We start from the raw sequence: 57671 nt of genomic DNA on the forward strand, positions 1-57671 counted from the left end.
CTCCACAGGGCAACCTGTCCCGCGCAACACCCTCGGCGAAGGGGTGCGCCTACCCGGTTGCCCCCTGGGGTCTCGTTCGCGTGCTGCGGGCCGGTGGGTGGGTTGTGCCCACCCTCCCCCAGCTACCGCTGGGCGGTGCCCCCTCGCCATGCGGAACGCCTGCCCACAACGATGGTGGGCCGTCGCCGTCGGCTTCCCGTGGCAGGGCTGGGCCCCTCCAGTACGGCACCGGTCCACAACGTGGGAACAAGCGGAGGAGGCACCGGCTGGAGGTTGGCCACCGGGTGGGAGGGGACGTGGTGGGGTGTCCCCGCAAGTGGTGGCGACGAGTATGTACAGACAGCCGAAAAGCCGACACCACGGCACCGACCCCCACCACACACCAACCCCACAACCACGGTCGCAACCCAGAATCACGCGGCGCCAGCCGCGTACTACCGGTCCATACGCCGCGCCGTAGCCACACAGCCGCACCCGGCGAAGAGACCGCACCCCCGCGCAGCGTCCCGCACCCCGTGCAGCCGCACAAAAATCAGCGCGGGACCCTACGGCACCCACCACACCGGCGAACCGTCCCGCGCAACACCCCCGACGAACGGGCCAACCCCCCGTTTCAATCCGCCCCCCGTGAAGAGGGACACACCCCGAAAGGCGCCCCTCTGTGTGAGAGGAGGACCCTGTGAGGCCATCACCCCGTGCCCCGTGAAGCGGCACCCCCGGTGAAGCGGCAACCCCCCGTTTCATTGTCAGCCCGTGAGGGCTGAAAGCGCGTCAGCGCCCGTGTCGGCGAAGACGACCAGTTCGGACAGCGGGCGCGGGAGGAATCCCTCCGCCTCCATGCGCCGCATCTGCTGCTCCAGCCCGTCGTAGAAACCGGCGGTGTTCAAGACGACCACCGGCTTCACATGCATCCCGTGCTTCTTCAGCTCCAGGATCTCGGTCGCCTCGTCGAGCGTCCCCGTGCCCCCCACCATCACCACGATCGCGTCGGCGCGCTGCAACAGCAGCGCCTTCCGCTCGGCGAGGTCGGCGGTGATGATCATCTCGTCGGCGCCCTCGCGGGCCTTGGCCGCCAGGAACTCTACGGAGATCCCCACCAGCCGTCCCCCGGCCCCCTGCACCCCGTCCGCGACGACCTTCATCAGGCCCACGTCGGAGCCTCCCCAGACGAGGCTGTGTCCGCGCTTGCCGATAAGCTCGGCGAACTCACGGGCAGGTTCGGTGTACACGGCGTCGAGTTCGGCGGCGGAGCAGAAGACACAGATGTTCAGGGGGGAACTGTCCTTGGCGACCATGGACAGCAGCCTAAGCCGCGGCCGTCCTGGCGTTCACGCCGGTCACATGGTCGTCTGCGGTGACAATTCGCTCGCGCAGCGGCTCTCCCGGGAGCTGGCCACCGTGTACGGGCAGCGCGTCACCGTCGTGCTCCCTTCGCTGCGCGGCGGCGATCACGGGCCGCAGATCGCGGAGCTGGTGGAGAACGCGGAGCTGCGCGTCGAGGCCGTGGAGGCCAGCATTCCGGACGATGCGGCGCTGCTGCGCGCCGGCGTCGAGCGGGCCAGCGCGCTGGCGCTGACATCGGGCGACGACCAGCTCAACATCCACATCGCGCTGCGCGCCCGTCGCATCAACCCCGAACTGCGCCTGGTCATCAGGATGTTCAACCCGACGCTGGGCGGCTATCTGGAGGACCTGCTGGACCGGGCCGTGCGCGTGCGGCGCCCAGGCCTGGACCGCAGGGCGCTCGACGCGACGACCACGGTGCTCTCGGACTCCGACACGGCCGCGCCCTCGCTCGTCGCCGCCGCCGTCGTCGGCAGCGACAAGATCGTGTACGCGGAGGGACTGCTGCTGCGGGCCAAGGAACGCACCCTTGGCACCGTCGGCCGCCGCAACCCGCTGTGCACCCTCGCGCTGCTCCCCGGGCCCGAGGACTCGGACGAGGGCTGCGACGAGGAGGCCCCGGACGGCGCGGCGGCCGGGAGCGCAACCGACGGCGCCCGGCAGCGGCACGAGGGGCCCGTGCTGCTGCCGGGCGAGGAGGAGCTGGCGGGGCTGCCGCAGGACAGGGGCGCCGTCGTCCTGGAGGCGATCACGCGGCGGCCGAGCGCCTCGTCCGTGCGGGCGCCCCGGCTGCCGAGGCTGCTGGCGTTCAAGGAGCTGTTCTCGGCGCGGCTGCGGTATTCGCTGCTGGCGATGACGGCCGTGCTGCTCACGCTCGCCTCCCTGAACTGGGTGATGAGCGGTGAGACCGTGCTGCACGCCGCCTATGTGACGCTGCTGGACTTCTTCGCGATCAACGAGCCGAAGACCGACGAACCGGCCGACGAGCAGGTGCTCCAGTTGCTGGCGGGCCTCGCGGGGCTGATGATGCTGCCGCTGCTGCTGGCCGTCGTCCTGGAGAGCTACGGCGCGTTCCGCAAGGCCACCTATCTGCCGGACCCGCCGCGCGGGCTGTCGGGCCATGTGGTGCTGCTGGGGCTGGGCAAGGTCGGGACGCGGGTGCTGGACCGGCTGCTGGAGCTGGGCATCCCCGTCGTGTGCATAGAGCGGGACCACGAGGCGCGCGGCATAGCGAAGGCGCGCGCGAAGCGGGTGCCGACGTTGATCGCCGACGTGACGGAGGACGGCGTCCTGGAGGCCGCGAAGATCAAGCGGAGCCGCGCGCTGCTCGCCCTCACCAGCAACGACGGCATCAACCTGGAGGCATCGCTCTCCGCACGGCAGATCAAGCCGGGGCTGCGCGTGGTGATGCGGCTGTTCGACGACGACTTCGCCGCGACGGTCTACCGCACCCTGCGCGACACGTACCCGTCGTCCCAGACCCGCAGCCGCAGCGTCTCGGCCCTGGCCGCGCCCGCGTTCGGCGGCGCGATGATGGGCCGTCAGGTGCTGGGCGCGATCCCCGTGGGGCGGCGCGTGCTGGTCTTCGCCGTCGTGGACGTGGGCGGCAACCCGATGCTGGAGGGGCGGACGGTGGCCGAGGCGTTCGAGCCGGGCGCGTGGCGCGTCGTCGCCCTCGACGTGGCCACCGAGGACGAGCGGCGCGAGGATCTGACGTCCTTCTCCTCGACGGGCGAGGGCGAACTGGAGTGGCGGCTGCACCCGGGGCAGGTGCTGAACCCCGGCGACCGGGTCGTGGTCGCCGCGACCCGGCGCGGCCTCGGAGCCCTGCTTTCCGCAGGCGCGGGCACGACCCGCTCCCCCATCCCCGGAACGGGTGAACACCGCGTCAGCGACGCGGTGTCGGGGCGTCGCACCGATACGCGCTGACGGGCGCGGCTCCGGGCGTACCGTTTCGAGTGTCGACTCAGAACGGAGACCCGCATGCCTGAGCCCGCTGACATCAGCACCGACACCTTCGGACATCGAGTACGCCGGGCACGCGAGCGCAACGGGCAGACGAGGGCGGTTCTCGGCGGACTCGTCGGCCGAAGCGCCGCATGGGTGAAGGCCATCGAGAACGGGCGTCTCCAAGTCCCCCGTCTACCCCTGCTCCTCCACCTCGCCGACGTGCTCGGAGTGCGCGATCTCGCCGACCTGACCGGAGACGACCGCGTGACCGCCGCCAGTGCCACCAAGGGCGCGCACGCCGCGCTGCCCGCCGTCAGTGCGGCGCTGACCGACTACCGGCTGTCCAGCGCCGGGGAAGTCCCCCAGAGCGCCGACGAGCTGAGCCGTCGCGTCACGCACGCCTGGGCTGTGTGGCACGGCAGCGGACAACACCGCAGCCGCGTCGCCGAGGTCCTGCCCAACCTGCTCGCGGATGCCCAGCACTCGGCCCGCGCCCTCGACGGCGCCGATCGGCGCCGCGCGCTGATCGCGCTCGCCGAGACCTACCACCTGGCGCAGCTCTACCTGAGCTTCCAGCCCGCTCCCGAACTGGTCATGCTCACCGGCGATCGGGCCATGGCGGCAGCCCAGGACGCCGACAGCCCACGCGCGATGGCTGCCGCCGCCTGGTACATGAACCACGTGTTCCGCGACGCGGGCGAACGGCACGAGGCACGGGTCGATCTCGCGATGAAGGCCGCGGACCTGCTGAGGCCCGGACACGCGCCGGAAGACCTGGCGCGCTGGGGGATGCTGCACCTGGCCGCAGCCCTGTCGTACGCGAAGGTCGGCCGCAGGGGGGACGCCGAGCGGTTCTGGGAGCGGGCCGACGACGCCGCGCGCCGCCTCGGCGACGGCTACACCCACCCCTACCTGATCTTCGGCCGGGACATGGTCGACGCGTACGCCGTCACCATGCGGGCCGACCTCGTCCAGCCAGGGGCGGCGGTCCAGGCGGCGAATGCCGTGACTGTCGACAACATGCCGTCGGCGACCCGCCGCAGCTTCCACGAGATCGAGATGGCCCGTGCGTACGCGTTGCGGGGAGAGAAGGTCGCCGTGCTGCACCTGCTGAAGCGCGCGTTCGCGCACTCCCCGGAGACCATCCGGTACAACCTGTTCGCGCAGGCCACGCTCCGGGAGACGCCGGACACCGGAGTGGTACGGGACGACTTGCGGTATCTGCGCTCGCAGCTGGGGATCACAGGGTAAGGGGCCCGTCCGGGGGCCGACGGTGGCGGGCGATTTGCGCCCGGAACGGGCGAACACCGCGCCGTAGACGCGGTGTTCGCCCCTCGTTCTCACCGGGCACCCGGCCAGCGCCAGGGCCCAGCGGCCAGCGGCCGGCGACTAGCGGCGGTAGTGGAAGATGCCCCACGTGAGGTGCTTCGCGCGTCCGCCGTCGACCCAGTGGCCCAGGCCCTTCTTCATCGAGGTGAGGTAGTCCGAGCTGACCCGCTGGCCCAGTCCCTCGCCCTCCTGGCGCTCCGTCTCCTCCAGGACGCGCCCGTAGTGGTTGACGAGCTGGTCCCGGTGCTCCTCGAAGCCGTCGCCCTCGACGGGGGTGAACCCGAGCCTCTTGAGGTTGCGGCCGTAGAAGTCGGGCGAGCCCATGTCGTCCAGGTGGATGCGGTCCAGGATGGGCTGGAGCACCTCCTCCGGGCAGCCGTCGGCGGCCATGGGGTCGGTGAAGATGAGCTGGCCGCCCTTCTTCAGCACCCGCGCCACCTCCTCCAGCACGCGCAGCCGGTTGCCGCTGTGCAGGAAGGCGTCCTGGGACCAGATGACGTCCACGCTGTCATCGGGGTACGGGATGCTCTCGAAGGAGCCGTCCGTCACCTCGATCTTGTCGGTGAGCCCGCGCTGCGCGTTCAGTTCGCGGGCGCGCTGGTTCTCGACCTCGCTCAGGTTGAGCGCGAGGACGCGGCAGCCGTGGTTCTCGGCGAGATAGCGCGCCGAGCCGCCGAAGCCCGAGCCGAGGTCGAGCACAACCGATTCCTCGGTCAGCCCGAGCTTGCCCGCCATCCGCGCGACGGTGCGGCGGCTGGCGTCGGCTATCGGCTCCTTGTCGCCCTCGTAGAGGCCGATGTGGATGTCCTCGCCGCCCCAGACCGCCGAGTAGAACGTGTCGGCGTCCGGGGAGTTGTAGTAGCTGCGGGCCGTACTGACGACGGAGGAGTACGCGTCCTCCGCGTCCTCCATGCGGTACTCCTTCTCCGCCACGTGGACGAAGAAGTCGGGCTGCTCGTCCTTGTACGTGTGCTGGAAGTCGCCGTACGTCTCCACCCGCTGGAACCCGACCTCGGACATGAGGCGACGGGTGTAGTCCTTGCGGAGCGGGAACATGTTGAGGTGGTAGACGGAGTTGTCGTGGAAGTTGTACCGCATGCGGCACAGCCCCTCGTCCAGGAACTCCGGCTCCACCGAGACGTCCTCGCCGCAGTAGTAGAAGGTGTGCTTGCTTGAGTATCCCCGGTCCAGCATCGCGTCGTAGTTACGCTGATCCAGGATGAGGATTCCGTCGTGCTTCAGCATCGCGTAGAACTCCGCAAGTGCCTTTCGACGGTCACGCTCCGAGAAGAGATGGGTGAAGGAATTTCCCAGACAGACGATCGCGTCGTACTCGCCGTGAACGTCACGGTTGAGCCAACGCCAGTCCGCCTGCACGACGCGCAGAATGTGATCGCCGTGCTTCATTCCATTTTCGAAGGCCATCGCGAGCATATCGGCACTGCCGTCCGCGCTCACGGTCTCGAAACCGGCCTCCAGCAGACGCACCGAGTGGAACCCGGTGCCCGTCGCGACGTCGAGTACGCTCCGCACCCCGCGCTTGCGCAGCAGGTCGATGAAGAAATTGCCTTCGCTCTGTGTTCTCTTCTCCCAGTCTATGAGAGAGTCCCACTTCTCGACGAAGCTAGGTACGTATTCTTCGGTGTAGTGCCCGGTTTCCCGGACCTCCACGGGGTTGTCTCCGAACTCCTGTACCGGTCGCGCGGTAATGACGAAACCTCCACTAGCGAGACGGTGGCCTACGGCGCGGCCACCCAGGACGCCTCAATCGCCAGGTCACGGGAACCGCGCTCGGACTCAGCGCATACCTATCCGAGCCCACGAGATCTATGCCACCAACTGCCGGACACACCGGTTTCATTGATGTAAAAAGGCGCTCCGACCAGCATCTTCACCGTCCCAGATTTCCGGGGCCCCGCCCGCACGTAAACCAGGACAGTTGGGTATGCTGCGATCCCAGCACGACAATTCGGCACAGCACGCACCGAACACGGCGAGACCACATGGCTAAGAGCACCTCGTTCAGCACCCGCGACATCGGCATAGATCTCGGCACGGCCAACACCCTGGTCTATGCCAGAGGGCGTGGGGTGATCCTCAACGAACCCTCCGTCGTCGCCGTCGACTCCCGCAGCGGAAAGGTCCTCGCCGTCGGCACCGAGGCCAAGGAGGCGGTGGGCCGCACCCCCGGCACGATCACGGCGACGCGCCCGCTCAAGGGCGGCGTCATCACGGACTTCGAGGCGACGGAGGGGATGCTGCGGCACTTCATCCGCGCGGCGAAGGTCGGCCGCGTCCGCTCCCCGCGCGTGATCGTCTGCGTGCCGAGCGGGGTGACGGGCGTGGAGCGGCGCGCGGTGCTCCAGACCGCGACGCGGGCCGGGGCACGGTCCGTGCACCTCATCGAGGAGCCGATGGCCGCGGCGATCGGCGCGGGGCTGCCGGTGCACGAGGCGCGCGGCTCGATGGTCGTGGACATCGGCGGCGGCAGCACGGAGATCGCGATCATCTCGCTGGGCGGCATGGTCGCGACGCACTCAGCCCGTATCGCGGGGGACGCGCTGGACGCGGCCATAGCGTCGTACATCGAGACACACCACGCGATGGCCGTCGGCGAGCGCACGGCGGAGGAGATCAAGATGTCCCTCGGTACGGGTGAGAGCTTCCCCGTGCGGGGGCGGGACAAGAACACCGGCATGCCCAAGACCGTCGAACTGGACGCGGCGGCGATCGAGGAGGCGGTGGAAAAACCGGTCACCGCGATCATCGACGCGGTACGCACCGCGTTCACCGAGTGCCCGCCCGAACTGTACGGCGACATCATGGAACGCGGCATCGTCCTCACCGGTGGCGGTGCGCTGCTGCACGGGCTGGACGAGCGGCTGGCGGAGGCGACGGGAATGCCGGTCATCGTCGCCGACGAGCCTCTGGGCTGCGTGGCCGTTGGCACGGGGCGCTGCCTCGAGGAGTTCGACAAACTGGGCTCGGGGGCGGTGGCGTAACACTCCCTTCGCGGGGTGCGGAAGGAAACGGGGGGTTACCCCTTCACCGGTTGCGCTCCCTCACAGGGCACGACGTTGACCGCCTCACGGGGTGCGTGTTTCTCGTGGGGGTGCGCCTGCTGTGGGTGCCCCTTTGGGGGTTCGTTCGCGTGGTGCGGGCCGGTGGCACGGGTTGTGCCCACCCGTCCCGCCGACGGGACGATTGCCCACAACAGTTTCGGCGCCGTCGCCTGGCGGGGTGCCGTCGTGTGGCTTGGCGTCGTGTTCGGGTGCGGCTGTGTGGCTCCGGCGCGGCGTATGGACCGGCACGACGCGGCTGGCGCCGCGTGGTTCTTGGCTTGCGCCGGTGGCCGTGTGGGGTGCCTGTGTGGTGGGGGTCGGCGCCGCGCCGGGGTGTCTCCTCGGCGTGAAGGTTTCGTTGTCGGCTTTCGGCCGGTGACTTTCTCGACCTGCGGGGACACCCCACCGCGTCCCCTCCCACCCGGTGGCCAACCTCCGGCCGGTGGCCCCCGAGGCTGTTCCCATGCTGTGTGCCCGCACAGCACCACTGCCGTGCGCCCGCCCCCGGTGCCTCGTCGGCACCAGTGCGCCACTGCCGTGCGCCTGCCTGGACGCCTCGCCGGAGGGGCTCCGCCCCTGCGGGCGGCGCCTTGGTGGTGACGGTGCCACCCCTGTTGTGCGCCCGCCCCTGCTGCGGGCGGCACCACCCCTGTTGTGCGCCCGCCCCGTGCCGCACCCGAGGCGCCCAGCCCAGCCACCCCTGTTGTGGGCAAGCGTCCCGCTCGGCGGGACGGGTGGGCACAACCCGTGCCACCGGCCCGCAGCACGCGAACGAAACCCCAGGGGGCAACCCGGTAGGCGCACCCCCGCACCGGGGGCGTTGCACGGACAGTCAGCCCGGGGTGTGGGGACCGTAGGGTCCCGCGCTGGGGGTGGGCCGCCACACGGCAAGGCGACACAGTCGCACCCCGCGAAGAGGGGGTGGGCCTCGGCCGACCCGGAACCGGGCAGTGGGCCACCGGCGGGACGGGGACGGGGTGGGGTGTCCCCGCAGGTCGAGAAAGTCACCGGCCGAGAGCCGTAAACGAAACCTTCACGCCGAGGAGACACCCCACCCCGGCACCGGACACCCAAGAACACGCGCCCACAACCACGGCCGAAACCCGGAATCACGCGGCGCAAGCCGCGAACTACCGATCCACACGCCGCGCCGAAGCCACCCACCCGCACCCGGAAACGGCACCCAGCCCAGCGCAGCGCCCCGTGCTGCGGCACAAAAACCAGCGCGGGACCCTACGGTGCCCACCTGAGACGTCAGCCGTCCCGCGCAACACCCCCGTGAAGCGGAGGAACCCCTCACCGCAGCCGCGCCACCCGCACAGCGCACCCCTACGTGAGAGGAGCACCCCGTGCAGGCCTCACCTCGCACCCCGTGCAGGGGTGCGGCCCGGTGAAGGGGCAACCCCCCGTTTCCTGCCGCCCCCCGCGAAGGGAGCCGCACCCCGCGAAGGGGGACGTTCCGTTGAGGCGATCGTCGCGGAGCCCACCACGCGCGTGCCGTCGTACAGCACGATCGCCTGCCCCGGCGCCACCCCACGCTCGGGCTCACTGAACCGCACCCTCAGCACACCCGTACCGTCGGCGCCCGGCTCGAGTTCCGCGCTGACCTCGGTCTCCCCACCGTGCGCACGGAGCTGAGCGGTGTAGTTTCCCGCGCCCGCCGGAGGCGCCCCGCACCAGCGGGGCCTGACCGCCGTCAGCGCGATGACGTCCAGCGCGGCGGCCGGGCCCACGGTGACGGTGTTGTCGACGGGCGAGATGTCCAGGACGTAGCGGGGCTTGCCGTCGGCCGCCGGGTGGCCGATGCGCAGGCCCTTGCGCTGGCCGATCGTGAAGCCGTACGCGCCCTCGTGCGTGCCCAGCTTCTGGCCGTCCTCGTCGACGATGTCGCCCTCCGACCTGCCGAGACGGTTCGCGAGGAAGCCCTGGGTGTCGCCGTCGGCGATGAAGCAGATGTCGTGGCTGTCGGGCTTCTTGGCGACGGCGAGGCCCCGCCGCTCGGCCTCGGCGCGGATCTCGTCCTTCGTGGTGAGCGTGTCGCCGAGCGGGAACATGGCGTGCGCGAGCTGCCGCTCGTCCAGCACCCCGAGCACATAGCTCTGGTCCTTGGCCGCGTCGCTCGCGCGGTGGAGTTCGCGGGTGCCGTCCTCGCGGGTGACGACGGTGGCGTAGTGGCCTGTGCAGACGGCGTCGAAGCCGAGGGCGAGCGCCTTGTCGAGGAGGGCCGCGAATTTGATCTTCTCGTTGCAGCGCAGGCACGGGTTGGGTGTGCGCCCCGCCTCGTACTCGGCGACGAAGTCCTCGACCACGTCCTCACGGAAGCGTTCGGCGAGGTCCCACACGTAGAACGGGATGCCGATGACGTCGGCGGCGCGGCGCGCGTCGCGGGAGTCCTCGACCGTGCAGCAGCCGCGCGCGCCCGTACGGAACGACTGCGGGTTGGCGGAGAGGGCCAGGTGGACACCGGTGACGTCGTGTCCTGCTTCGGCGGCGCGGGCGGCGGCGACGGCGGAGTCGACGCCGCCGGACATGGCGGCGAGCACACGGAGACGGCGCGGGCGGCTGGGGGTGTCAGTCATAACCTCTCCAGGGTAGACGGAACCGCCCGGCCACTCGCGGGCGTTATGCGGAGCATGGAACGGATCTCTCGGCGCGCCCTGGTCCTCGGAGGCGCCGGCGCGGTGGCGTTGGGCACAGCAGGGGCGCTGACCTGGGACAAGGGCTCGCGTCTGTGGTGGCGGCTGCCCGGCGTGGACAAGCAGCGAACGGAAGGTGAGGTCGATTACCCCGGTGCCAAGTGGGTCCCCGCCTCGGCGGCGAACCTCCGCACGGCGGACCGCCCCGATGATTACGCGGTCGACCGCATCGTCATTCATGTGACCCAGAGCAACTTCGCGACGGCCGTCAAGGTCTTCCGCGATCCCCTGCACGCCGCCGCCGCGCACTATGTCGTCCGCGCCGGTGACGGGCACATCACGCAGATGGTGCGGGAGCTGGACGTGGCGTTCCAGGCGGGGAACCGCGCGTACAACGAGCGGAGCATCGGCATCGAGCACGAGGGGTTCGTGGACAAGCCGCAGGATTTCACGGCCGCGATGTACGAGTCCTCGGCGCGGCTCTCGGCCGACATCTGCGCCCGCTACGACTTCCCCGTCGACCGCACGCACATCGTGGGCCACGTCGAGGTCCCGGGCACCGATCACACCGATCCAGGGCCGCACTGGGACTGGGACCGGTACATGGATCTCGTCGCGCGCAGCCGTAAGAACGTGCCGGGGGCGCGGCACCGGAAGGCCGTGGAGTAGGCGTCGCGGATGCGTCACGGAGGCGTCGGGCGAGGTGAGCGAGGGGGTTCGGGAGCGCGGTGCGGGGCAGGCTTTTCCCGACGACCTGTCGGCAAAACATTGACTTAGGCAAGCCTAAGTAGGAGAGTGCACGGAGAACGCCCCGTGTTCCCCGCACGTCGCGCCGCCGCTTCCGCACCGGAGGGTGACCTTGTCCGTATCCGACGCCATCCCGTTCTCCACGCTGATCCGGACCGCCTCGCACGAGCAGCACACCGAGGCGGAGAACGCCTCGTTCATGTCGGAGATGCTCGGCGGCAGGCTGGGTGTGGAGGCGTACGCGCGCTACACCGAGCAGCTCTGGTTCGTCTACCGCGCCCTGGAGGAACCGGCGGAAGCCCTCGCCGGCGACCCGGTGGCCGGGCCCTTCATCCGGCCCGGCCTCTTCCGGCTGCCCTCCCTGGAGCGGGACCTGACCCACATGTACGGCGGCGAGGGCTGGCGCGGGAGCGCCGCGCCGCTCCCGGCCACCGCCGCCTACGCGGCCCGGGTCGCCGAGCTGGCCCGCGAGTGGCCCGGTGGCTATCTCGCCCACCACTACACCCGCTATCTGGGTGACCTCTCCGGCGGCCAGATCATCCGGGGCACGGCGGAGAAGACCTGGGGCTTCGCGCGCAAGGGTGACGGCGTGCGGTTCTACGTCTTCGAGGAGATCGGCAACCCGGCGGCGTTCAAGCGCGAGTACCGTGCGCTGCTGGACGCGGTGCCGGCCGACGATCTGGAGAAGCAGCGCATCGTGGACGAGTGCAAGCACGCCTTCGCGCTGAACACGGCCGTCTTCCACGAGCTGGGCGATCACTTCCGCGTGAGCGCCTGAACCGGCGCGTCCAGGGCACCCGGGGCTACTGGAGCACCCGGACCCCTGCCAACCACACCGGGCCCTGCGCTCACGCGCACCACGGGCCCCGCACGGCTCCGCCGCCCCTGTGGCGGCGGATGCGACGGCGCATGCTGGTCGCGCCGCCGCGTGAGGAGGGCTGACGGTCCAGCCCTCCGGTCGTACGCCGTGGGTCTTCCAGGCCCTGGGCCCACGGCGTACGGCCTCCGGACACGCGACGGGCCGGTCCCGGCCGCTGCGGCAGGGACCGGCCCGTCGGGGACCGGAGAGATCAGTTCATTTCCAGGTCACCGAACACGAGGCCCGTGTTGAGGCTGTCCTCGTAGTCGACGCGGATGCTCTCGTCCTGGTTACCGGCCTCGGTGTCGTGGTCACCTTCGTACCAGCTACTGGTCGACGAGTTGTGGCTCAGTGCGTTGTTGTCGTCGCCGTCGTCGGCCTGCGCCGAGGCGGTGCCGAAGGCCGCGAGCCCGAGAATGGCGACGCCCACGACGAGGGGGCGGAGTGCAGTACGCATGCGGAACAACCTTCCATGAAGGGGACGAACGCTTCCCAATCTCCGCGAACCTCATGTATCGCGCGAATTGACACGCTAATAGGGCGAAAATCTGACCCCGTTCGGCCCAATGCCCCCGGTGACCCCGATGCGGCCCGGTGGCCCCCATGAGGCCGACAATCCCGACGAGGGTCAGGGCGCTAGCTGAGGCCCGCGCTGCGGGCCCGCTCCACCGCCGGACCGATCGCCTCGGCCAGTGCCTCCACGTCCGCCTTGCCCGAGCTGTGCCCGAGCGAGAAGCGCAGCGTCCCCCTGGCGAGCCGGGGGTCGGCGCCCGTCGCGAGCAGTACGTGGCTGGGCTGGGCGACCCCGGCCGTGCAGGCCGAGCCCGTCGAGCACTCGATGCCCTGCGCGTCCAGCAACAGCAGCAGCGAGTCGCCCTCGCACCCTGGGAAGGAGAAGTGCGCGTTGCCGGGGAGCCGTCCCGCCGGGTCCGGGTCGCCGTTGAGCACCGCGTCGGGCACGGCGGCGCGCACGGCGTCGATGAGCGCGTCCCGCAGCGCGGACGCGTCGCGCGCGAAGTCCGCGCGCCGCTCGGCCGACAGCTCGGCCGCCGTCGCGAAGGCGGCGACGGCGGGCACGTCCAGCGTCCCCGAGCGCACGTCGCGCTCCTGTCCGCCGCCGTGCAGCAGGGGCACGGGCGCGTACTCGCGCCCCAGCAGCAGCGCGCCGACCCCGTACGGGCCGCCGATCTTGTGCCCCGTCAGCGTCAGCGCGGCGAGCCCCGAGCCGCCGAAGACGACCTCTTCCTGGCCGACGGCCTGCACCGCGTCGGAGTGCAGCGGCACCCCGAACTCCCCGGCGACGGCGGCCAGTTCACGCATCGGCATGACGGTGCCGATCTCGTTGTTCGCCCACATCACGGTGGCCAGCGCCACGGTGGACGGGTCCCGCTCGACGGCCTCGCGCAGCGCGTCCGGGTGCACGCGCCCGTAGGCGTCGACGGGCAGCCACTCGACGGTGGCGCCCTCGTGGTCGGCGAGCCAGTGGACCGCGTCGAGGACCGCGTGGTGCTCGACGGGGCTGGCCAGCACCCTCGTGCGGCGCGGGTCCTCGGCGCGACGGGACCAGTAGAGGCCCTTCACCGCGAGGTTGTCGGCCTCCGTGCCGCCCGAGGTGAAGACCACCTCGCTCGGGCGCGCTCCGAGCGAGGCGGCGAGCGCTTCTCTCGCCTCCTCGACGGTGCGTCGCGCTCGCCTCCCCGAGCCGTGCAGCGAGGAGGCGTTCCCGACGACGGCGAGCTGGGCCGCCATCGTCCGCACCGCCTCCGGGAACATCGGGGTGGTGGCGGCATGATCGAGGTAGGCAGAGTGGGCCATGATGTGCTCGATTCTACGAGTCCCCGGCGCGAACGCGCCGGTCGCGCCCACGGTCCTGACACCCCGGAGGGCGGTGGCGGACGGCGGCGGACGCGCCGGGTCCGGGGCGCCCGGGGCCTGTTAGCCTCTCGGGGCCGCCCGGCCGTCGAGATCGTGACGCGGCGCACGGATCATCACACGGTGCACAGCGCACGGGCCCCGCGCGGGCGCGCTGACCGTCCACACCGGGACACACACCGGGACACATCGGGGGAGAAGCGGAATGCCACAGATACGGGCACTGAGCAAGGGTGCGCGGATCACGGGAGGCGTCTTCGCCCTCCTGTTCGCGCTCCAGACCTGGTCGTGGGTGGTGTACGACATCGCCAACCTCGGCTTCGGCACCTGCTGGGACATGTGGGCCGGAGCCGTCAGCGCCGGGGGCGGGCCGCATCTGGAGGCCATGCCCGCGACGACCGCGACGGACCTCGGCCTCGGACTGCTCCAGCTCGCCGCCGTCTTCGCGGCGTTCACCGGCGCCTGGACGTCGGGCGGACTGCTCACGGTGATGGCCGTGCTGACCTTCTCCTACCGGCTGCCGGTGATCTGGCACGCGGGCGCGCACACCCGCTCGACGCCGTTCTACGTCTTCCCCCGCTTCTTCGGCGACTCCTCGCTCGACGTCGCGATGGCCACCAGCGCCCTGTCCACGCTCCTCACCCCCGTACTGTTCATCGTGCTGCTGGCGGGCATACGCCCCTGGCCCGCTCCCCCGCGCCCCACCGCCCTCGTCGGCCCTGACGGGCTGCCCGTCCAGACCGCGCAGGAGCCCGAGCCGCCGCTGCCGAGCGAGTCGCCGCAGCACCCGACGGGCCCCGGCGCCGCCGTGGCCGGGGGCTATCTCGCCGTGCTGTGCGCCTTCAGCCTGGGCTGGTGCGTCTATCTCCTGATCGACACCGACTTCCAGACCTGGCTCTCGCTCCTCACCGGCGAACACGCCCTCTTCGCGCTGCTGGACGTGGCCCCCGTCTGGGACTGGCTGACGCTGGCACCGCTGTGCGCGGTGGGTGCGCTGCTGGCCATGACGCGACGGGTATCGGCGCGCGGCTACTCGCTGGGCGTCGCGCTGGCCTCGCTGCCCGTGGCGCTGCTGGCGCTGTGGGGGCTCGTGGACCGGGGCGCCCTGTTCACCCTGGGCGAGGAGGGGCAGATCGCGAGCCTGTTCACCAAGCTGGAGCTGTTCCTGACGGTGGTGGGCGGCATCGCGCTGATCGTGCTGGCGGTGCGGCCGGGGGTGGCCGCGCGGCCTGGTGCTCCGCTTCAGGCGGGGCCGATGGGGCCCATGGGGCCGATGCCGATGGGTGCGCCGGGGCCGATGGGCCCGGCGCCCATGGGCGGGCCTGGCCAGGCGGGGGCGCCGCCGTTCCCGCAGCAGCAGCCGCCCCAGCCGTACTTCCCGCCGCAGCAGCCCCCGGCGGCCCCGCCCCAGGGCGGCGGCTTCGGCCCGCCGCCTCCGGGAGCGTAGGCGCCGCGCCCTTTCCGTACGTACGCCCGCGCACGGCCGCCGCACACCTGCGCGAGGCGGCGTACGTACCCGAAGATACGTCCCCCGTTCCGCGACACGGCCCGTCGTACGGGAGCACTCTGGTCCCTTGAAATCCCGTCGCACGGGGGAACCTTCACGCAGGGGGACGGAGCACCGATGAGGACACGTGCTTTCTGGATCGCGACCTTCGAGCGCATGATCCGCACGTTCGCGCAGACCCTGATCGCCTCGCTCGGCCTGGAGTCGACGGGCATCGTGGACGCGAACTGGGCCGACGGCCTCTCCCTCGCCGGGAGCGCCGCCGTGCTGGCGCTGCTCACCGCGGTGGCCACGTCGGGCGGTACGCACGACGGTCCCGGCCTCACCGAGCGGCCCGCGTCCGAGGGCGCGCCGAAGCCGGTGAGCCCAGCGGGGCCAGGACCGGCGGGCCCGGCCGAGCCCGCCTGAGCCGGATCGCGCCTGGCCGGTAGCGCCTCAGCCCTCCTCGAAGACCAGGTCGGTGGGCGGACGGTTCATGCGCACCGTGCTGTCGGTGACGTCCACGACGGTGCCGAAGCCCGTCGACTGCCCGTTGGAGATGATGAAGAGCCGGTCCTCGCGCTGCTCCAGATAGTCCTTGAAACCGGCGAGGGACACGTCGCCGTCGTTCAGCGCGAAGTAGTCGGCGAGCCGCCGGAACAGCTTGGGGAGGATCACCGCGTCCTCGGTCAGCGAGTCGACGCCCTGGATCTTCGCCCCCCGCTGCGTGTCGTCGCCCGGCCACAGGCCCTTGCCCGCCTCACGGGCCGCGTCCGACGCCGCCGTCAGCGCCTCGCGCAGATCGACGAAGAGCTTGCGGTAATAGGTGGGGTAGGCCAGGCCCTCCGCGATCTGATGGTGGTTCACCGTCTCCTTGAGCAGGTCGGCGTCCACGTTGACGTCGTCGCCGCTGCGCCCCGGTGCCTCGCCGCGCCCCGCGAGCGCGACGCACCTGCCGTACTTGTCGGCGCCGCGCGTCAGCACGTAGCCGGGGCGGCGCTCAGGGTGCGCGCTGGTCACGATCCCGCGCTCGTCACGCTCGACGTCCTCGAAGCCCAGCCACCCCAGCAGCGAGGCCGCGCCCTTGTCCCCGAACTCCCGCGGCTGGTGCAGCTCGCGCCCGTGCTCGGGGCGGTAGTGCGTCTCCAGCGCGTCGATTGCGTCGAGCCGGAGCTGGGCGCCGCCTGAGCGGTTGTGGCGTATTCGTCCGGGGACCTTCCGCCACTGGTCGGGATTGTCCGGGTAGAACCTCACGGAGTCCCCGTCGGGACTGGCCCCGACGACCCGGTACTCACCCTTGATCACGAGCATCGGCATAACTGCCCCCTGCCCTGCCGCGGCCTGAACCGGCGCCGTCAGTGCGCTGGTCTGCCTCACTGTGCCTTGATTGCAGCACAGGGACGGGTGTCTGCCCAGGTGTCTCGCGACAACGGGACGCGGACGTGGTGCGACGGCCCTGGGGCGACGCGGGATGGTCCGACCGTACGGCCGGGGCGGATGTTTCGCCTGCGCACAGCGATACAGTACGGCTACCCGTGCCGCGCGGGGCCAGGGTCAGGCTCGTAGGGTTCGTCGAGTGATGGAAAGCATCGTCTTCGACGTCGGCGAAACCCTTACCCGCGACGACCGGTACTGGGGTTCCTGGGCGGACTGGCTCGGCGTGCCCCGCCACACTCTCTCCGCGCTCGTCGGCGCTGTCGTCGCACAGGGCCGCGACAACGCCGACGCCGTCCGTCTCGTGCGTCCCGGCATCGACATCGACGCCGAGCGCGCCGCGAAGGAGGCCGCGGGGGCGGGGGAGCAACTGGACGAGACGGACCTGTACGAGGATGTACGGCCGGGCCTGGCCGCACTGCGCGACGCCGGGTACGGGGTGCACATCGCGGGGAACCAGACAGCGCGGGCGGGCACGCTGTTGCGGGGCCTGGAACTGCCGGCCGACAGCATCTCGACCTCTCAGGAATGGGGCGTCGCCAAGCCGGACCCGGCGTTCTTCGCACGAGCACTCCAGACGGCGGGGACCGCCCCGGCCCAGACCCTGTACGTCGGGGACCACCCGGCGAACGACATCGCCCCTGCCCGCGCGGCCGGGCTGCGCACGTGCTTGATCCGGCGCGGCCCGTGGGGGCACCTGTGGACCGGCGACGCCGGCATCCCGGCGGACTACCGGGTCGACAGCATCCTCGACCTGCCCGACATCCTCGCCCGCCCGTAAGAAGGCACACTTCGGCAGAGCGCTGCGCGCTACCGTTCCATGTGGCTGCACGGAACGGAGGCCCGTGATGTTCTCTGACCCTCGCGTGGGCGCTGGTGAGCACATCGCCGCAGCGCGGCAGCAGGCCAAGCTGACGCAGAGGGAGCTGGCGGACGCCTCCGGTGTCTCATACGGAACGATCCGCGCAATCGAGCGCGGGGCCCGGCTGCCCAGTGAGAGCACGCTGGACTCGATCGCCGAGGCCCTGGCGGTGGACCCTTCCCGGCTGCTCGGCCACCGCGGGCGCACCAGCTCCCGGGTGCACGACGAACTGCCCGCGCTGTCCCGTGCTGTCGCGACGTACGACAATCCGGAGGACGGCCCGGTCCGGCCACTGCACGAGCTGAGCACCACGGTCTCGGAGCTGGTGAACTGGCGGGTGAGCGCCCAGTACCTGCGGATCGCCCGCCGCGCACCGGAGTTGCTGATGGAACTGTCGCGCGCCCTGCACGCGGCTGCGGCAGGCGAGAGAGTTGAGACGACGCGGCTGCTGGTCACCGCGTACCGGGCGGCGGACGCGGTGGCCTACAAGTACGGGCACCAGGACTTGTCCGCCCGACTGGTCGAGCTGATGCGGTGGGCCGCGCCCGCAGCGGAGGACCCTCTGCTGGACGCGGCAGTCGCGTACGTGCGCACCGAGGTCTACTTCGTGGCCCGGGCGCACGAGGCGGGGCTGCGCGCTCTGGAAGCCGCGCTCGACGCGGCACCGCACGGTGAGGAGGTCCCGGAGCGGGCGGCACGCGGGGCGTTGCACATGCGCGCGGCGGTCATCGCCGGACGAGCGGGCCGCGCCGAGAGGGCCACACACCACCTGGACGAGGCACGCCGACTGGGCGACGCGGTACCGGAGGGCGTGTACCAGGGCACAGCGGTAGGGCCCAGTTCGGTGCGTGTGCACGAGGTCTCCGTCGCGGTCGGTCTGGGAGGGGACCATCTTCAGCGGGCGCTGGACATCGCACACGAGTGGACTCCTCCGAAGGATCTGCCTGCGGAGCGCCGCTCGGCGTTCTACATCGAGGTGGCGCGGGCGCAGATGTGGGAGGGGCGGCCGGATGACGCGTTCGAGTCGCTGAAGGTCGCCCGGCGATACGCCCCTCAGCATGCGCGCGAGCATCCGTGGGTGCGGGAGGACATCGCCAGGCTGCGGCGGATCAAGCGCGCTGACAGAGAAGACCTGTCGAACTACGCGGCCTGGTGCCACGCCGTGTAAGCCCCCCGTACGGGCGACGGCAACTGCTACCGCTTGTAGCAGTTGTGGCAGTCGACGCTGGCCACTATTTCCTCTGTCCGCAGTCCGCAGGCAGAGGGGAACGGCCATGAGTAAGGCTGCGTCCACGGCTCCCGACGTGGCTCACCAGCGCATCAGTATCGCCCGCCTGCACGGTGAGGCGTGCATCGACTGCGGGGCGGTCCACCAGAGGCTGTTCCCCGCAGGCACGCTCAGAACGATGACGGAGCGCGGGGCCCGCGTCTGGTCGGTCGTGACGTGCACGCTTCACCAGGCACGTGGCGGTGCGCGATGAGCGTGACAGGCACGACACCATGGGCTCCACCCACCGGGGTCACCGCCGTATTGGAGCCCGCAGGGGTGCATTGGGACGCGGCCACCGTCCCCGCATACCTGGGGGACCGTATCCTGGCTCGGCTCGGCCGTGAGTCGGGGGCGGTCATCCGCGACCCGTACGGGCACCGGCTGACCTGGCTGGTGCCGCCCGGCACGACACGCGAGTGGACGGTGCCGGAGACCTCGTGGGTGCAACTGCTCAGCATCGCGCAGCATCTGACCATCCCGCCTGGCTGGTGCACCCGCTCCGCCTTCACACACTGGATACGGAGCTGGGACCCGCACGGGCTCACCGACGCACGGCTGCTGTACGTGGTGCTGGACGCGGTGATCCGTGCTGAGCACGGGCCCCGCGAGTACGAGAGCGGGGCCGGGCGGTGAGCCCGCGCCTCTCGTCCGTCGCCGTGCGCTGCGTCCGCTGCCGCCAGCGGCCGGGCACGGTGGAGATCTACGTCATGTCCAGGGATGCGGCAGCCCCGCGCACTGTTCCGGTGCGGATCTGCGACGACTGCGCGGCACAGGCCGCCGCGTCCTGCTTCCGCTGCCGCCAGGCCCCCGGCACACAGGTTGTCCTCGACCTGTACTCGGGCGACGAGCGGGGAGCGAGCCCGCAGACACGCACACGCACCGTCCCCGTAAAGGTCTGCGACCGCTGCGCGGTCGACATCGCCACCGAAGACGAAGCCCGCGCCGCGAGCACGGTGGCGGAGCGGTGACCGGCCACGCGTGCGAGGTGGAGGGCGACGGTCACGTGGGCCCCGTCATGCGCTACCTGCCCACAGCACGCTATCCGTGGCACGAGCCGGTGTGGCTGTGCCCCGGGCACGGCGCCTACCTCCCCCTCGCCGCCATCCGAGCCGACGTCACAGGCGAGACCGTCGCCCGCGCCATCACCGTCTTCACCGGCGCCGGAAAACACCCCACCCACCACTGACCTGGAGCAGCCGTGCCCCGTGACCACACCGTCCTGATCCCCGCCGACCCCGACGACGTCTTCTACGACCCCCACGGCTGGGCAACGTCATCGGGTTTCCCCGTCGCCGTCCTGGAAGGCCAGCAAGCCCACTTCGTCATGCGCCGCATCCAAGACAGGGCCGTACGCCTCATGTACGAACTCCCCCACGGCACCGCGTTCCTCACCAGCTACCCGCGCCCCATGCCCTCCGGACAGGTCATCGAGATCATGGAAGGCAACCTCGCCACCCTCCTCACCGCCCACGCCTGCCACGCCCTCCGCCTCCGCGAGAAGGGCGAACGCATCACCGTCAACGGCGAACCCCGCGACTGCCTCAGCACCCTCCTCGCACCCCGCCACTGGTGGCACGCCCGCCACACCCGCATCGGCAAAGCACTGCACCACGACGGCCGCACCGTCATCCTCACCGCACCCCTCGTCGGAGGACGCACACTCCAACTCACCACCGTCACGCCCACAGCATGAGCAGACCCGCACCGGCCACCGGCCGGGAGTCGGCCACGGCCGGGAGGGGACGTGGTGGGGTGTCCCCGCAGGTCGAGACGAACGACGGCGGAAAGCCGCACACGAGACCTTCACGCCGAGGAGACACCCCACCACGGCACCGACCCCCACCACACAGGCACCCCATAACCACCGGCACAAGCCAAGAACCACGCGGCGCCAGCCGCACCGCACCGCAACCACACGCCGCGCCGAAGCCACCGGCCAGGCAGCCGAACACGACGCCAAGCCACACGCGCAGCGCCCCCGTGACGCGGCACAAAAACCAGCGCGGGACCCAACGGCACCCACCACACCGGAACCGTCCCGCGCAACACCCCCGACGAAGAGGGCAGCCCCCGGCGCGGACGGCCGGGCGCCGCGACACAGGCGTCCGGGCAGCTCAGATCCGCGATCGCGGTCTGGCCTCAGCTCCTGTTCTCGGCCTGGAACATCCAGTGGTGCTTCTCCAGCTCGCCGATCATGGAGATGAAGATGTCCTCGGTCACCGGATCCACCTCGCCGACCGACTTCATGCGCACGCGCGCCTTGCCGATGACCGCGCTCAGGGCGCTGACCATGGCCTGGACAGCGTCGGTGTCCTGCTGCCAGCCGTCCGCGACCTTGTCGATGACGCTGCCCGAGGCCACGGAGGCGGCGCGCCCGTCGGGGGAGACGCCGACGGCCGAGGCGCGTTCGGCGACCGTGTCGGAGTAGCCGCGGGCGGTGTCGACGACCTCGTCGAGCTGGAGGTGGATGGACCGGAAGCGGGGGCCGACCACGTTCCAGTGGATCTGCTTCGCGACGAGGGAGAGGTCCACGAGGTCCACCAGTGCGCCCTGGAGCGCCCCACCGACGATCTTGAGGTCCTCTTCCGGAAGTGTGCTCTTGACTGCGTTCGCCACGGCGGGATCACTTTCTCTCGAATGTCACCTTCGCCATCCAAAGTACATGTATCACTAGAAAATAGGACAACCGGGACCGCTGTCCCGCCCCCTACGCCCCCAGCAGCAGCCCCGCGAACCGCTCCACCCGCGCACGCCCCGCCGCCAGGGCGCCCCGTTGCCGCTCGTCGTCGCCGGGTGGCCCGGTGAGGGTGAGGACGAGGCGGGCGCCGTGGCCCGTGCCCTCCGTGAACTCCCACCGGACGCGCCCGCCGGGGCCGCCCCCGGCCAGCCACTCGCGCTCCAGGAGTACGGGAGGGTCGGCGGCGGTCTCCCCGCCCAGGGGGAACAGCTCCGCGTCCACCTCCGGGTCGAGCCGTTCCCAGGCGACCTCGGCCGGGCGCACGAGCTGCCGCTCGAAGCGGACCTGCCAGCCGCCTCCCGGCAGCACCGAGGAGACGCCCTCGGACAGCGCGAACTCGCGCACGTAGCGCTCGTGCGTCGCGGCCATGTCGTCCGGGTCGCCCTCCGGGACGGGCTCGCCCGAGAGCAGCGCGGCCAGCCCGGCCACGCAGGCGCTCCAGCCGGTGGCGAAGCTGGCGGCGCCGTAGCGGTCGTCGAAGGAGTGGACGAGGGTGAGCACCGAACCGCCCTCCCCCTCCGAGCCGCCCGTCCCGTCCGGGGCGACCTCCCAGCGCAGGTGGTCCCCCTCCCATGTGAAGGCGAAGACGCGCGGCGGATCGAACTCGGTGACCTCGCCACCCGTCGCGGGCTCCTCGCCAGGGAAGGCGAAGGCGACCCCGCCCCCGACGAAGGGTTCGGCCTCGACGGCCGCCGGGAACCAGTGCACGAGCTGCTCCGGCTCGGTCAGCGCGCGCCACACCTTCTCGGGCGGGTGGGCGAGCCGCCGCTCCAGCCGGATGGCCGGGCGGGCGCCCCCGGTGCGCAGCTCGTCCTTCTTCCTGCCCGTACGGGCCGACGCCGGGCCGCCCCGGTCCGCCTGCTCCCTGTTCCGGTCCTCGTTCATCGGTCTGCCTCGCCTGGGGTCGGGGGTCGGGGTCGGGGTCGGGGGACGGGCGTGCTCCGGCCCGTCCAGCATCGCGCCCCGCGGGTGTTCCGTCGCGCCGAAGGCCCCCCGAAGGAACCCGCCCCCCTCCACCGGTGTCCGCCGGCACCCCGCGTACCGCCCTTGGCGTGAATCTTCGGGTGAACGTCATTTACGACAATGGTGCGGCCCCCTCCCCCACCCCACCCTGGGAGGCATGACCGACGACTGGAACCTGGACCGCACCTACGACAGCTCCTCGGGCACGGTCCGCTGGGCCACCTTCGGCACGCCGGGAGACCCGCCCGTCGTGCTGCTGCACGGCACCCCGTGGTCCTCGTACACCTGGCGCGGCACGGCGCGCGCCCTCGCGCCGCGTCACCAGGTCTTCGTCTGGGACATGCCGGGCTACGGGCACTCGGCCAAGCACGAGGGCCAGGACGTGTCACTGGCCGCGCAGGGCAGGGTCTTCGCCGAGCTGCTGGCGCACTGGGGTCTGGAGCGGCCCGCCGTGTTCGCGCACGACTTCGGCGGCTGCGTGGCACTGCGCGCCCATCTGCTCCACGGGGCGCGGTACGAGCGCCTCGCGCTGGTCGATCCAGTGGCTCTCGCGCCGTGGGGGTCGCCCGCCTACCGGCTGCTGGGCGACCGGGCCGAGGTGTTCGGGCAACTGCCGCCCGCGCTGCACGCGGCGCTGGTGCGCGAGTACATCCGCTCGGCCAGTCACCACGGGCTGCACCCGGCCGTGCTGGACCGGCTCGTCGCACCGTGGCTGGGCGAGGCGGGCCAGAGCGCCTTCTACCGGCAGATCGAGCAGAACGGCCAGCGCTGGACGGACGAGATCGAGGGCCTCTACGGGCAGGTCGAGCCGCCCGTCCTCATCTGCTGGGGCACCGCAGACACCTGGATCCCCGTGGACCGGGCGCAGCGCCTGGCCGGGCTGATCCCGGGCTCCCGGGTCCGGCTCGTCGAGCGCGCGGGCCACCTCGTCCAGGAGGACGCCCCCGCCGAGCTGACGGCCGCGCTGCTGGGCTTCCTCCACGAGGCCGGATAGCCGACGGGGCCAGGAAAAGGGCAGGGGCCCCTCCGACGGCGAGACCGGACACCGTCGGCGGGGCCCCTCCCGGCCCGGCGCGCTCAGCCTCAGCGGCGCTTCTTCAGCGTCGACGCGTCGGCACAGGCGCCGACGTCACTTCAGCGCCCGCGCCAACTGCCGGGCCTGCGTGACGAGACGGTCCTCGCTGTCCCAGATCTCCGTGTCCTCCTCCAGATAGCCGCCCGCGAGGTTGCGGGTGGTGATGGAGACGCGGAGCGGCCCGGGCGCGGGGCGGCAGCGGACGTGCACGGTGAGTTCGACGGTGGGGACCCAGCCGCTGAGCCCCAGCTCGAAGGCAGTGGGCGGCAGCGCGTCGACGGCCATCAGCAGCGACAGCGGGTCGGCGTCGCGCCCGTCGGCCAGACCGAACCAGGCGCGCATCTTCCCCTCGCCGCTGGGGGCGCCGACCGCCCAGCCGCAGGTGGACGGGTCGAGCCGCAGATCGAGCCGCTTGCCCATCTCGGGGCCCGCGTCCTCGCCGCCGGGCTGGTCCTTGGTGCTGAAGCACTGCTCGGGCGGCGGGAAGGCCGGGGGCTTCGCGCTCGTCCGCACGTCGTCGGGCAGCGCGTCGAGGTCGCCGTAGGTGGCGATGACGCGGATGCGCTCGACCTCCTCGCCGTCCTCCTCCGTCTGGAACAGCCCCGCGGAGCCGGTGGACAGGGTGCGGCCGACGCGCGCGGTGTCCGTACGGATGACGGCGGGCCCCGCGGTGGACGCGGTGAGGTAGTGCGCGCTGACGGTGAAGGGGTCCGGGTGGGGCAGCGCCTCGCCGAGCGCGCGGCAGATGACGGCCAGGAGGTAGCCGCCGTTGAGCGCGTGCCCGATGGCCCAGCCCGGGGAGAGGCTGACGTCATAGACGCCGGGCTCGCGCGGATGGATCGCGGTGTCCCGGTCGAATTCGCTGCGGCTGAGGGTGGCGTCGGACATGTACCGCACGGTACACGTAAATGTTACCCGTCGGTAGTCCGACTTTGGACGACCTCCGTCCGGTCGGCCTCCGACGGGCTTTCCCAAACGGCCCCCGCGCCCCTTCCCCGTACGTAACATGGTCCGCCCCCTCGAACGCACGGCTGTGCGGCCGTACCCCTGTGCCCCCGTACGGCCGTACCTCCGCTCCACCCGGAAGTCCGCTCCACTCGGAAAGGGGCGTCATGTCCTCCTTCAAGGGCGCCGCACCGCAGTACATCGACGGCGAGTGGCGCCCAGGCGCGGGCGCCTGGGACATCATCGACTTCGACCCGTGGACCGGGGAGAAGCTGGCCGCGTTCACCGTCGCCACCGCGCGGCAGGTCGACGAGGCGTACCGCGCGGCCGAGCGCGCCCAGCGCGACTGGGCCGCCGCGGGCCCCTACGCGCGGCGCCCCGTCTTCGAGCGGGCGATCCGACTCATCGACGAGCGCGCCGCTGAACTGACCCAGGCCATCGTCAGCGAAGTGGGCGGCACCCATGTCAAGGCGGCATACGAACTGCGCCTGGCCAAGGAATTCCTGCGCGAGGCGGTCCGGCTGGCGCTCGGCCCACAGGCCCGCATCCTGCCCTCGGTCACCGACGGTAAGGAGAACCACGTCCACCGCGAGCCGGTCGGGGTGGCCGGGGTCGTCAGCCCCTTCACGTTCCCCTTCCTGCTCTCCCTCAAGTCCGTCGCGCCGGCCCTCGCGCTCGGCAACGCCGTCGTCCTCAAACCCCACCAGAGCACCCCGGTCGTCGGCGGCGTGCTGGTGGCCAGGGTCCTGGAGGACGCGGGGCTGCCGCCCGGCGTCCTCAACCTCGTCGTCACCGACATCGCCGAGATCGGGGACGCCCTCCTCGACCACCCCGTGCCCAAGGTCATCTCCTTCACAGGATCCGACCGCACGGGCAGACACGTGGCCGCCGTCGCCGCGAGCGGCTTCAAGCGCTGCGTACTGGAACTGGGCGGCAACAGCCCCTTCGTCGTGCTGGACGACGCCGACGTCGGATACGCCGTGGACGCCGCCGTCTTCAGCCGCTTCGTCCACCAGGGGCAGGGGTACGCGTGCGCAGGGCGGGTGCTGGTGCACCGCGCCGTGTGGGAGGAGTTCACCGCAGCCTTCGTCGAGCGGACCCGCACGCTGAAGGCGGGCGATCCGCGGGACCCGGAGACCGTGATCGGGCCGCTCATCACCCCCGCGCAGGCCGACGCCGTCTCCGCGCTCACCGCGCAGGCCCTGGCCGAGGGCGCCACGGCCCTGCTGCGGGGACGCGTCCGGGGCTGTCTGGCCGAGCCGACGGTGCTGACGGACGTGCCCGAGGGCTCCGCCGTGCTGCGCCAGGAGATCTCCGGTCCCCTGGCCCTGCTGGTGCCCTTCGAGGACGACGAGGAGGCGGTCAGGATCGCCAACGACACCCCGTACGGGCTGGGCGGGGCCGTGCACACTCGGGACATCGAGCGCGGGGTCGCGCTGGCCCGGCGCGTCGAGACGGGGATGTTCCACGTCAACGACGCGACCGTGCACGACGAGCCACTCGTCCCGTTCGGCGGCGAGAAGAACTCCGGGCTCGGGCGGCTGAACGGGGACGCGGCGCTGGAGGCGTTCACCACCGAGCGCTGGGTCTCGGTCCAGCACCGCCGCAGCGGCTTCCCCTTCTGACCCCTCCAGGCCCGGTTTCCGGCGCCGCCCACCCCCGCCTCGTACCGCTACCCCTCGTCGGCCGCCGTGCTGTGGCGGCGCCAGGCGCGCGGGGCACGCCAACCGTAGGTGAGCGCCAGCAGCCGCAGCACGAAGCCGAGCGCGGCGGCCAGCGTCATGGTGAGCGGGTTCAGTTCGCCGAGGTGGATGAGCAGCGCGACGGCCGAGGCGCCGACGACGGCCGGCACGGCGTAGATCTCGCGGTCCCAGCGCAGCAGCGAGGGCACCTCGTTGGCGAGCACGTCCCGCAGCACCCCGCCGCCCGCCGCCGTGGCGAGGCCCAGCGCGGCCGAGGCGGGCAGTCCGAGCCCGTACTCGTGCGCCTTGATCGTGCCGGTGACGCAGAAGAGGCCGAGCCCGGCCGCGTCGAAGACGTTGACCGCCTTGTTGATGCGCTCGACGTGCGGGTGCAGGAAGAAGACGAACACGGCCGCGATGAGCGGGGTGACGAAGTAGCCGAGGTCGGTGAAGGCGGCGGGCGGGACAGCGCCGATGACGACGTCGCGGAAGAGGCCGCCGCCGAGCCCGGTCGCGGCTGCGAGGGTCGCGATGCCGAAGACGTCGAAGTTCTTGCGCACGGCGAGCAGCGCGCCGGAGATCGCGAAGACGAAGATCCCGGCGATGTCGAGCCAGTGCTGCACGTCCGGGTCGTAGAGGTGGTCCACCTGCCCTTTTCTACACGGCTTCCGCGGAGGCGCGCGTTCCGCGCAGAGCAGGACCGCCCCCGCCGGGGCCACGGCGGGCCCACGGCGGGGGCGAAGAGGTACGAAGGGCGCGTTACGCCGTCACGAGCGGCTTCTTGTCCTCGGGCCGCTGGTCCTCCGCGTTCTCGGGGTGGTGGCAGGCGGCCTCGTGGCCGGGCGCCAGCGCGACCAGCGGCGGCTCCTCGGTCTTGCAGACCTGCGTCGCCTTCCAGCAGCGGGTGTGGAAGCGGCAGCCCGACGGCGGCTTGATCGGCGAGGGCACGTCGCCCTGGAGCAGGATGCGCTCACGGCCGCCCTGCTTCTTGCGCCGCGGGTCGGGCACCGGCACCGCGGACAGCAGGGCCCTGGTGTACGGGTGCATCGGGGACGCGTAGAGCGAGGCGCGGTCGGTCAGTTCGACGATCTTGCCGAGGTACATCACCGCGATCCGGTCCGAGACGTGCCGGATGACGGAGAGGTCGTGGGCGATGATCACGTAGGTGAGGCCCAGTTCCTGCTGGAGGTCGTCCAGCAGGTTGACCACCTGCGCCTGGATGGAGACGTCGAGCGCGGAGACCGGCTCGTCGGCCACGACCAGCTTCGGGTTGAGCGCGAGGGCGCGGGCGATGCCGATGCGCTGGCGCTGGCCGCCGGAGAACTCGTGCGGATAGCGGTTGTAGTGCTCGGGGTTGAGCCCGACCACCTCCAGCAGCCGCTGCACCTCCTTCTTGACGCCGCCCTCGGGCGAGACGCCCTGGAGCTTGAAGGGGGCGCTGACGATGGCGCCGACCGTGTGCCGGGGGTTCAGCGAGGAGTACGGGTCCTGGAAGATCATCTGGACGTCGCGGCGCATGGGCCGCATCCCGCCGACGCCGAGGTGGGTGATGTCCCGCCCCTCGAACTCGATCTTCCCGTCCGTGGGCTCCAGCAGCCGCGTGATCAGCCGCCCCATCGTGGACTTGCCGCAGCCCGACTCGCCGACGACGCCCAGGGTCTCCCCCGCGCGCACGTCGAAGTCGATGCCGTCGACCGCCTTGACGGCGCCCACCTGGCGCTTGAGCACGCCCTTGGTGATGGGGAAGTGCTTCTTCAGCCCGGAGACCTTCAGCAGGGACTCGCCCGGCTCCGGCTCGGCCTTGGTCCCGGCCTCGCCCCTCGTCTGTTCGGGGATCGTCATCCGCTCGTCCTCGCTCGCGCCGCTCACAGCTTCGGGGCAATCTCTTCGTTCCAGATCCGCTCCCGGTCCTCCCGCTCCATGTGGCAGGCCGACAGATGGCCCTCGCCCACATCGCGCAGCTCGGGCCGCAGGGTGCGGGTGACGCCGCCCTTGGGCACGTCCGCGTACGGGCAGCGCGGGTTGAACGCGCAGCCGTCGGGGATGTTGATCAGGCTGGGCGGGGAGCCCTTGACCGGGATGAGGCGTTCGGTCTGGTCGCGGTCGATGCGCGGCATCGAGCCCAGCAGGCCCCAGGTGTAGGGGTGCTGCGGCTCGTAGAAGACCTGCTCGGCCGTGCCGTACTCCACGCACCGGCCGCCGTACATCACCAGGATGTCGTCGGCCAGCTCGGCGACGACGCCCAGGTCGTGGGTGATGATGATGACCGCGGAGCCGAACTCCTTCTGGAGGTCCCTGATCAGGTCCAGGATCTGGGCCTGGACGGTGACGTCCAGCGCGGTGGTGGGCTCGTCGGCGATGAGCAGCTCGGGGTTGTTGACCAGCGACATCGCGATCATGGCGCGCTGGCGCATGCCGCCGGAGAACTCGTGCGGGTAGCTGTTGACGCGCTGGTCCGGCTGCGGGATGCCCACCCGGTCGAGGAGTTCGACGGCCCGCTTGCGCGCCGTCTTCTTGTCGACCTTGTGGTGGACGCGGTACGCCTCGACGATCTGCTGGCCGATGGTGAAGTACGGGTGCAGCGCGGACAGCGGGTCCTGGAAGATCATCGCGATCTCGCGCCCGCGCAGCTTGCGCACCTCGTCCGGGTCGCTGCTCAGCAGCTCCTGCCCGTCGAGCCAGATCTCGCCCGACATCTTCGCGCGTTGACGCCCGTACTGGCCGACCGTGTGCAGGCCCATGATGCCCAGCGACGTCACCGACTTGCCGGACCCGGACTCGCCCACGATGCCGAGGGTCTTGCCCTTCTCCAACTGGAAGGTCAGCCCGTCGACGGACTTGACGAGGCCGTCCTCCGTCGGGAAGTGGACGCGCAGATCGCGCACCTCCAGGAAGGAGGTGGGCGGGCGGCCTTCGGCCACGGGCTCGGCGACGGCCGAGGCACCGGTGCGGCTCAGCGCGTCCCCGCCCTCGCCGGTGGCCGCGCCCTTCGCGGGTGCCGCGTCCGCCGCCTCGGGCGCCGTGTCCTTCTCGGTCACCGCCGGGGCCGCCTGTTCGCTCTGCTCGCTCTGTTTCTTGTCTTTCGGGTCTGTCATCCGAGCCTCACTCGGGGGTCGATCACGGCGTACAGGATGTCCACGATGAGGTTCGCGATGATGACGGCGGCCGACGTGATCAGGACGACGCCGAGGATCAGCGGCAGGTCCCGGTCACTGATCGCCTTGAGCACCGCCTGCCCGAGTCCGGGGATGCCGAACGTGGTCTCGGTGAGGATCGCGCCGCCCATCAGGGCCCCGAGGTCGATGCCCAGCAGCGTGAGGATCGGGGTCATGGTGGAGCGCATGGCGTGCTTGCCGATGACGACGGGCTCGGTCAGCCCCTTGGCACGCGCGGTGCGGATGTAGTCCTCGCCCATCACCTCCAGCATGGTGGCTCTGGTCATGCGGGCGTACATCGCCCCGTGCAGGAAGGCGAGGGTGATCCAGGGCAGCAGGAGCCCCCCGAACCAGGCCGTCGGACTCTCGGAGAACTCCACGAACTCCCCGTCGACCCAGCCGAGCCCGTACGAGAAGATCGCCAGCGAGAGCAGACCGGTGAAGTAGATGGGCAGCGAGACGCCGCCGAGCGCGATGCCCATCGCGACGCGGTCCCACAGGGTGCCGCGCTTGAGCGCCGAGATGACGCCCGCCGCGATGCCGAAGATCAGCCAGATGATGGCCGCACCGACGGCCAGCGACAGCGTGACGGGGAAGCGGTCCTCCAGCGTGGGCCAGACCGCCTGCTCCGTGCGGAAGGAGTAGCCGAAGCAGGGCGCGGAGCAGTGGATCGTGTCCCCGCCGCCCGTGTAGTCGCGTCCGACGAGGATGCCGCGGACGAACTCGAAGAGCTGGACGAAGATCGGGTCGGCCAGACCCAGCTTCTCCCGTACGCCCTCGATCGCCGCCTTGTCGGCCTGCTTGCCGACGTACATGGAGGCGACGTCGACGCCTGTCCACTTCGGGATCAGGAAGAAGATGCCGAAGGTCACCAGCATGACGATCAGCAACATCACGATGACGGCGAACAGCCGCCTGATGAGATATGCGAGCACTGCACTCCGGCCCGTTGGCCGCCCGGCGGGGACCGCGCCCCCGGAGATCGTCCGGGGGCGCGGTTCACCGGGCCACCTCCGCGGCCCTCACCTGCCCTTCGTGCCTAGCTACTAGCGGCGGGTGCGCCGACGGAACGTGCGGTCGGTCACTTCACGCCCAGGGAGGCGTAGTCGTAGAACCCGTTGTTGTTGGTGGTGGTGTAGACGTTGGTCAGCCGGGAGCTGCGCCACTTGATGTTCTTCTCGAAGACGAACGGCAGGTAGACGGCGTGCTCGGAGACCTTCTTGTTGATCTCGCTGTAGATGCCCGCGGCTTCCTCGGGCGTCTCGGCGGCGATGGCCTCGGAGAACATCTTGTCGATCTCCGGGTCCTTCAGCTCGCTGTAGTTGTTGTTCCCGTTGGGCAGGATGTACTTCGAGTGCACCAGCGGCATCATGTAGCCCTGACCGGACGCGAAGTCCGGGCCCCAGCCCATGATGATGATCCCGTAGTTCTTCTTCTTGACCACGTCGGGGTTGCCGATGATGCCGGTGGTCTGGGCGCCGTCGTACTGGTCCAGCTCGGCCTCGATGCCGACCTTCTTCAGCGAGGCCTGGAGCGACTCGGCGGACTTGACCTCGACGTCCTTGTTGTTACGGACGGCGATGGTGGTCTTGAAGCCGTCCGGCTTGCCGCACTTCTTCAGCTCCTCCTTCGCCTTCTCCGTGTTCGGCTTGCCGTCGTTCTTGGTGGCGCCGTACGGGTCGTACGAGGGGTCGCTGCCCGGGACCGTCTTCGGCAGCATGTTGGTGCCGATGTCACCGCCCGCGAGGGGGCCGCCGCGCGCCGTCTGGAGCGACTTCTTGTCGGCACCGTAGATCACGGCCTTGCGGCAGTGGATGTTGTCGAACGGCTTCACCGTCTGCGGGAAGACCGCGTAGCGGATGTAGCCGGTGCTCGGGTTGTCGATGTTGCCGCGGTGGTCCTTGATGGCCTTGGCGCGGCCGGCGGCGCTGAGGCCCGTGCCGTTGATGTCGACGTCGTAGTCACCGTTGATGAGACGGTTGTCCATCTCGTCGGCGTTGGTGATCAGACGGAGCGTGATCTTGTCCGGGAGCGCCTTGCGCACCTCGTCCGTCGACCGCTCCCAGTGCGGGTTGCGCACCAGCGTCATCGACTTGTTCGGGGTGTACGCCTGCCACTTGTACGGGCCGGCCGAGAAGGGCTTGAGGCCGTACTTGCCCTTGGTGTCCTTGTCCTGCCGGACGGGGGCGCCGGAGGGCATGGCGAGCATCTGCTCGAAGTCGACGTTCGGCTTCGGGAGCTTGAAGACGATGGTCTTGTTGTCGGGCGTCTCGATGGCGTCCAGACCGAGCTTGTCCTCGGCCTTGTCCTTGTACGGGCCCTTGTACTTGCCGTCGGGGTCCAGGACGTCCTTGAGGTAGACCGGGCCGCCGGAGATGACGTCCTGCGCCCAGATGCGCTCGATGCCGTACTTGATGTCCTTGGAAGTGATGGGCTTGCCATCCTCCCACTTGATGTCGTCCTTGAGCTCGTACGTGTAGGTCTTCTTGTCGTCCGAGATCTTGGCGTTGGACTTGGCGAGGTCCGGGACCAGCTCTTCGCTCTCCTTGCCCGGGGCTGGCTTGGCGGTGATGAGCGTGCGCGTGTAGTACCGCGCGAAGTCCCACATGAAGCCGTAGTAACCACGCTGCGGGTCCCAGGAGTCGGCGTCCTGGGTACCGATGTACTTGAGCGTGCCGCCCTTCTTGTCCGACGGGTTCAGCAGCTTGGCGCTCGCCTTGTTGTAGCCGGGCCCGCCCTCGCCGTCGCCGTCGCCGCCATTGCCGCCGCACGCCGCGGTGGACAGCAGAGCCGCGACCACAACGGCCGCCGCCGCGGCCTGTTTGCGCCTCGATGAGCGTTGAGTTGTCACGATCTCGCATCCTCCGTGTGGGTCACGGCCCGTGCGCTGTGCAGGGCCGGGGATTCGATGGGGCTAGGGGGTGTCGTCAACGTCCCGTCTGGGCCGCGCCGCCTGGCACGCACGCTCGCGACGTTGTCGGTCGTCAGCGCAGCCCGCTGCGCTTTCCTCCTCCGCCTTGCGATCGCACGCACCAGACGCCGCGGCCCCCGGCCTGGCGGCCGGACGACGCTACGTTGACGACACCCCCTGGCAGCCGCTCGCATCATCAGCGGGTTCGCTCGCTTCATCAGCGGGTTCCCTTCGGGTCGAGGGCGTCGCGTACGCCGTCGCCGAAGAGGTTGAATGCCAGTACGGTCACGAAGATCGCCGCCCCGGGGATGATCATGAACATGGGGTCGGCCTCGTAGGTCTTGATCGCGTCGGACAGCATCTTTCCCCAGGACGCGGTGGGCGGCTTGACGCCGACTCCGAGGAAGCTGAGCGCGGCCTCGGTCAGGATGTTGGTCGGGATCATCAGCGTCATGTAGACGGTGATGGGCGCGATCAGGTTGGGCAGCAGCTCCTTGAAGAGGATGTAGCGCCGCCCGGCGCCGAGGCTGCGCGCGGCCTCGATGTACTCCCGCTCGCGCAGCGACAGCGTCAGCCCGCGCACGATGCGCCCGATGTACGGCCAGCCGAAGAGGCCGATGACGGTGACCAGGACACCGATGCGCAGCCCCGTACCGCTCAGCCCGAACAGCTCGTTCGGCACGACCGAGATCAGCGCGATCGCGAACAGGAGCTGCGGGAACGAGAGGAGCATGTCCATCACGCGGCTGATGACCGCGTCGAGCCAGCCGCCGAAGTACCCGGCCATGGCACCGAGCAGGGTGCCCAGCGCCACCGCGACGATGGCGGCGAGGAAGGCCACCAGCAGCGAGATGCGGGCGCCGTAGACGACCCGGCTGAACACGTCGCGCCCGTTGACCGGCTCGACGCCGAACAGGAAGTCGGGGCTGATGCCGCCCCAGGCGCCCAGCGGGGTGCTGGTCAGCGGGTCGATCTTGTCCTCGTGGTACTCGTTCGGCGGGTGCCCGAGCAGGCTCACGATGAGCGGCGCGAAGATCGCCACCAGCACCAGGAACAGCACGACGCAGCCGCCCGCGAGGGCCAGCTTGTCGCGCTTGAGACGGGTCCACGCGATACGGCCGAGGGAGCGCCCCTCGACCGCCGTCCTGGCGACCTCGGCGGCTGCCTCCGCGTTCGCCGCGTCGGACACCGGGGTCGGCTCGTGGATTGGTGCCGTCATGGTGGTGAGAACCCCTTCTCGGCCGGTGGTGACCAGCCCACGTCCGCCGCTGTAGCGGCCAGTTCGCAAGCAGTTCGTACACAAGGCCGATGGCCCTATGGCTCGGGAGTCTTCAACGCGCTCACGATCACCCGCCAGACTTCAAGGGGAAAGGATGCGCAACTGTGATGTGACGCGACAGCTTCCGTTATGCGGACGGAAGTTGACGTTGAGCGGTGCCGGACGCGTGGGTATGTACGGTTCTGGTCCCCCTGCGCACAGGCGATTCCCACCTTCCGGAAGAGGGCGGGAAAAGGCCGGGAAGGGGTCGGGAAAGAGCCCCGGTAACGGCCCGCGAAAGGGATCGGGAAAGGGCCGGGAGGACCGGGGAAAGGCGTCGAAAGGCGCGGGAAAGCGCGGAAAGACGCCGAAAGCCGGGAAAGCCGAGGAAAGGGCCGGGGGAAGCCGGAGAGGCCGGAGAGGCCGGAGAAGTCAGGGAAGCGCGGGAGAACGGGCGGGCGGAGTCAGTACGGCCTGGGGTACCCGTACCCGAAGCCGGGGGCCGCCGTCGGAGCCGCGCCCGCGTGCGGCGCGTCGCGGTCGAAGAACGGCCGCGAATTGCGGCGCAGCCACATCGCGACGGGGTCGAAATCGTCCGCCATGGAGACGCTGGAGACCGGCAGCCCCTCGGGCACCGCCGACACCGACTGCTGCATCATCTGCCGGACCGCTTCGACGGAGGACTCGGCGCCGTCGTACAGATCGAGACCGATGGCCAGATACGGGGCGCCCAGCGCGGGCTGCACCCAGCAGCGGCGCAGCGAGCGCACGGCGGGGGTGCGGTGCGCGTTGTGGGTCAGCAGGGCGTAGAACTGCGGGATTTCCAGGGCCGGTTCGGAGATGCGCAGGGGTCCTGCCGGGAGGCGGTCGAGCCCTGTGGCGATGCGCCGCAGGTCCAGCCAGGGGATGCCGACGCCGCCGCCCGGGGCGTGCGGATTCAGCCAGATCCCCCAGCGCTCGGGGAAGAGGGCCGTGGCGATCTCGCGCCCCGTCACCACCTCGTGCGCGCGGTTCCAGCCGGAGGCGGCCAGCTCCTGCGCGGAGGTGACGCACGGCGCGTAGCCGTAACCGGCCACCTCCATGTTCCCGTACTGCGCGTCGGGCGAGCCCGCCTGGCCGGTCCAGAGCAGCATCCACATCTGGCTGTCGGCGAGCGCGTCCAGCAGCGCCTCGTAGGTGTCGAACCGGCCCGGCGACACCTGCTTCAGCAACTGTTCGACACTGCCTCCCGCGCTCACGTAGCCGCCCCTTCTCCCGCATCGGTCACCCGCTCCGGGCACGCTCGTGCGCCCCGCCCCGTCATCAAACCAGCTTACGAGCCGGATACGACATGAGTCCCCGTACTCGGGTCCCGGTTATCCGGCTCGCGCGTTTTTCGTCCCGACAGCTCCGGGCTAGGTCTCCCGCGTGTAGAAGGGCCGCACGCACTGGCGCATCCACTCCACCACCGGGTCCTGCGCGGCATCCAGCAGGACGAGCTGGACCGGCCACTTCACGGGGGCCCTGCCCAGCGCCCTGCCCAGCGCGTCGTGTGCGGCCTGGCGGGATTCGGGGTCCAGCAGGTCCAGTTCGACGCCGACGAAGAGCGAGGGCGGCTCGCCCTCGGTGCTGGCGAGGGCGCGTCTGGCCGTACGGAGAGAGGGCAGCACCGCGAACTCGCCCGCGGCGGCGCCGAGGAAGTCCACCGGCTCGTCCTGCCAGTCGGGCTCGAAGAGCCTGACCCGCGCGCCACGCGCCACGCCCCAGGCGGCCTGCTCCGAGGGGGTGTTCGCGCACAGTTCGGCGACGGCCTCGGGGGGCAGCGGCATGCCGACGGTGCCCTCGGGGTTCACGGCGATGCCCACCTGCGGCGGCAGCCCGCGCGCGAACTCGCGCGCGGGCGCGACGGTGAAGGACATGTGCGAGCCCACGACCTGGAGAAACTGCTGCTCCGAGCTGAAGACGGGGACGTAGGGCGCCCCTTCGAGCTGGATCGTCGGCAGATCGAGGTTCGGGCTGTCGGGCCCGCCGCCCTCGGGCAGCGGCACCCAGACGCTGCTGCGCCCGAGCACCTCCAGCAGCCGGGCGCCCGCGTGGGGCACTTCGAGGGAGGCCGCGAGGGTTTCCTCCAGCTCGTTCCCGGGCCAGCCTCCACCGTGGCCCGGTCCGTACTGCTGCGGAAAGGTCATGGGGGCAACCCTAGCCGCGGCCCTCTGAGCTGCGTCGGGGAGGCGGTCGAAGTGACGGGGCGCGGGCGCGGGCGTAACCCGGATGCTCACGTATGGCGACCGTCCAGTTGCGGAGCGCACCCAACCCTCGAAGGGTGGTTCTCGTCCCTATCGACCTATGTCGGTACCTAACGGAGGAATCTCCCATGCGTCTCAGCAAGACCGCGGCGGCGGGCATCGCCGCCGCTCTCACCGGCTCGCTGGCCCTCGGGGCCGGCGCAGCCGCCGCCTTCGATCATGGCCCCCGCCACGAGGGGGCCCCGCCCGCGCCGGGGTCGTCGTCGGCGCTCATTCCGCAGGTCGAAGCACTCAAGAACATCGGCGGCCTCCTCACTCCCGTCTCGAACCTCGTGGACGGGGTCCTCCAGGCCAAGAACGGCAAGCTCCCCCAGAACGAGGCCAAGGAGCACTCGGCCGAGGTCGGGAAGGCGATCAGCACGCTGAAGAAGGCAGCGGAGGCGAAGCAGGCCACCGGCTCCCACCGCGCCCAGGCGCCCTCGGACATGACCCTGAAGGCCGCCGAGGACCTCCGTACCCGCGTCGACGCGCTGCTCAAGGCGTCCGCGGCCGGCGACAGGCAGCGGACGTCCGACGCCGTGAAGGCCACCCTGACCGGCGCCGTCAACGTGATGGCGGGCGGCCTCTCCGACGGGCGGCTGCCCGCCGCCGACCTCAAGGGCCTGCCGAAGCTGTCCGGCACCCAGCAGGGCCCCGGGGCGGCCACCGCGCCCCGCTCGCTGGAGGCTCCCACGCCCTCGGGGCTGCGCGGCGCCGGTGAGCTGGCCCGGCAGAGCGAGCTGGTCGGCGACACCGGCAACGTCATCGCGCCGGTGGGCCGTGTGCTGAACACGGTGCTCAAGGACCCGAAGGCCAAGCACAACGAGGCGGACCTCCAGAGAATGGGCAAGGCCGTCAAGGACGGGCTGGCCGAGCTCCAGCGGACCAGGTCCCAGCAACCCGACCCCCAGCAGCCGCGGGACGAGAGCCCCCAGAAGGAGACCCCGCCCCAGCCGGGTCAGCAGGACCAGCAGGAGAAGCCCCAACAGGACCAGCCGCAGCCCGGACAGCAGGAGAAGCCCCAGGAAAAGCCCCAACAGCAGAAGCCGCAGGAGCAGAAGCCGCAGGAGAAGCCCCGCCCCGAGCAGCAGCAGCCGGAGCAGCAGCAGAACGCCCAGGAACCGCGCCAGGAGGCACCGAAGCCCGAGCAGAAGCCGGAACAGCGGCCGGAGCAGCGGCCGGAGCAGAAGCCGGAGCAGCAGCCCGAGCAGAAGCAGCAGGCGCAGCCGGAGCGGGAGAAGGAGGCGCCGGAGCACCAGCCGAAGCAGGACCAGCCGAAGCCGCAGGACACTCAGCAGCAGCAGGGCCCTGAGCAGGAGCAGGCGCTCCCGGTGCGGAAGAGCGGCACGCGAGCGGCCGACCGCCCCTCGGAGGGGAGCAGGCTGACGCTCAAGGCGAGCACCCAGTTGCGCTCCAAGGTCGACGGGTTCCTGAGGGCCGCGTCCTCCGGCGACGAGCGCAAGGTCACCAACGAGGCGAGAACCATGCTCACCTCCACCGTCAACGTGCTGGCCAGCGTCGCCCTGGGCGGGGCGCTGCCCGAGCCCGACCTGAAGGGGCTGCCGAAGGCGGCGCCGATGCAGGAGGCCAAGGGCGCCAAGCGTGCCGAGGCCGCAGAGGGCGACAAGGCCCCCAAGTCGCCGAAGGCGCCGATCCTGCACATGGGCCACACCCCGGCGTTCTGACGCACCCACACGAGGGCGCGGGCGACCGCGCGCTCTGTCCCCGTGCGCGGCCCGTCACCGCTGAGCGGTGACGGGCCGCGCGCGTCCGGGGCGCCGCGAACACTCCGGTACGCGCCGGAACGCACCGGAACACGCCCCGGACGCATCCCGGAAGCGGCCCCGGAAAACGCCCCGAACCGTGCCCCTGCTCGTCCCCTACGTGCCCCTGCTCGCCCCTCTACTCGAACGCCACCCCGCACAGCGCACCCGCCGCCTCCCGGTCCAGCAGCACGACCGAGGAGCAGCCCTCGGGCACCCGCCCCGCCTCCGCCTGCGCTATCAGGCGGCCCACGGCCCTGCGGTGCCGGGCGAAGGCGTACCCGGAGACGCCCCGGCCCCGCTCGGCCTGGCCCTCCAGGGCGACCACGGGCGGCACGTCGAGGAGCACCAGGTGCAGTCCCCTGCCGCGCCGCCGCGCGTCCCTGGCCAGCCAGCCGCGCACCCAGCCCTGCGTCCCGCAGTCGTGGACGACGACGCTCGCGCCCGAGGCCAGCGCCCGCCGCAGCCCCGCGTAGTGCGCGAGGCGGACCAGGGGGCGGTAGACGCCGTAGGGCAGCCAGCGGGGCAGCCTGGCCTCCCAGCGCTCCCTGGTGTCCTGCGAGTCGATCCTGCTGACGGTGTCGTGGAGAGCCACCGTGCGCCGGATCAGCGTCGACTTGCCGCTGCCCGGCAGTCCCGAGACCACGACCAGGTCACCCGCCGCGAAGCGCAGCGTGCGTCTGGCGGCGGTGCCGCGCAGATCCCGCTCCAGGACGGGCACGGGGGCCTGCGCGGGCACCACCGCACCCGCACCGCCTCCCGCTCCGCCCCCCGTGACCGTCGCGGTCACCGTCGCGTAAGCACTGCGCAGACTGCCCACCTGATCGCCCTCCCCGGATACCTGCGTTTCCCGGGGGCCTCCCCCGGGCCCCCGGCGCTCCACCGCGGCTTTCCCCGAGAGTGTCAAGAAAAGGTAATGCGGTTCAAGACGATTGCTTCCCCGCCAGGAGCACCACGGGTACCCGCGCCGTGCCATGATGTGCGGGCCAACTCCATACAGGCCGCTTGAATCCGCGCGGGAGAGTCCCCGTCCGTACGCCGTCCGCCCCTCGCACAGTGTGCACGGAGGCGGCGTCCACGGGGCGCCGAAGGAGCAAGTCCTCCCTTGAATCTCTCAGGCCCCGATACCGCACAGGATGAGGCAGATCTGAAAAGCGAGCCGCCGCGCGGCTCCACCCAAGGTGCAAGCCGAGGCCCACGGGAACGGGCTCCTGGCGAACCTCTCAGGTTCCGATGACAGATGGGGAGGACATCCGGTCACTTGCCCCCTGGAGCCTGTCTGACATGAGCGACACCCCTCGTAAGACCGCACTCGACGCCACTCATCGCGCGCTCGGCGCGACGATGACCGACTTCGCGGGCTGGGACATGCCGCTGCGCTACGGCAGCGAGCGTGACGAACACCACGCCGTCCGCACCCGCGCGGGCCTGTTCGACCTCTCCCACATGGGTGAGATCACCGTCACGGGCCGGGACGCCGGGGCGCTGCTGGACTATTCGCTGGTCGGCAACCTGTCGGCGGTCGCCGTCGGCCGCGCCCGCTACACCATGATCTGCGACGAGGACGGCGGCATCCTCGACGATCTGATCGTCTACCGCACCGGCGAGGAGACCTACATGGTCGTCGCCAACGCGGCCAACGCGCAGGTGGTCCTGGACGCGCTCACCGCGCGCGCCGAGGGCTTCGGCGCCGAGGTGCGCGACGACCGCGACGCCTACGCGCTGCTCGCGGTCCAGGGCCCCGAGGCCGTCGGCATCCTGCGAACGCTGACCGACGCCGGTCTGGACGGGCTGAAGTACTACGCGGGCCTGCCGGGCACGGTCGCGGGCAAGGACGCGCTCATCGCCCGTACGGGCTACACCGGCGAGGACGGCTTCGAGCTGTTCGTCGCGCCAGGTGACGCCGTCGCCGTGTGGGAGGCGCTGACGGAGGCGGGCTCCGGCGCGGGGCTCGTCCCGTGCGGCCTGAGCTGCCGGGACACGCTGCGCCTGGAAGCGGGGATGCCGCTGTACGGGCACGAGCTGAGCACGTCGACCACGCCCTTCGACGCGGGTCTCGGCCGGACGGTGAAGTTCGAGAAGACGACGAACGAGGGACGTTTCGTCGGGCGCGAGCCCCTGGAGGCGGCGGCCGAGCGGGCGCGGAACAGCCCGCCGCGCAAGCTGGTCGGCCTGATCGCCGAGGGCCGCCGGGTGCCGCGCGCGGGGTACGGGGTGGTCTCGGCCGAGGGCGAGGTGATCGGCGAGGTCACCTCAGGGGCCCCTTCCCCGACCCTCGGCAAGCCGATCGCCATCGCCTACGTGGACGCCGCGCACGCGGAGCCGGGCACCAAGGGGGTCGCGGTGGACATCCGCGGTTCCCACGAGCCGTACGAGGTGGTCGCGCTGCCCTTCTACAAGAGGCAGCGCTGAAACCACCCGTCACGGGCCCGTCACCGGCGGACGGAGGCGTACTCCGGGAGCGGACGCGCCACCGTACGGGCATCCGTCGGCACGCACCCCGCGTCGGCCCGTGCGGGCGCCCGCGCTGTGGAACTCGTCCCATCTTCCAAGACCGTTTTCCCCCGCACCCCTCTCATCCAGGAGAATCGCACCATGAGCAACCCCCAGCAGCTTCGCTACAGCAAGGAGCACGAGTGGCTGTCGGCCGCCGAGGACGGCGTCTCGACGGTCGGGATCACGGCGCACGCCGCCGAGGCACTCGGCGACGTCGTCTTCGTCCAGCTCCCTGAGGTCGGCGACGCGGTCACCGCGGGCGAGCCCTGCGGCGAACTGGAGTCGACCAAGTCCGTGAGCGACCTGTACGCACCGGTCTCCGGCGAGATCACCGAGATCAACCAGGACGTCGTGGACGACCCGGCACTGGTGAACTCGGCGCCCTTCGAAGGCGGCTGGCTGTTCAAGGTGAAGGTCTCGGAGGAGCCGGACGACCTGCTCTCCGCCGAGGAGTACACCGCCTTCGCCGCCGGAAGCTGAGCTGCTCTTCCCGTCTCCCACCCACCCCCAGCCGTGCCAACAGGGATGGTTTCATGTCGCTTTTGAATGGTTCTCTCCACGAGGTGGACCCGGACGTCGCCGCCGCCGTCGACTCCGAGCTTCACCGCCAGCAGTCCACCCTCGAGATGATCGCGTCGGAGAACTTCGCCCCCGTCGCCTCGCTGGAGGCCCAGGGCTCCGTCCTGACGAACAAGTACGCCGAGGGCTACCCCGGGCGCCGCTACTACGGCGGCTGTGAGTACGTCGACGTCGTCGAGGACATCGCCCGCGACCGCATCAAGGCCCTGTTCGGCGCCGAGGCGGCCAACGTCCAGCCGCACTCCGGCGCGTCCGCGAACGCCGCCGCGATGTTCGCGCTGCTCAAGCCGGGCGACACCATCATGGGTCTGGACCTGGCGCACGGTGGTCACCTCACGCACGGCATGAAGATCAACTTCTCCGGCAAGCTCTACAACGTCGTCCCCTACCACGTCGACGGGACCACGAGCCTGGTCGACATGGAGGAGGTCGAGCGGCTCGCCAAGGAGCACCGCCCGCAGATGATCGTCGCGGGCTGGTCCGCCTACCCGCGCCAGCTCGACTTCGCCGCCTTCCGCCGCATCGCCGACGAGGTCGGAGCGCTGCTCATGGTGGACATGGCCCACTTCGCCGGGCTGGTGGCCGCGGGTCTGCACCCCTCCCCCGTCCCGTACGCGGACGTGGTCACCACCACCACGCACAAGACCCTCGGCGGTCCGCGCGGCGGTGTGATCCTCTCCAAGAAGGAGTACGCGAAGAAGATCAACTCCGCGGTCTTCCCGGGCCAGCAGGGCGGGCCGCTGGAGCACGTCATCGCCGCGAAGGCCGTCTCCTTCAAGATCGCCGCCAGCGACGAGTTCAAGGAGCGCCAGCAGCGCACCCTCGCGGGCGCCCACATCCTCGCGGAGCGCCTGCTGCGCGAGGACACCGTCGGCGCGGGGGTCTCCGTGCTCTCCGGCGGCACCGACGTCCACCTCGTCCTCGTCGACCTGCGCGACAGCGAGCTCGACGGCCAGCAGGCCGAGGACCGCCTCCACGAGGTCGGCATCACCGTCAACCGCAACGCCGTCCCGAACGACCCGCGCCCGCCGATGGTCACCTCGGGGCTGCGGATCGGCACCCCGGCGCTGGCCACCCGCGGCTTCGGCGAGGACGACTTCCGCGAGGTCGCGGACATCATCGCCGAGACCCTGCTGCCCTCCTTCGACGAGGCCAAGGCCAAGGCGCTCTCCGCCCGCGTCACGGCCCTCGCCGAGAAGCACCCGCTCTACCCGGACCTGGGCAAGGGCAAGGACAAGTAACACAGCGGCCACCGGCCAACCGGCCCCTGGCCACCGGCCACCACGGGGGCGCCCCCGCCCACCCCGCGGGGCGCCCCCGCGCACCACCAACCCCCACGAGGGAGTCCGTCACCATGGCCATCTCCGTCTTCGATCTGTTCTCGATCGGTATAGGCCCCTCCAGCTCACACACCGTGGGCCCGATGCGCGCGGCGCGGATGTTCGCCCGCCGCCTCAAGAACGAGGGGCTGCTCGCGCACACCTCGTCCGTACGGGCCGAGCTGTACGGCTCCCTCGGCGCGACGGGCCACGGGCACGGCACGCCCAAGGCGGTCCTGCTCGGCCTGGAGGGCGAGTCGCCGCGCTCGGTTGACGTGACCACGGCCGACGAGCGCGTGGCGCACATCAAGCAGACCAAGCGGCTGCGGCTGCTGGCCGCCGAGATAGGCGACGCGCACGAGATCGCCTTCGACGCCTCGACGGAGCTGATCCTGCACCGCCGCCGCTCCCTGCCGTACCACGCCAACGGCATGACGCTCTTCGCCTACGACGAGTCGGGCGCGCCGCTGCTGGAGAAGACCTACTACTCGGTGGGCGGCGGCTTCGTCGTCGACGAGGACGCCGTCGGCGAGGACCGCATCAAGCTCGACGACACGGCGCTGAAGCACCCGTTCCGCACGGGCGACGAACTGCTGCGGCTCACCCACGAGACGGGCCTCTCGGTCTCCGGGCTGATGCTGGAGAACGAGAAGGCGTGGCGCACGGAGGAGGAGATCCGCGAGGGGCTGCTGGAGATCTGGCACGTGATGCGCGCGTGCGTCTCGCGCGGCCTGGGCCAGGAGGGCATCCTCCCGGGCGGCCTGAAGGTGCGCCGCCGCGCCGCCACCTCGGCCCGCCAGCTGCGCGCCGAGGGGAACCCCGAGGCGCACGCCATGGAGTGGATCACCCTCTACGCGATGGCGGTCAACGAGGAGAACGCGGCGGGCGGCCGGGTCGTCACCGCGCCCACCAACGGCGCGGCCGGCATCATCCCGGCCGTGCTGCACTACGCCATGAACTTCGTCCCCGGCACGGACGAGGACACCGTCGTCCGCTTCCTGCTGACCGCGGGCGCCATCGGCATGCTCTTCAAGGAGAACGCCTCCATCTCCGGCGCCGAGGTCGGCTGCCAGGGCGAGGTCGGCTCGGCCTGCTCCATGGCGGCGGCGGGCCTCGCGGAGATCCTGGGCGGCAGCCCGGAGCAGGTGGAGAACGCGGCCGAGATCGGCATCGAGCACAACCTGGGCCTGACCTGCGACCCCGTCGGCGGCCTCGTACAGATCCCCTGCATCGAACGCAACGGCATGGCCGCGGTCAAGGCGGTCACGGCGGCCCGCATGTCCCTCCGCGGCGACGGCCGCCACCACGTCTCCCTCGACAAGGCCATCAAGACGATGCGCGACACGGGGGCGGACATGAAGACGAAGTACAAGGAGACGGCGCGGGGCGGGCTCGCGGTGAACGTCATCGAGTGCTGACGGGGCGCTGAGGGGGGACTGGGTCTCCCCTGACACGCCGAAGGGGGCGCGGCCACCAGGTGGTGGTGGCCGCGCCCCCGTTCGTCAGGTCGGGCGGACTCAGAGATCAGTCGGTCTGGGCGCCCGAGGGGAGCTTGCGGAGCTTCATGTCCTCCGCGGAGTCGGAGTCGAACCCGTAGTCCAGGATCTTCGCCGCGTCGGCGTACCGGTCCTTGCTGTTCTGGATGGTGCCGACGAGGGTCGTGTCACCGCGGGTGGCCGCGAACACCAGGCAGGGTCCCGCCGGGGTGGTCGTGCCGGTCTTGATGCCGACGACGCCCTTGTAGGAGCCGAGAAGCTGGTTCGTGTTCGTCCAGGTGTAGTGGCGGGTGCCACCGTTCTCGGCCGGGGCGTCGCCCTTGTACTCCTTGGTCTTGACGACCTCGCGGAACGTGGCGTTCTCCATGTTGTGCTTGGCCAGCTTGGCCAGCTCGAGCGGAGTGCTGACGTCCTTGGAGCTGATCCCGGCGAAGGTCTTGAACTCGGTCTTGGTGAGCCCGAGGTCGTCGGCCTTCTTGTTCATCTTGCCGATGAAGGACTCGCTGCGCTCGGCGGGGGTGTCGCCCTCGCCGAAGGTGTCGGCGAGCGCGTAGGCCGCGTCGGCGCCGGAGGGCAGGAGGGCCGCGTAGAGCAGCTGGTTGACGGTGACCTTGTCGCCGGTCTGGAGGTCAGCGGTGCTGGCCTCGTGCTCCGTCACGTAGTCGCGGTACTCCTGCTTGACGGGAACCTGCTGCTCCAGGTTCACGCCCTTGGTGTCGAGCACGACCGAGGCGACCGCGAGCTTCGTGGTGCTGGCCAGCGGGCGCACGGTGTTGTCGGCCTTGCCGAAGACCTTCTCGCCGCTCGAAGCGTCCAGCAGCGCCGCGCCCTTGGCGGCGACGGTGGGCGGCGGCGGTGCTGCGGCCTGCGCAACGAGGGGGGAGACGGCCAGCAGCGCGCCACCCGTGCAGGCGGCGATGATGATCTTGCGCTTGGATATCTTGCGCTTGCTTGTGGTTCTTGCAGTCAAGGAGTAACGCTCCGTATCTGCGTTGTTTGTGGGGGAACAGTGGTACATCGGAGGGACCGACGGGTCAAACATAAAATGTGGTCCCTACAGGTAGACGCGGGCAAACGGCCCCGAGTTCACGCGCGTCACGCTGCCCCCTGGAGAGATCCCGAGGAGCCGTCTTCACCGCGCCCCCACATGCCCCGGCGTTCCCAGTGTCCCCAGTGGTCCCGTCCGCCCCGGACAAGCAAAAAGGCCCCGCTGGCAGCGGGGCCCTTCACTGGCGCTGACGCGCCGACGGATCGGCGGATCAGTCGTTCACGCAGGTGTTGCCGAAAGCGGGGTTCAGCAGGCCGATGATGTCGATGGTGTTGCCACAGACCTGCGCCCCGATGTGAATCGGGAGCTGAACCGCGTTGCCCGAGAGCACGCCCGGCGAATTGGCCGCGGCACCCTGCGCACCGCTGTCGGCGGCGGCGGTGCCGGCAGCGGCACCGGCGGCCATGCCGGCCGAGGCGAGGACCAGGACGGCCTTCTTGGCAGCGTTCATGGAGCGTACTCCTCCAGATGGATACTCGACGGCCCCTATTTGACACCGTGCCCTGATAAACGGGCGGGGTCCGCGCCGGTTAGCCAAAAGCCCGCTTTTTCCTTCGATTGGTGTAACCGGCGTAACCGGCACGCCCGGCCCCGCCCCTCGAAACACGCATGCAGCTCAACGGGATTAGCCGATGTATCCGTGTCATACGGGTGAACGTGCGGAACCAAACCGAGGGTCACGAGTTGGTCAGTTCGCTCCGCAGTTGGGGCTCCACTTCCAGAAGGGTGAATCATGATCAAGAACGCTCTCGCCGCAGCCGCTGTGGCTACCGCCATTGTCGGCGTGGCGGCCCCGTCGGCCATGGCGACCGGTAACGACCAGGGCACCACCTCGGTCAACGGCAACGGTGCTGAGTCGTCCTTCGGCAACTCCGGCACCCACGGCAACTGGAGCCCGCAGAACAGCCTGGTCCAGGGCTCGCTCAACAAGCCCTGCCTGGGCATTCCGATCGAGGCCAACCTCGGCTCCCTCGTCGGCCTGATCCCGATCACGGTCCAGGACATCAACGTCCTGTCCTCCCCGCAGGACCAGCAGTGCACCGAGAACTCCACCCAGGCGAAGGGCGACGAGCCGCTCTCCCACATTCTGGACGACCTGGCGGTGCTCTCGGCCAACGGTGCCGGCAACCGCTGACGCCCACCGGAAGAGGCCCGGGCCACCCGGAACCGGCCCGGGCCTTTGCCGTGCGCGGCCCTTCGGGCATTCGACCTTCGGATGAGCCATTCATACGGTAATCCGTCCGGTGGAAACAACCGGATTGCGATTAGTCCTACTGACTTCCGAACTGTTGGGCCGCACGGGCGAGTTAGCCGACGCTCCCTCCTCTTTCTCGTGCCGTACACATGCGGCGATCGTTACGAATACCGGCAGCGGAGTTCCGGGCGCGATCCAGCGCCCTACAGGCACGAAGGCCGTGACCGAACCCACCCCGCTGCGGAAAGGGCTGAAAAAGTGAAGTACACGAAGACCGCCGCTGTCGCGGCCGGCACCCTCATGGCCGTGGGCACCGCCGCTCCGGCGTTCGCCGACTCGGGTGCCCAGGGCAGCGCCACCGGCTCCCCCGGCGTTCTCTCCGGCAATGTGCTGGAGGTTCCGATCCACCTGCCGGTGAACCTCTGCGGCAACACCATCGACATCATCGGCATCCTGAACCCGGCTTTCGGCAACACCTGCGTGAACGACTGACGTTCCCGCGCCGAAGCGCAGGAGAGCGCCTTGCCGATGGGGCCTCGGAGTGCGATTCCCGCACTCCGAGGCCCCATCGTTTTCCGTTCTCTGCGTATCCCTGGGCGACGTCTCCCCGCCCGGTTTTCCCTGCCCGGCATTGCCGAACTCGCCTCTCTGTGCCCAGGATCCCATCTTTCGGGTGGCTCTGGACCGAACCCGGAGTTCCGCAGTTTCCGTTGGCCGGTGCAGTCGTTATCACCATCGAAGACGGAGCAACGGGCGCGGACTGATTCGCCCGGGCAGTCAGGCTTTCAGCCACAGGCAACACGCAACTATTCTGGGAGTAACCCCGCATGAAGCACGCGAAGACAGCCGCAGTCGTCGCCGGTTCGATGATGGCCCTGGGTGCGGCGGCGCCCGCCTTCGCCGGTGACAGCGCCCCGACAGGTCCCCAGTTCAGCCTCAACGGCGGTATTTCGGACGCCCTGAGCAAGCCCGGCCCCCAGGTCGACAATGTCGTGGGAACTGTCGAGGGTGCGACCAAGGGCGCGACCAAGGGGGCCACCGAAGGAGCGGCCAAGGGTGCCCCCAAGGGCACGGCCAAGGGCGAGAAGAAGACCCTGCTCAGCTCCAACTCGGACGACAACCTGCTCGGTGGTCTCCCGCTGGGCGGCTGAATCTCCCGCCGGTTCACCGCACGCGGGGAATTTCTCCCCGGGCCGCGCCCGTCGGCGCACGCGGCCTGGCCGGAAGCGACTCCAGCGTCGCTGTCGACCCTCCACCGTTCGAGAATTCCCGACCGGACCGACGTGCGCCAGGGAACCGCCCTCGGTGATTTCCGCCGGTTTCCTTCCTCCGGAATCCGGCCGCCTCCTGAACGGCTCGGTCCAACACCGTTCAGGTGAATCGGAAGAACTTACCGCAGGTGCGGGAGTTAGGCACGGTGTCCCGGGTCGGGATGCCCGCACGTCATATGAAGGGTAAAAAGTGATCAAGAAGATTCTGTCGACGGCCACCGTCGCCGTCTCCATCGCCGGTGTCTCGGCCATGACGGCCCCGCAGGCCATGGCGGTGGGTGACGACCAGGGCACCACTTCGGTCAACGGCAACGGCGCGGCGCAGACGTACGGCAACTCCGCCACTCACGGCAACTGGAGCCCGCAGTTCGCGCTCATCCAGGGCTCGCTCAACAAGCCCTGCATCGCCCTGCCCGCGAAGGTCAACCTCGGCTCCCTCGTCGGCCTGGTGCCGATCACGATCCAGGACATCAACATCCTGTCCTCCCCGCAGAACCAGCAGTGCACCGAGAACTCCACCCAGGCCAAGGGTGACGAGCCGCTCTCGCACATCCTGCAGGACATCCCGATCCTCTCGGGCAACGGCAAGGGCAACCGCTGACCGCCTGACCGTCACCCCGGCCCGGGACGAGTGCGCTCGTCCCGGGCCGTGTGCTGTCCCCCCTATGAGTTCAGACGCGCGAACGGCGCGGTGGACGGTTCCGTACGGAAGTCGCGTACGGGGCCGCTCACCGCGCCGTTCGGCGTGGGTGGGGCGGGGCGGTGCGGTGCGTTCTGAGAGGTCAGCCGGGCAGCACCTTCGTCACCGGGCCCACGAGCGGCAGCTCCGAGAGGGAGTCGCCGCGGGTGATCGGGCCGGTGACCGTGCGAGTGCTGATGGGGCGGAAGTCCGCGACCTGGGTGACGACTCCGTTGTCGAGCGGGTCCGAGCCGGTGTTGGCCAGCGGGTCGAGCTGGAGCCGCTTGACCGCGCCGATGGCGCCACCGAGGCCCTCGTGCGCGCCCCGCACCCCTTGCACGCCGGCCTCGCCGAGCCCCCCGACCGCCGCCGACAGCGAGGACTCCTCCTCGCCCGTGGCCCCGGAATCGCCCGAGGAGGCGGGCGCCGCCGAGGGGGAGTCCGCGCTCGCGGTGGCCGCGCCCCCGGCACCGAGTGCGGCACCGGCGGCGGCGGCCACCAGACCTGCGCGCAACAGGGCGCGCTGTGTGTAGGACGACGTGCGAGATGCGCGGGAAGCCACGACCACCACCAGGTGCGAATGAGAGAAACCATGTGTAACCGTTCCATCGCACACGGTAGTCCATTGTGGCCCTGTCGTCCCAATGCCACCCCTTTGCTTACGATATGCCTCCGCTGCCGCGTCGGTCAGTTGCGCCAGGGGTCGTAGGAGGGGTTGTCGACGCACTCCGACATGATCTCGACGCGCTTCTCCGTGTCGACGGGGCAGGCGCCCACGATGAAGTCGTTGTCGATGCCGCCGGGGAACGCGACCTCCACCTGGCTCGCGTACTTGTGGTCGTCGCCGATGGTCTTGTTCACGTCGATGCCGCCGGGGGCGTCGATGTAGTAGTTGTAGCCGGGCCGCCAGCGCTTGTAGAGGTCGTGGTCGTAGCTGGTGCTGACGTAGGGCGAGTGCTGGTTCTTCAGCACGTACGCCTCCAGGTCGTACTGCCCGTTCTTCGTGTCCCTGGGCTGGAATCCCTCGGCGAAGATGACCGAGGGCGGGCGGCCGTCGGAGCGGTAGAGCTGCTGGCAGGTGGTGCGGTAGTGCGGCTCCGGGGTGATGCGGGCGAGGTCGACGTCGCGCGTGGCGGCGGCGTGGAGGCGGTCGTTGACCACGGGGCAGGAGGAGGGGCGTGCGGCCCGCTTCGACGTGGCGGACGGTGCCGCGGTGGACTTGTCCGGCCCGGCGGGCGCGGTCCCCTGGCCCCCCGGAGACTCCGGGGAGGCCGCTGCGGCGGCCGGGGTGAGGAGGGCGGCCAGGGTCAGTACGGCGGCGGCGACACGGCCGCTGATACGAGTAGTCGTCACGAGCAGGAGAATCGCCCCTCGCGCGGCCCCGGTTGGGCACCGTCACCCGATCGGCGGCGTGTCCCGCGCGGCGTCGGCGACGTCAGCGGCGGGGTGACATCGGCAGCGGGCGACGGCATCGGCGGCGGGCGACAGGCGGCGGCGACAGTGGCGTCGGCGGGCCGCTCAGTGGTCGGCGACCCGCATCTCGAACCACGTCGTCTTGCCGCGCGGCAGCAGATCGACGCCCCAGCGGTCGGAGAGGGTGTCGACGAGGAAGAGACCGCGTCCGCTCGTGTCGAGTTCGTGGACGGGGAGCAGACAGGGGAGGCCGCGGGACGGGTCGCGGATCTCGACGCGGATCCAGCCCCGGCGGCGCAGCATGCGGATGCCGAAGACATGGGCGCCGGTGTGCCGCACCGCGTTGCCGACCAGCTCCGAGACGAGGAGGACGGCGTGCTCGGTCAACTGTGACGGCAGCGCCCAGCTCGACTGGAGCACGGCCTGGGTGAGCTGGCGCGCGGTGCCGGCGGACTCGGGCCGGTTGGGCAGGCACACCTCGGCCACCGCCGGATCGCCCACCAGATCGAAGACCCTGCTGGCGCGCTCACCTCCCGTCGGCTCACTCGGGCCGTCAGGAACCCAGTCGGTCACGCTCGCCACATCTCCCTGTCCCGCCATGGCCACCATCATGGCGGCCCCGTGGGGCTCGCGGGCCCGTTCGCGGGGATCCGCGGTCGCGAAATCTCCCCATCCGTCACCCGGCCCAGGCATATGCCGAGGGCAGTGAAGGGGCGGACAGTGCCGCGCGACCAGGGATGACGATGCGTGCACTCGTGATCACAAGGCGCCACGACCGGGCTTCCCTTAAGGCTCATTTAAGGCGTAGCTCAGTCCCCCACAAGGCGGGGCGCGTGGGCGGCGCGTCTCACGCCACCCCCAACCACCCCACCCGTCCGAGGGGTTGCCCGGCGCCATCGGCCGCCGCGCCACGGCCCCGCGCGCACCGCGCCCTCATGCCCACGGCAAGCACCCTCGGCTCAGCGGAACTTCGCCTTCCCCGGGCCCTCCTCCACGAAGCTGCGCATCCCCGTCTCGCGGTCCTCGGTCGCGAAGAGCCCTGCGAACCAGGTGCGCTCCACGGTGAGGCCCGTGTCGATGTCCGTCTCCAGACCGGTGTCGACGGCCTCCTTGGCCGCGCGCAGCGCCAGCGCCGGGCCGGCGGCGAGCCGCGCCGCCCAGGCGTGCGCCTGCTCGTACACCTCGGCGTCGGGCACCACGCGGTCCACGAGGCCCAGCGCCAGCGCCTCGTCGGCCTTCACCTGGCGTCCGGTGAAGATGAGGTCCTTGGCGCGAGAGGGGCCGATCAGCCGGGCGAGGCGCTGGGTGCCGCCCGCTCCGGGGATGAGGCCGAGCAGGATCTCGGGCTGTCCGAGCTTGGCCTTCTCGCCCGCGATACGGATGTCGGCGCACAGCGCCAGTTCGCAGCCGCCGCCGAGCGCGTAGCCGTTGACGGCGGCGACGACGGGCTTGGGGATGCGCGCGATAGCGGTGAAGGAGTCCTGGAGCGCCCTGGACCGTACGACCATGGCCGCGTGGTCCATGGCCTGCATCTCCTTGATGTCCGCGCCCGCCGCGAACACCTTCTCGCCGCCGTGCAGGACGACGGCCCGTACGTCGTCCCTGTCGGTGACCTCGGCTGCCAGTGCGCGCAGCCGGTCCTGGGTGGCGGTGTCCAGCGCGTTCATCGGGGGACGGTCCAGACGGAGGGTGGCGACGCCCTCGGCGACCTCAAGGTTCACAGTCATGGGGGAAGGTTAACGGCCGTTACGCGCACCGTGACCTGTGCCGCACGCGGCGGGCCCGGTGCCGTTCCTCACAGCACCGGGCCCGCCCCTGACGACTCGTCCGCCGCCGTGGATCACCGTGTCACTGCTCGGCGGTCCACTTGTCCCAGTCCATGTTCCAGCCGTTGAGGCCGTTGTCGGGCTGGATGGTCTCGTCCTTGGAGTTCTTGATCTCGACGACGTCGCCGACGATCGAGTGGTTGAAGAACCACGCGCCCGGGGTGCCCGGATCGCCGCCGCCCTTCGCGTCGAAGAGGCCGACGCAGCCGTGGCTCAGGTTGGCCTGCCCGAACTGGGACTGGGCCGTCCAGTAGTTGCCGTGGATGAACGTGCCCGAGGTGCTCAGCCGCATGGCGTGGGGCACGTCCTTGATGTCGTACCCGCCCGAGCCCTCGTCGCGCCCGAAGCCGACGGTCCGGCCGTCCATCCGCGTCACCTTGAGGCGCTCGCTGATGACCATCTTGCCGTTGTACGTGGGGTTCGACGGGCTGCCCGAGGTGATCGGGAGGGTCTTGATCTTCTTGCCGTCGCGGGTGACGGTCATGGTCTTCTTCTTCGCGTCGACGACGCTGACCTGCTTGCGTCCGACGGTGAACTCCACGGACTTCTTCTGCGTCCCGTAGACCCCGTCGGCGCTCTCGACGCCGTTGAGGTCCAGTTCGAGGGTGACCTTCGTGCCCGCCGCCCAGTACTCCTCGGGGCGGAAGTCCAGGCGCTGGTCGCCGAACCAGTGGCCCTCGACGTCGACCTCGGGCTCTGCGGTGACGGAGATCGCCTCCTCCACCGCGTCCCGGTCCTTGATGGCGCGGTCGAAGTTGATGGACACGGGCATGCCCGCGCCGACCTTGTCGCCGTCGTCCGGGGTGAAGTGGCCGATGAACTTGTTCTTGGGGGTGAGCGTCGTGAACGTGGAGCGCTCGGTGGTCTCGCGGCCCTCGCTGTCACGGGCGACCGCGTCCACGGTGTACTTCGTGTCCGTCGTCAGATGGGAGTCCGGCTCCCACGACGTGCCGTCCTCGGCGATCTCCCCCTTGACCGGCTCGCCCTTGGAGTCGGCGACCTCGACCTTCGTCAGCTTCCCCTTGGCTGCCGTCACCTTGAGCGCGTCGTTCGTCGCGACGCCGTCGGCGCCGTCCTTGGGCGCGATGCTCACGACCGCCTTCGACGGGGTCTCGCTCGCTTCCTTGCCCACCTGCTGGTCGGCTCCGGCGTCTCCGCTGCCGCCGCCGCAGGTGGTGAGCACCAGCAGCAGCACGACGACCAGCACCGCGAGTCCCGCGGCGGAACCCCCTATGACCTGAGCACGGCGCTCCCCCGGTATCGCCTCAAGAGACAGTTTTCCCCTGGCGATGGCCTTCAGATCCAAAACGGGCTACTCCCCTCGCACGGCCCGCGCACCCGCGTGCGCCCCCGACGCGCGACACGCGCGTATGCGTTGTTAGATAACCACACCCCGGTGACAGGCGGGTCCCCCGCGATTGTCACCGTTCCGTCGCAGTTTCGGGAGGGGCGGCGGGAGGCTGTGGGAGCGCGACGGGTCAGCGCAGCGCCGAACCGGCCCGCCAGGACGCCCAGTCCATGTTCCAGCCGCCGAGCCCGTTGTCGGGCGCGACGGTGCGCTCGTCGGAACCCCGCACCTCGATCACGTCGCCCACCAGCGAACCGCGGAAGAAGGTACCGGCGGGCGAGCCGGGGCTGCCGCCCTTGGTGTCCCGCAGCCCCACGCAGCCGTGGCTGACGTTGGCGGAGCCGAACGTGCTCTTGGGCGCCCAGTAGTTGCCGTGCAGGAAGGTGCCGCTGTCGGTGAGTCGCATGGCGTGCGGCACGTCCTCGATGTCGTACTCGCCGCCGAAGCCGACCGTGCGCCCGTTCATGCGCGTCACGTCGAACTTCTCGCTGACGACCATGCGCCCGTTGTACGTCGGGTTGCCGGGCGCGCCCGCCGTGACCGGCACCCGGTCGGCCACCGCGCCGTCGCGCAGCACCGTCATGGTGTGCCGGGCCGCGTCCACGACGCTGCGCTGGTCGCGGCCGACGGTGAAGTGGACACGCTTGTGCTGCACCCCGTAGACGCCCGGTGCCGCCTTCACGTCGCGCAGCCGCAGGTCGAGGGTGACGCGGGTGCCGGGGCGCCAGTACGTGCGCGGGCGGAAGTCGAGGCGGGAGCGGCCGAACCAGTGGGCGGCGATCTCCACGCTCGGCTCGGCGCGCACCGTGATCGCGCGCTCGACGGCGGCGCGGTCGGCGACGGGCCGGGTGAAGTCGATGGACGGGATCATTCCGGTGCCCACCGTCTGCCGGTGCTCGGGGGTGAAGAAGCCGATGAAGCGGTGCTCGGGCACCTGGGTCCTGAAGGTGGTGTGCCGGGCCGTGCGGCGGCCGTTTCCGTCGAGCGCGACGACGTCCACCGTGTACTCGCTGGCCAGCGCCAGTTTCCCGGCCTCCTCGGCGGGCTGCCAGGTGCGCCCATCGCCGGAGAGGCGTCCTGGCAGGGCGCGCCTCTGCGCGTCGCCCTTGCGCAGGACGCGTACGCGCTCCAGCCGCCCCTCGCGTACGGAGACCTCCAGGGGGTCGGCGGCGCGCACGCCCGTGGCCTCGTCGTGCGGGGTCACCCGGATGGACCGCGCGGACGGCTTCCCTTCGGCGGCGACGCCGCAGGCGGCGGAGAGGGCGCAGACGGACGCGGCGAGGACCGCAGACAGCCACTTACGGGGCGTGCGGAAGCGCCCTCGCGCGGGTTCCGCGCCCTTCGCACCGCTCGCACCGCCGTCGCACTCCGACCACTCCATCGCCGCGCACCCCCGCGAGATCGCCGTTTGCGGGGACCAACGACCGTACTCCGTCCGGGAAACGAATCGATCACGCGTGTGAGCGGGGTGTCCCTTTCGGGAAGAATCGGGGCGAGGACCGCAGACCAGCGCCCGGCCGGGACGCCGCGCGCCCGTGGTCCGACCGAGCCGCGAGCCGCGGGAGGCAGCCACGTGTCGCACGCACCGGAGCAGGGAGCACCGGCCGACGGACTGTCCGACGGGCTGGCCGGTGCCCCGTCACCGCCACGGTCCAACGGCCACGGCTCCCCCGCAGCGCGCCACCCGGACGGCGGAGGGTCCGCGTCCGCTCCGGCGTCCCCGTGGGCCCCGAGGTGGGAGCCGGGTGGCGTCGCGGCGAGCGATGTCCCGGAGGAGCGGGGACGAGAGCCGGGTGCCGTCGCGGGCCGCGGCGCCGTGTGGCCAGGGAGCCCGCAGCCGCTGGGGGCCCGCCACCACATCGGACCCGACGGCGTGGCGGGCACGAACTTCGCCCTGTGGGCGGGCGGCGCCGAGGCCGTCGAGCTGTGCCTCTTCGACGAGCTGGGCGCCGAGACACGCCGCCCGCTGACCGAACTGACCCACGAGATCTGGCACGGCTTCGTGCCGGGGGTGCGCCCCGGGCAGCGGTACGGGTACCGCGTACACGGGCGCTGGGACCCGTGGACGGGGGCGCGCTGGAACCCGGCGAAGCTGCTGCTCGACCCGTACGCGCGCGCCGTGGACGGCGATTTCACGCTGCCGCCCGAGGTCTACGGGCATGTGCGCGACTGGCCGCAGCAGGACCTGGCCGACACCGTGCGCGACGGCCACGACTCGGCCCCCCACGTCCCCAAGGGCGTCGTCGTGGACGACGACGACGCGTGGGACGACGACCGCAGGCCGAAGACCCCATGGGCCGACTCGGTCCTCTACGAGCTGCACGTGCGCGGGTTCACGCTGCGCCATCCGGACGTCCCCGAGGAGCTGCGGGGCACGTACGCGGGGCTGGCGCACCCGGCCGCGATCGGGCATCTCACGCGGCTGGGCGTGACGGCCGTGGAGCTGCTGCCGGTGCACCAGTTCGCGCACGAGGACCATCTGCTGCGCCGTGGGCTGCGCAACTACTGGGGCTACAACTCGATCGGGTACTTCGCGCCGCACGCCGCGTACGCCGCCAGCGGTACGCGCGGCCAGCAGGTGGGCGAGTTCAAGCGGATGGTGCGGGCGCTGCACGCGGCCGGGATCGAGGTCGTCCTGGACGTGGTCTACAACCACACGGCCGAGGGCAGCGAGAACGGGCCGACGCTGTCGCTGCGCGGCATCGACAACCGCGGCTACTACCGGCTGGCGCCCGACCCGCGCCGCTACGCCGACTACACCGGCTGCGGAAACACCCTCCATGTGGTGCAGCCCCAGACCCTGCGGCTGATCACCGACTCGCTGCGCTACTGGGTGCAGGAAATGGGCGTCGACGGATTCCGCTTCGACCTCGCCTCCGCGCTGGCCCGCTCCATGCACGACGTGGACATGCTCTCCCCGTTCCTGGCCGTCATCGCCCAGGACCCCGTGCTGCGGCGCGTGAAGCTGATCGCCGAGCCCTGGGACGTGGGCAGCGGCGGCTATCAGGTGGGCGCCTTCCCGCCCCTGTGGACGGAGTGGAACGACCGCTACCGCGACACCGTCCGCGACTTCTGGCGGGGCGCGCTGCCCGACGTACGGGACCTGGGCTACCGGCTCTCGGGGTCGAGCGACCTGTACGCCTGGGGCGGCCGGCGCCCGTACGCCTCCGTCAACTTCATCACCGCGCACGACGGCTTCACGCTGCGCGACCTCGTCAGCTACGAGACCAAGCACAACGAGGAGAACGGCGAGGACAACAGGGACGGCACCGACGACAACCGGGCCTGGAACTGCGGCGCCGAGGGCGATACCGGGGACGCGGCCGTGAACGCCCTGCGCCGCGGGCAACTGCGGGCCATGGTGACGACGCTGCTGCTGTCCACGGGCGTGCCGATGCTCGTCGCGGGCGACGAGATGGGGCGCACGCAGGGCGGCAACAACAACGCCTACTGCCAGGACAGCACGACGAGCTGGGTGGACTGGTCGCTGCTCCGGGACGGGGAAGGCGGGGATGGCGGGGGCGGCTGGGGCGGCTGGGGGGAGCTGTTCGCGCTGACGTCGCGGCTGCTGCGGCTGCGGCGCGAGCACCCCGTACTGCGGCGCAAGGCGTTCTTCTCGGGCCGCCCGCACGGCCCCGAAGGGCTGCGGGACCTGGCGTGGTTCACGGGGAGCGGCGAGGAGATGACGGAGCCCGACTGGTTCAGGCCCAGCAGGACGCTGGGGATGTTCCTCTCCGGGCGCGACATTCCGCAACGCGACGCGAAGGGCGCGCCCGTGCGGGACGACAGCTTCCTGTGCGTGCTGCACGCGGAGCCGGAGGCGGGCGCGTTCACGCTGCCGGGGCCGCCATGGGGGCGACGGTACGAGCTGGTCGTCGACACCTCACGCGAGGACCAGACGGAGCCGCCCGGGACGGTGCACGAGGCCGGTGAGGTGCTTCCGCTTCCGGCGCGCTCGGTGCGGTTGCTGCGGGTGCGGTAGGGGCTTCAGGGACGCTGGAGGACGGGGCGCCCGGCCGTTAATCCTGTGGACGGGGCGAGGGGGCCGCACCACACTGACGGCCTTGTGACCGCTGCCTCCCCCTCCCCTCCTTCCCCGTCCGCCTCATCGGCCTCGTCCGCGTCTCCCCCATCACTTCCCGGACCCGTTCCGTCCGGGCCGCCCGGCAGGCTCTGGTCGCGCGACTTCCTGCTCTTCTTCACCGCGCGGGCCGTCGCCAAGCTCGGCGACGCGATGCTGCCGATCGCCCTGTCGGCCGGGCTGCTCCAGCACGGGCACGGCCCCGGTGCGATCGGCGGGGCGCTGGCCGTCTTCACGGTCTGCTTCGCGGGCTTCGTCGTCTTCGGCGGGGTCTTCTGCGACAGGTTCGACACGCGTGCGCTGATGGTCGGCTCGGATCTGGTGCGGGTGGGGACGCAGGGGCTGGCCTCGATGCTGTTCCTCACGGAACACGTGGTGCTGTGGCAGATCTGTGTGATCGGCGCGGTCAACGGGATCGCCGCCGGACTGTTCCAGCCCGGGGTCGCCAGCACGATCCCGCGGGTGGCCCGCGACATCCAGGCCGCCAACGGCGCCGTCCGCACCGCCGAGTCCATGGCCATGCTCGCCGGGCCCGCGCTGGCGGGCCTGCTGGTCGCCGTCGCCTCGGCGGGCGGCGTCTTCGCGGCGCACGCGGCGACGTACGCGCTCAGCGCCCTGTGCCTGGCGCTGCTGCGGATGCCGCGCGATGTGCCGGGGCCCGGGGAGACTGCTGGGGAGGCCCGGAGCAGCTACCGTGCCGATCTCGTCGAGGGCTGGCGGGAGTTCAGGGCGCGCACCTGGATGTGGGGCGTCATCGTCATCTGGATGGTCTACATGATCACGACGACGGGACCGCTGGTGCCGCTGGGCGCGTCGGAGATCATCCCGTCGCTGGGCGCGGGCGCGTACGGGCTCGTCAACTCGGCCCTCGGCGCGGGCACGGCGCTCGGCGGGCTGCTCGCCATGCGGATACGGCCGCTGCACCAGCTCCGCGCGGGCTCCGTCGCGATGTTCGGGGCCTGCTTCTTCCCGGCCGCCGTGGGCGCGCACCTGCCGCTGCCGCTGATGATGAGCGGGGCTGCGCTGTCCGGTGCGGCGATGGGGTTCTGGGGCGTGATGTGGGCGACGAGCGTGCAGACGCAGGTGCCGGGCCCCGTGCTGAACCGCATCCACGCGTACGAGGTCGCGGGCTCGCTCTCGATGCTGCCCGCCGGCCAGGCCCTCGCGGGCCCCGCGGCGCAGCTCCTGGGGGCGCGGACCGTGCTGCTGCTGGGCGGGGCGATGGCGCTCGTCGTCTCGGCCGCGCTGCTGTCCGTCCCGGCGATCAGGAACCTGCGCCGGGTGACGGGTGACGGGTGACGGGCAGCGGGTGTCAG

52 protein-coding genes and 1 riboswitch are annotated in these 57671 nt (G+C 70.9%); of the genes, 26 read left to right on the forward strand and 26 right to left on the reverse strand.

The features are described 5' to 3' along the window. Positions 1–746 precede the first annotated feature (746 nt). The gene (locus tag ACYVOO_RS17550) at positions 747–1271 is read right to left on the reverse strand and encodes an LOG family protein (RefSeq protein WP_461016693.1); all 525 of its coding nucleotides are present in this window, start codon (positions 1269–1271) and stop codon (positions 747–749) included. A 22-nt stretch (positions 1272–1293) separates the two neighbouring features. On the opposite strand from ACYVOO_RS17550, the gene ACYVOO_RS17555 reads away from it, so the two are divergent. Together ACYVOO_RS17555 and ACYVOO_RS17560 are read left to right on the forward strand one after the other, a co-directional pair. Further along, on the forward strand, positions 1294–3273 hold the full coding sequence (locus ACYVOO_RS17555; protein ID WP_461016570.1) for an NAD-binding protein: 1980 nt from the start codon (positions 1294–1296) through the stop codon (positions 3271–3273). Positions 3274–3327: 54 nt separating this feature from the next. Further along, positions 3328–4545: a helix-turn-helix domain-containing protein gene (locus ACYVOO_RS17560; RefSeq protein ID WP_461016571.1), complete on the forward strand. Its 1218-nt coding sequence runs from the start codon at positions 3328–3330 to the stop codon at positions 4543–4545. A 138-nt stretch (positions 4546–4683) separates the two neighbouring features. On the opposite strand, the gene ACYVOO_RS17565 is transcribed toward ACYVOO_RS17560, so the two are convergent. Further along, entirely contained in the window at positions 4684–6381 is a 1698-nt protein-coding gene (locus ACYVOO_RS17565) for a glycine/sarcosine N-methyltransferase (RefSeq protein WP_461016694.1), read from the reverse strand. 245 nt (positions 6382–6626) lie between these two features. Between ACYVOO_RS17565 and ACYVOO_RS17570 the strand changes: the two genes are divergently transcribed. Continuing rightward, on the forward strand, positions 6627–7625 hold the full coding sequence (locus ACYVOO_RS17570) for a rod shape-determining protein (RefSeq protein ID WP_461016572.1): 999 nt from the start codon (positions 6627–6629) through the stop codon (positions 7623–7625). A gap of 1418 nt (positions 7626–9043) precedes the next feature. Here ACYVOO_RS17570 and mnmA read toward each other — a convergent pair. Beyond that, complete coding sequence (gene mnmA / locus ACYVOO_RS17575; RefSeq protein ID WP_461016573.1) at positions 9044–10264, reverse strand: tRNA 2-thiouridine(34) synthase MnmA; 1221 nt, start codon at positions 10262–10264, stop codon at positions 9044–9046. A 54-nt stretch (positions 10265–10318) separates the two neighbouring features. On the opposite strand from mnmA, the gene ACYVOO_RS17580 reads away from it, so the two are divergent. After that, the gene (locus ACYVOO_RS17580; protein WP_461016574.1) at positions 10319–10990 is read left to right on the forward strand and encodes an N-acetylmuramoyl-L-alanine amidase; all 672 of its coding nucleotides are present in this window, start codon (positions 10319–10321) and stop codon (positions 10988–10990) included. Positions 10991–11180: 190 nt separating this feature from the next. Next, positions 11181–11846 (forward strand): biliverdin-producing heme oxygenase, encoded by a 666-nt coding sequence (locus ACYVOO_RS17585; RefSeq protein ID WP_461016575.1) that lies wholly within the window; start codon positions 11181–11183, stop codon positions 11844–11846. Between the two features lie 292 nt (positions 11847–12138). On the opposite strand, the gene ACYVOO_RS17590 is transcribed toward ACYVOO_RS17585, so the two are convergent. Both ACYVOO_RS17590 and ACYVOO_RS17595 read right to left on the reverse strand, forming a co-directional pair. Continuing rightward, on the reverse strand, positions 12139–12384 hold the full coding sequence (locus ACYVOO_RS17590) for a hypothetical protein (RefSeq protein WP_461016576.1): 246 nt from the start codon (positions 12382–12384) through the stop codon (positions 12139–12141). A 179-nt stretch (positions 12385–12563) separates the two neighbouring features. Next, entirely contained in the window at positions 12564–13742 is a 1179-nt protein-coding gene (locus tag ACYVOO_RS17595; RefSeq protein ID WP_461016577.1) for a cysteine desulfurase family protein, read from the reverse strand. Between the two features lie 262 nt (positions 13743–14004). Between ACYVOO_RS17595 and ACYVOO_RS17600 the strand changes: the two genes are divergently transcribed. Next, positions 14005–15246 (forward strand): hypothetical protein, encoded by a 1242-nt coding sequence (locus ACYVOO_RS17600; RefSeq protein WP_461016578.1) that lies wholly within the window; start codon positions 14005–14007, stop codon positions 15244–15246. A 177-nt stretch (positions 15247–15423) separates the two neighbouring features. After that, positions 15424–15714 (forward strand): holin, encoded by a 291-nt coding sequence (locus ACYVOO_RS17605; protein ID WP_461016579.1) that lies wholly within the window; start codon positions 15424–15426, stop codon positions 15712–15714. Between the two features lie 27 nt (positions 15715–15741). On the opposite strand, the gene ACYVOO_RS17610 is transcribed toward ACYVOO_RS17605, so the two are convergent. Continuing rightward, entirely contained in the window at positions 15742–16602 is an 861-nt protein-coding gene (locus ACYVOO_RS17610) for a thermonuclease family protein (protein ID WP_461016580.1), read from the reverse strand. Positions 16603–16864: 262 nt separating this feature from the next. Between ACYVOO_RS17610 and ACYVOO_RS17615 the strand changes: the two genes are divergently transcribed. The 6 genes from ACYVOO_RS17615 (at position 16865) to ACYVOO_RS17640 (ending at position 20544) form a co-directional block, all read left to right on the forward strand. Beyond that, positions 16865–17500, forward strand: coding sequence for an HAD family hydrolase (locus ACYVOO_RS17615; RefSeq protein ID WP_461016695.1), 636 nt, complete (start codon positions 16865–16867; stop codon positions 17498–17500). Positions 17501–17567: 67 nt separating this feature from the next. Then, positions 17568–18749, forward strand: a complete 1182-nt coding sequence (locus ACYVOO_RS17620) for a helix-turn-helix domain-containing protein (protein ID WP_461016581.1) — start codon at positions 17568–17570, stop codon at positions 18747–18749. Between the two features lie 378 nt (positions 18750–19127). Next, positions 19128–19484, forward strand: a complete 357-nt coding sequence (locus ACYVOO_RS17625; RefSeq protein WP_461016582.1) for a hypothetical protein — start codon at positions 19128–19130, stop codon at positions 19482–19484. Continuing rightward, positions 19481–19819, forward strand: a complete 339-nt coding sequence (locus ACYVOO_RS17630; RefSeq protein WP_461016583.1) for a hypothetical protein — start codon at positions 19481–19483, stop codon at positions 19817–19819. Before ACYVOO_RS17625 ends, ACYVOO_RS17630 begins: the two co-directional genes overlap by 4 nt. After that, entirely contained in the window at positions 19816–20037 is a 222-nt protein-coding gene (locus ACYVOO_RS17635) for a hypothetical protein (protein WP_461016584.1), read from the forward strand. Before ACYVOO_RS17630 ends, ACYVOO_RS17635 begins: the two co-directional genes overlap by 4 nt. A gap of 12 nt (positions 20038–20049) precedes the next feature. Next, complete coding sequence (locus ACYVOO_RS17640; RefSeq protein ID WP_461016585.1) at positions 20050–20544, forward strand: hypothetical protein; 495 nt, start codon at positions 20050–20052, stop codon at positions 20542–20544. A gap of 446 nt (positions 20545–20990) precedes the next feature. Here the strand turns inward: ACYVOO_RS17640 and ACYVOO_RS17645 are convergent, their stop codons facing one another. Next, the gene (locus ACYVOO_RS17645) at positions 20991–21467 is read right to left on the reverse strand and encodes a Dps family protein (RefSeq protein WP_461016586.1); all 477 of its coding nucleotides are present in this window, start codon (positions 21465–21467) and stop codon (positions 20991–20993) included. A gap of 91 nt (positions 21468–21558) precedes the next feature. Beyond that, the gene (locus ACYVOO_RS17650; RefSeq protein WP_461016587.1) at positions 21559–22473 is read right to left on the reverse strand and encodes an SRPBCC family protein; all 915 of its coding nucleotides are present in this window, start codon (positions 22471–22473) and stop codon (positions 21559–21561) included. Between the two features lie 235 nt (positions 22474–22708). Between ACYVOO_RS17650 and ACYVOO_RS17655 the strand changes: the two genes are divergently transcribed. Further along, entirely contained in the window at positions 22709–23545 is an 837-nt protein-coding gene (locus ACYVOO_RS17655; protein ID WP_461016588.1) for an alpha/beta fold hydrolase, read from the forward strand. Positions 23546–23680: 135 nt separating this feature from the next. Here ACYVOO_RS17655 and ACYVOO_RS17660 read toward each other — a convergent pair whose 3' ends face one another. Continuing rightward, entirely contained in the window at positions 23681–24514 is an 834-nt protein-coding gene (locus ACYVOO_RS17660) for a thioesterase family protein (protein ID WP_461016589.1), read from the reverse strand. Between the two features lie 224 nt (positions 24515–24738). On the opposite strand from ACYVOO_RS17660, the gene ACYVOO_RS17665 reads away from it, so the two are divergent. Then, complete coding sequence (locus ACYVOO_RS17665) at positions 24739–26196, forward strand: aldehyde dehydrogenase family protein (protein WP_461016590.1); 1458 nt, start codon at positions 24739–24741, stop codon at positions 26194–26196. 47 nt (positions 26197–26243) lie between these two features. Here the strand turns inward: ACYVOO_RS17665 and ACYVOO_RS17670 are convergent, their stop codons facing one another. The 8 genes from ACYVOO_RS17670 to ACYVOO_RS17705 form a co-directional block, all read right to left on the reverse strand. Continuing rightward, entirely contained in the window at positions 26244–26900 is a 657-nt protein-coding gene (locus ACYVOO_RS17670) for a trimeric intracellular cation channel family protein (protein ID WP_461016591.1), read from the reverse strand. A gap of 112 nt (positions 26901–27012) precedes the next feature. Beyond that, a complete protein-coding gene (locus tag ACYVOO_RS17675; RefSeq protein ID WP_461016696.1) occupies positions 27013–28095 on the reverse strand; it encodes an ABC transporter ATP-binding protein in 1083 nt (360 codons plus the stop codon). 23 nt (positions 28096–28118) lie between these two features. Continuing rightward, positions 28119–29348: an ABC transporter ATP-binding protein gene (locus tag ACYVOO_RS17680; RefSeq protein ID WP_461016592.1), complete on the reverse strand. Its 1230-nt coding sequence runs from the start codon at positions 29346–29348 to the stop codon at positions 28119–28121. Next, positions 29345–30343 (reverse strand): ABC transporter permease, encoded by a 999-nt coding sequence (locus ACYVOO_RS17685; RefSeq protein WP_453347230.1) that lies wholly within the window; start codon positions 30341–30343, stop codon positions 29345–29347. The genes ACYVOO_RS17680 and ACYVOO_RS17685 overlap by 4 nt, the downstream gene beginning before the upstream one ends. Before the next feature lie 146 nt (positions 30344–30489). Next, positions 30490–32259 carry an ABC transporter substrate-binding protein gene (locus ACYVOO_RS17690; RefSeq protein WP_461016593.1) on the reverse strand — a complete coding sequence of 590 codons (1770 nt, stop codon included), beginning with the start codon at positions 32257–32259 and terminating at the stop codon, positions 30490–30492. A 277-nt stretch (positions 32260–32536) separates the two neighbouring features. Then, positions 32537–33538 carry an ABC transporter permease gene (locus ACYVOO_RS17695; protein ID WP_461016594.1) on the reverse strand — a complete coding sequence of 334 codons (1002 nt, stop codon included), beginning with the start codon at positions 33536–33538 and terminating at the stop codon, positions 32537–32539. 503 nt (positions 33539–34041) lie between these two features. Beyond that, entirely contained in the window at positions 34042–34815 is a 774-nt protein-coding gene (locus ACYVOO_RS17700) for an enhanced serine sensitivity protein SseB C-terminal domain-containing protein (protein ID WP_461016595.1), read from the reverse strand. Between the two features lie 156 nt (positions 34816–34971). Further along, positions 34972–35745 carry an enhanced serine sensitivity protein SseB gene (locus tag ACYVOO_RS17705; RefSeq protein WP_461016596.1) on the reverse strand — a complete coding sequence of 258 codons (774 nt, stop codon included), beginning with the start codon at positions 35743–35745 and terminating at the stop codon, positions 34972–34974. A 185-nt stretch (positions 35746–35930) separates the two neighbouring features. Between ACYVOO_RS17705 and ACYVOO_RS17710 the strand changes: the two genes are divergently transcribed. After that, on the forward strand, positions 35931–37526 hold the full coding sequence (locus ACYVOO_RS17710; RefSeq protein WP_461016597.1) for a hypothetical protein: 1596 nt from the start codon (positions 35931–35933) through the stop codon (positions 37524–37526). A 217-nt stretch (positions 37527–37743) separates the two neighbouring features. Here the strand turns inward: ACYVOO_RS17710 and ACYVOO_RS17715 are convergent, their stop codons facing one another. Then, a complete protein-coding gene (locus ACYVOO_RS17715) occupies positions 37744–38424 on the reverse strand; it encodes an AAA family ATPase (protein WP_461016598.1) in 681 nt (226 codons plus the stop codon). Positions 38425–38610: 186 nt separating this feature from the next. Next, positions 38611–38744, forward strand: a riboswitch (glycine riboswitch). 144 nt (positions 38745–38888) lie between these two features. Here ACYVOO_RS17715 and gcvT point away from each other — a divergent pair. From gcvT to ACYVOO_RS17735, 4 genes are all read left to right on the forward strand, one after another. Further along, on the forward strand, positions 38889–40016 hold the full coding sequence (gene gcvT, locus ACYVOO_RS17720) for a glycine cleavage system aminomethyltransferase GcvT (protein WP_461016599.1): 1128 nt from the start codon (positions 38889–38891) through the stop codon (positions 40014–40016). Between the two features lie 183 nt (positions 40017–40199). Beyond that, positions 40200–40580, forward strand: a complete 381-nt coding sequence (gcvH, locus tag ACYVOO_RS17725; protein ID WP_453347222.1) for a glycine cleavage system protein GcvH — start codon at positions 40200–40202, stop codon at positions 40578–40580. 53 nt (positions 40581–40633) lie between these two features. Then, complete coding sequence (glyA, locus tag ACYVOO_RS17730) at positions 40634–41920, forward strand: serine hydroxymethyltransferase (RefSeq protein ID WP_453347221.1); 1287 nt, start codon at positions 40634–40636, stop codon at positions 41918–41920. A 113-nt stretch (positions 41921–42033) separates the two neighbouring features. Continuing rightward, complete coding sequence (locus ACYVOO_RS17735; RefSeq protein ID WP_461016600.1) at positions 42034–43416, forward strand: L-serine ammonia-lyase; 1383 nt, start codon at positions 42034–42036, stop codon at positions 43414–43416. Between the two features lie 106 nt (positions 43417–43522). On the opposite strand, the gene ACYVOO_RS17740 is transcribed toward ACYVOO_RS17735, so the two are convergent. Both ACYVOO_RS17740 and ACYVOO_RS17745 read right to left on the reverse strand, forming a co-directional pair. Next, positions 43523–44464: a D-alanyl-D-alanine carboxypeptidase family protein gene (locus ACYVOO_RS17740; protein WP_461016601.1), complete on the reverse strand. Its 942-nt coding sequence runs from the start codon at positions 44462–44464 to the stop codon at positions 43523–43525. Positions 44465–44753: 289 nt separating this feature from the next. After that, a complete protein-coding gene (locus ACYVOO_RS17745) occupies positions 44754–44993 on the reverse strand; it encodes a chaplin (RefSeq protein ID WP_453347218.1) in 240 nt (79 codons plus the stop codon). Positions 44994–45275: 282 nt separating this feature from the next. On the opposite strand from ACYVOO_RS17745, the gene ACYVOO_RS17750 reads away from it, so the two are divergent. From ACYVOO_RS17750 to ACYVOO_RS17765, 4 genes are all read left to right on the forward strand, one after another. Next, positions 45276–45677 (forward strand): rodlin, encoded by a 402-nt coding sequence (locus ACYVOO_RS17750; RefSeq protein WP_453347217.1) that lies wholly within the window; start codon positions 45276–45278, stop codon positions 45675–45677. A 318-nt stretch (positions 45678–45995) separates the two neighbouring features. After that, positions 45996–46229, forward strand: coding sequence for a chaplin (locus ACYVOO_RS17755; protein WP_453347216.1), 234 nt, complete (start codon positions 45996–45998; stop codon positions 46227–46229). A gap of 335 nt (positions 46230–46564) precedes the next feature. Beyond that, positions 46565–46888, forward strand: coding sequence for a hypothetical protein (locus ACYVOO_RS17760; RefSeq protein ID WP_461016602.1), 324 nt, complete (start codon positions 46565–46567; stop codon positions 46886–46888). A 310-nt stretch (positions 46889–47198) separates the two neighbouring features. Next, on the forward strand, positions 47199–47609 hold the full coding sequence (locus tag ACYVOO_RS17765; RefSeq protein WP_461016603.1) for a rodlin: 411 nt from the start codon (positions 47199–47201) through the stop codon (positions 47607–47609). A gap of 181 nt (positions 47610–47790) precedes the next feature. Here ACYVOO_RS17765 and ACYVOO_RS17770 read toward each other — a convergent pair whose 3' ends face one another. The 6 genes from ACYVOO_RS17770 to ACYVOO_RS17795 all read right to left on the reverse strand — a co-directional run bounded on the left by ACYVOO_RS17770 (position 47791) and on the right by ACYVOO_RS17795 (position 53655). Beyond that, positions 47791–48249: a hypothetical protein gene (locus ACYVOO_RS17770; RefSeq protein WP_461016604.1), complete on the reverse strand. Its 459-nt coding sequence runs from the start codon at positions 48247–48249 to the stop codon at positions 47791–47793. 125 nt (positions 48250–48374) lie between these two features. Next, positions 48375–49040 (reverse strand): ADP-ribosyltransferase, encoded by a 666-nt coding sequence (locus ACYVOO_RS17775; RefSeq protein ID WP_461016605.1) that lies wholly within the window; start codon positions 49038–49040, stop codon positions 48375–48377. A gap of 165 nt (positions 49041–49205) precedes the next feature. Next, complete coding sequence (locus ACYVOO_RS17780) at positions 49206–49709, reverse strand: ATP-binding protein (RefSeq protein ID WP_461016697.1); 504 nt, start codon at positions 49707–49709, stop codon at positions 49206–49208. A 350-nt stretch (positions 49710–50059) separates the two neighbouring features. Further along, complete coding sequence (locus ACYVOO_RS17785; RefSeq protein WP_461016606.1) at positions 50060–50827, reverse strand: enoyl-CoA hydratase/isomerase family protein; 768 nt, start codon at positions 50825–50827, stop codon at positions 50060–50062. A 121-nt stretch (positions 50828–50948) separates the two neighbouring features. Next, positions 50949–52232 (reverse strand): L,D-transpeptidase, encoded by a 1284-nt coding sequence (locus ACYVOO_RS17790; RefSeq protein ID WP_461016607.1) that lies wholly within the window; start codon positions 52230–52232, stop codon positions 50949–50951. A gap of 172 nt (positions 52233–52404) precedes the next feature. Beyond that, positions 52405–53655, reverse strand: a complete 1251-nt coding sequence (locus tag ACYVOO_RS17795; RefSeq protein ID WP_461016608.1) for a L,D-transpeptidase — start codon at positions 53653–53655, stop codon at positions 52405–52407. 435 nt (positions 53656–54090) lie between these two features. Between ACYVOO_RS17795 and glgX the strand changes: the two genes are divergently transcribed. Then, positions 54091–56256, forward strand: coding sequence for a glycogen debranching protein GlgX (gene glgX / locus ACYVOO_RS17800; protein WP_461016698.1), 2166 nt, complete (start codon positions 54091–54093; stop codon positions 56254–56256). An 84-nt stretch (positions 56257–56340) separates the two neighbouring features. Then, on the forward strand, positions 56341–57654 hold the full coding sequence (locus ACYVOO_RS17805) for an MFS transporter (RefSeq protein ID WP_461016609.1): 1314 nt from the start codon (positions 56341–56343) through the stop codon (positions 57652–57654). The last annotated feature ends 17 nt before the right edge of the window (positions 57655–57671 follow it).

The organism is Streptomyces daliensis (assembly GCF_054782395.1).

Excerpts from the sequence above, each read along its gene's own strand:
- ACYVOO_RS17555 (WP_461016570.1), top strand. The coding sequence starts at position 1,294 with ATGGACAGCAGCCTAAGCCGCGGCCGTCCTGGCGTTCACGCCGGTCAC.
- ACYVOO_RS17560 (WP_461016571.1), top strand. The coding sequence starts at position 3,328 with ATGCCTGAGCCCGCTGACATCAGCACCGACACCTTCGGACATCGAGTA.
- ACYVOO_RS17570 (WP_461016572.1), top strand. The coding sequence starts at position 6,627 with ATGGCTAAGAGCACCTCGTTCAGCACCCGCGACATCGGCATAGATCTC.
- mnmA (WP_461016573.1), bottom strand. The coding sequence starts at position 10,264 with ATGACTGACACCCCCAGCCGCCCGCGCCGTCTCCGTGTGCTCGCCGCC.
- ACYVOO_RS17580 (WP_461016574.1), top strand. The coding sequence starts at position 10,319 with ATGGAACGGATCTCTCGGCGCGCCCTGGTCCTCGGAGGCGCCGGCGCG.
- ACYVOO_RS17590 (WP_461016576.1), bottom strand. The coding sequence starts at position 12,384 with ATGCGTACTGCACTCCGCCCCCTCGTCGTGGGCGTCGCCATTCTCGGG.
- ACYVOO_RS17595 (WP_461016577.1), bottom strand. The coding sequence starts at position 13,742 with ATGGCCCACTCTGCCTACCTCGATCATGCCGCCACCACCCCGATGTTC.
- ACYVOO_RS17600 (WP_461016578.1), top strand. The coding sequence starts at position 14,005 with ATGCCACAGATACGGGCACTGAGCAAGGGTGCGCGGATCACGGGAGGC.
- ACYVOO_RS17605 (WP_461016579.1), top strand. The coding sequence starts at position 15,424 with ATGAGGACACGTGCTTTCTGGATCGCGACCTTCGAGCGCATGATCCGC.
- ACYVOO_RS17610 (WP_461016580.1), bottom strand. The coding sequence starts at position 16,602 with ATGCCGATGCTCGTGATCAAGGGTGAGTACCGGGTCGTCGGGGCCAGT.
- ACYVOO_RS17615 (WP_461016695.1), top strand. The coding sequence starts at position 16,865 with ATGGAAAGCATCGTCTTCGACGTCGGCGAAACCCTTACCCGCGACGAC.
- ACYVOO_RS17620 (WP_461016581.1), top strand. The coding sequence starts at position 17,568 with ATGTTCTCTGACCCTCGCGTGGGCGCTGGTGAGCACATCGCCGCAGCG.
- ACYVOO_RS17650 (WP_461016587.1), bottom strand. The coding sequence starts at position 22,473 with ATGAACGAGGACCGGAACAGGGAGCAGGCGGACCGGGGCGGCCCGGCG.
- ACYVOO_RS17655 (WP_461016588.1), top strand. The coding sequence starts at position 22,709 with ATGACCGACGACTGGAACCTGGACCGCACCTACGACAGCTCCTCGGGC.
- ACYVOO_RS17660 (WP_461016589.1), bottom strand. The coding sequence starts at position 24,514 with ATGTCCGACGCCACCCTCAGCCGCAGCGAATTCGACCGGGACACCGCG.
- ACYVOO_RS17665 (WP_461016590.1), top strand. The coding sequence starts at position 24,739 with ATGTCCTCCTTCAAGGGCGCCGCACCGCAGTACATCGACGGCGAGTGG.
- ACYVOO_RS17675 (WP_461016696.1), bottom strand. The coding sequence starts at position 28,095 with ATGACGATCCCCGAACAGACGAGGGGCGAGGCCGGGACCAAGGCCGAG.
- ACYVOO_RS17680 (WP_461016592.1), bottom strand. The coding sequence starts at position 29,348 with ATGACAGACCCGAAAGACAAGAAACAGAGCGAGCAGAGCGAACAGGCG.
- ACYVOO_RS17695 (WP_461016594.1), bottom strand. The coding sequence starts at position 33,538 with ATGACGGCACCAATCCACGAGCCGACCCCGGTGTCCGACGCGGCGAAC.
- ACYVOO_RS17705 (WP_461016596.1), bottom strand. The coding sequence starts at position 35,745 with ATGACCTTTCCGCAGCAGTACGGACCGGGCCACGGTGGAGGCTGGCCC.
- ACYVOO_RS17710 (WP_461016597.1), top strand. The coding sequence starts at position 35,931 with ATGCGTCTCAGCAAGACCGCGGCGGCGGGCATCGCCGCCGCTCTCACC.
- gcvT (WP_461016599.1), top strand. The coding sequence starts at position 38,889 with ATGAGCGACACCCCTCGTAAGACCGCACTCGACGCCACTCATCGCGCG.
- gcvH (WP_453347222.1), top strand. The coding sequence starts at position 40,200 with ATGAGCAACCCCCAGCAGCTTCGCTACAGCAAGGAGCACGAGTGGCTG.
- glyA (WP_453347221.1), top strand. The coding sequence starts at position 40,634 with ATGTCGCTTTTGAATGGTTCTCTCCACGAGGTGGACCCGGACGTCGCC.
- ACYVOO_RS17735 (WP_461016600.1), top strand. The coding sequence starts at position 42,034 with ATGGCCATCTCCGTCTTCGATCTGTTCTCGATCGGTATAGGCCCCTCC.
- ACYVOO_RS17745 (WP_453347218.1), bottom strand. The coding sequence starts at position 44,993 with ATGAACGCTGCCAAGAAGGCCGTCCTGGTCCTCGCCTCGGCCGGCATG.
- ACYVOO_RS17750 (WP_453347217.1), top strand. The coding sequence starts at position 45,276 with ATGATCAAGAACGCTCTCGCCGCAGCCGCTGTGGCTACCGCCATTGTC.
- ACYVOO_RS17760 (WP_461016602.1), top strand. The coding sequence starts at position 46,565 with ATGAAGCACGCGAAGACAGCCGCAGTCGTCGCCGGTTCGATGATGGCC.
- ACYVOO_RS17780 (WP_461016697.1), bottom strand. The coding sequence starts at position 49,709 with ATGGTGGCCATGGCGGGACAGGGAGATGTGGCGAGCGTGACCGACTGG.
- ACYVOO_RS17785 (WP_461016606.1), bottom strand. The coding sequence starts at position 50,827 with ATGACTGTGAACCTTGAGGTCGCCGAGGGCGTCGCCACCCTCCGTCTG.
- ACYVOO_RS17795 (WP_461016608.1), bottom strand. The coding sequence starts at position 53,655 with ATGGAGTGGTCGGAGTGCGACGGCGGTGCGAGCGGTGCGAAGGGCGCG.